This window comes from Methylobacterium sp. Leaf399, assembly GCF_001424525.1.
Lineage (GTDB): Bacteria > Pseudomonadota > Alphaproteobacteria > Rhizobiales > Beijerinckiaceae > Methylobacterium.
Window position 1 is genome coordinate 56,913 of sequence record NZ_LMQK01000003.1, and the last position, 54,641, is coordinate 111,553.

At 72.0% G+C, this 54,641-nt stretch carries 39 protein-coding genes and 1 pseudogene (1 of these 40 only partly in view); 19 read left to right on the plus strand and 21 right to left on the minus strand.

Annotated features, from left to right (window positions below; all coding sequences use genetic code 11):
* A protein-coding gene (locus tag ASG40_RS05340; RefSeq protein WP_055881960.1) for an ArnT family glycosyltransferase crosses the window boundary here: on the minus strand, positions 1–956 show its 5' portion. Its footprint begins 781 nt before the window's first position; 956 of the gene's 1,737 nt are visible here — the first part of the coding sequence; its start codon is at positions 954–956; its stop codon lies beyond the left edge, outside the window.
* A 393-nt stretch (positions 957–1,349) separates the two neighbouring features.
* On the opposite strand from ASG40_RS05340, the gene ASG40_RS05345 reads away from it, so the two are divergent.
* The gene (locus tag ASG40_RS05345; RefSeq protein ID WP_055881963.1) at positions 1,350–2,084 is read left to right on the plus strand and encodes a DJ-1/PfpI family protein; all 735 of its coding nucleotides are present in this window, start codon (positions 1,350–1,352) and stop codon (positions 2,082–2,084) included.
* Here ASG40_RS05345 and ASG40_RS05350 read toward each other — a convergent pair.
* Positions 2,062–2,877, minus strand: a complete 816-nt coding sequence (locus ASG40_RS05350) for a hypothetical protein (RefSeq protein ID WP_055881966.1) — start codon at positions 2,875–2,877, stop codon at positions 2,062–2,064. The genes ASG40_RS05345 and ASG40_RS05350 overlap by 23 nt on opposite strands.
* A 384-nt stretch (positions 2,878–3,261) precedes the next feature.
* On the opposite strand from ASG40_RS05350, the gene ASG40_RS05355 reads away from it, so the two are divergent.
* Together ASG40_RS05355 and ASG40_RS05360 are read left to right on the plus strand one after the other, a co-directional pair.
* A complete protein-coding gene (locus ASG40_RS05355) occupies positions 3,262–3,645 on the plus strand; it encodes a DUF3307 domain-containing protein (RefSeq protein WP_055881969.1) in 384 nt (127 codons plus the stop codon).
* 172 nt (positions 3,646–3,817) lie between these two features.
* Positions 3,818–5,125, plus strand: coding sequence for an O-antigen ligase family protein (locus ASG40_RS05360; protein ID WP_055881972.1), 1,308 nt, complete (start codon positions 3,818–3,820; stop codon positions 5,123–5,125).
* 112 nt (positions 5,126–5,237) lie between these two features.
* On the opposite strand, the gene ASG40_RS05365 is transcribed toward ASG40_RS05360, so the two are convergent.
* Positions 5,238–7,385 (minus strand): CHASE2 domain-containing protein, encoded by a 2,148-nt coding sequence (locus ASG40_RS05365; protein WP_082523915.1) that lies wholly within the window; start codon positions 7,383–7,385, stop codon positions 5,238–5,240.
* A 213-nt stretch (positions 7,386–7,598) separates the two neighbouring features.
* Between ASG40_RS05365 and ASG40_RS05370 the strand changes: the two genes are divergently transcribed.
* Both ASG40_RS05370 and ASG40_RS05375 read left to right on the plus strand, forming a co-directional pair.
* A complete protein-coding gene (locus ASG40_RS05370) occupies positions 7,599–8,912 on the plus strand; it encodes an EAL domain-containing protein (RefSeq protein ID WP_055881984.1) in 1,314 nt (437 codons plus the stop codon).
* A gap of 8 nt (positions 8,913–8,920) precedes the next feature.
* Entirely contained in the window at positions 8,921–9,574 is a 654-nt protein-coding gene (locus ASG40_RS05375; RefSeq protein WP_055881988.1) for a FecR family protein, read from the plus strand.
* Positions 9,575–9,845: 271 nt separating this feature from the next.
* Here the strand turns inward: ASG40_RS05375 and ASG40_RS05380 are convergent, their stop codons facing one another.
* On the minus strand, positions 9,846–10,277 hold the full coding sequence (locus tag ASG40_RS05380) for a hypothetical protein (protein ID WP_055881991.1): 432 nt from the start codon (positions 10,275–10,277) through the stop codon (positions 9,846–9,848).
* A 192-nt stretch (positions 10,278–10,469) separates the two neighbouring features.
* Entirely contained in the window at positions 10,470–11,567 is a 1,098-nt protein-coding gene (locus ASG40_RS05385) for a replication protein RepA (protein WP_055881995.1), read from the minus strand.
* A 741-nt stretch (positions 11,568–12,308) separates the two neighbouring features.
* Between ASG40_RS05385 and mazG the strand changes: the two genes are divergently transcribed.
* Entirely contained in the window at positions 12,309–13,187 is an 879-nt protein-coding gene (gene mazG, locus ASG40_RS05390; RefSeq protein WP_055881998.1) for a nucleoside triphosphate pyrophosphohydrolase, read from the plus strand.
* A gap of 192 nt (positions 13,188–13,379) precedes the next feature.
* On the opposite strand, the gene ASG40_RS05395 is transcribed toward mazG, so the two are convergent.
* The 4 genes from ASG40_RS05395 to pabB are packed head-to-tail and all read right to left on the minus strand — an operon-like array spanning position 13,380 to position 16,677.
* Positions 13,380–13,823, minus strand: coding sequence for a DoxX family protein (locus ASG40_RS05395; protein WP_443136585.1), 444 nt, complete (start codon positions 13,821–13,823; stop codon positions 13,380–13,382).
* A gap of 5 nt (positions 13,824–13,828) precedes the next feature.
* The gene (locus tag ASG40_RS05400; RefSeq protein WP_055882003.1) at positions 13,829–14,674 is read right to left on the minus strand and encodes an aminotransferase class IV; all 846 of its coding nucleotides are present in this window, start codon (positions 14,672–14,674) and stop codon (positions 13,829–13,831) included.
* Positions 14,675–14,677: 3 nt separating this feature from the next.
* Positions 14,678–15,277 (minus strand): anthranilate synthase component II, encoded by a 600-nt coding sequence (locus tag ASG40_RS05405; protein ID WP_055882006.1) that lies wholly within the window; start codon positions 15,275–15,277, stop codon positions 14,678–14,680.
* Positions 15,274–16,677, minus strand: coding sequence for an aminodeoxychorismate synthase component I (pabB, locus tag ASG40_RS05410; protein ID WP_200944204.1), 1,404 nt, complete (start codon positions 16,675–16,677; stop codon positions 15,274–15,276). The genes ASG40_RS05405 and pabB overlap by 4 nt, the downstream gene beginning before the upstream one ends.
* 313 nt (positions 16,678–16,990) lie before the next feature.
* Here pabB and rimO point away from each other — a divergent pair, with 313 nt between their 5' ends.
* The gene (gene rimO, locus ASG40_RS05415; RefSeq protein WP_055882009.1) at positions 16,991–18,331 is read left to right on the plus strand and encodes a 30S ribosomal protein S12 methylthiotransferase RimO; all 1,341 of its coding nucleotides are present in this window, start codon (positions 16,991–16,993) and stop codon (positions 18,329–18,331) included.
* 77 nt (positions 18,332–18,408) lie between these two features.
* Here the strand turns inward: rimO and ASG40_RS20260 are convergent, their stop codons facing one another.
* The 4 genes from ASG40_RS20260 to ASG40_RS05430 all read right to left on the minus strand — a co-directional run bounded on the left by ASG40_RS20260 (position 18,409) and on the right by ASG40_RS05430 (position 21,832).
* A complete protein-coding gene (locus ASG40_RS20260) occupies positions 18,409–18,594 on the minus strand; it encodes a DUF3606 domain-containing protein (protein ID WP_082494710.1) in 186 nt (61 codons plus the stop codon).
* 80 nt (positions 18,595–18,674) lie between these two features.
* A complete protein-coding gene (gene pncA / locus ASG40_RS05420) occupies positions 18,675–19,307 on the minus strand; it encodes a bifunctional nicotinamidase/pyrazinamidase (protein ID WP_055882012.1) in 633 nt (210 codons plus the stop codon).
* Positions 19,308–19,354: 47 nt separating this feature from the next.
* Positions 19,355–20,329 carry a quinone oxidoreductase family protein gene (locus tag ASG40_RS05425; protein ID WP_055882015.1) on the minus strand — a complete coding sequence of 325 codons (975 nt, stop codon included), beginning with the start codon at positions 20,327–20,329 and terminating at the stop codon, positions 19,355–19,357.
* A 111-nt stretch (positions 20,330–20,440) separates the two neighbouring features.
* Positions 20,441–21,832, minus strand: coding sequence for a GntP family permease (locus ASG40_RS05430; RefSeq protein WP_055882018.1), 1,392 nt, complete (start codon positions 21,830–21,832; stop codon positions 20,441–20,443).
* Between the two features lie 278 nt (positions 21,833–22,110).
* Between ASG40_RS05430 and ASG40_RS05435 the strand changes: the two genes are divergently transcribed.
* Positions 22,111–23,322 (plus strand): FAD-dependent monooxygenase, encoded by a 1,212-nt coding sequence (locus ASG40_RS05435; protein WP_055882021.1) that lies wholly within the window; start codon positions 22,111–22,113, stop codon positions 23,320–23,322.
* Here ASG40_RS05435 and ASG40_RS05440 read toward each other — a convergent pair whose 3' ends face one another.
* The gene (locus ASG40_RS05440; protein ID WP_082523916.1) at positions 23,323–24,594 is read right to left on the minus strand and encodes a patatin-like phospholipase family protein; all 1,272 of its coding nucleotides are present in this window, start codon (positions 24,592–24,594) and stop codon (positions 23,323–23,325) included.
* A 213-nt stretch (positions 24,595–24,807) separates the two neighbouring features.
* Between ASG40_RS05440 and ASG40_RS05445 the strand changes: the two genes are divergently transcribed.
* Together ASG40_RS05445 and hspQ are read left to right on the plus strand one after the other, a co-directional pair.
* Positions 24,808–25,860, plus strand: coding sequence for an HpcH/HpaI aldolase/citrate lyase family protein (locus ASG40_RS05445; RefSeq protein ID WP_055882025.1), 1,053 nt, complete (start codon positions 24,808–24,810; stop codon positions 25,858–25,860).
* Between the two features lie 82 nt (positions 25,861–25,942).
* Positions 25,943–26,281 carry a heat shock protein HspQ gene (gene hspQ / locus ASG40_RS05450; protein ID WP_055882102.1) on the plus strand — a complete coding sequence of 113 codons (339 nt, stop codon included), beginning with the start codon at positions 25,943–25,945 and terminating at the stop codon, positions 26,279–26,281.
* A gap of 174 nt (positions 26,282–26,455) precedes the next feature.
* Here hspQ and ASG40_RS05455 read toward each other — a convergent pair whose 3' ends face one another.
* Complete coding sequence (locus ASG40_RS05455) at positions 26,456–27,238, minus strand: invasion associated locus B family protein (protein ID WP_055882027.1); 783 nt, start codon at positions 27,236–27,238, stop codon at positions 26,456–26,458.
* Between the two features lie 350 nt (positions 27,239–27,588).
* Here ASG40_RS05455 and ASG40_RS05460 point away from each other — a divergent pair, with 350 nt between their 5' ends.
* Entirely contained in the window at positions 27,589–28,974 is a 1,386-nt protein-coding gene (locus tag ASG40_RS05460; RefSeq protein WP_244480536.1) for an AMP-binding protein, read from the plus strand.
* A 290-nt stretch (positions 28,975–29,264) separates the two neighbouring features.
* A complete protein-coding gene (locus ASG40_RS05465; RefSeq protein WP_055882030.1) occupies positions 29,265–29,609 on the plus strand; it encodes a hypothetical protein in 345 nt (114 codons plus the stop codon).
* 164 nt (positions 29,610–29,773) lie between these two features.
* Here the strand turns inward: ASG40_RS05465 and ASG40_RS21020 are convergent, their stop codons facing one another.
* Entirely contained in the window at positions 29,774–29,911 is a 138-nt protein-coding gene (locus tag ASG40_RS21020) for a hypothetical protein (RefSeq protein WP_156387570.1), read from the minus strand.
* Positions 29,912–30,172: 261 nt separating this feature from the next.
* On the opposite strand from ASG40_RS21020, the gene purD reads away from it, so the two are divergent.
* Positions 30,173–31,456 carry a phosphoribosylamine--glycine ligase gene (gene purD, locus ASG40_RS05470; RefSeq protein ID WP_055882034.1) on the plus strand — a complete coding sequence of 428 codons (1,284 nt, stop codon included), beginning with the start codon at positions 30,173–30,175 and terminating at the stop codon, positions 31,454–31,456.
* A 112-nt stretch (positions 31,457–31,568) separates the two neighbouring features.
* On the opposite strand, the gene ASG40_RS05475 is transcribed toward purD, so the two are convergent.
* From ASG40_RS05475 to otsB, 3 genes are all read right to left on the minus strand, one after another.
* Positions 31,569–33,608 (minus strand): putative bifunctional diguanylate cyclase/phosphodiesterase, encoded by a 2,040-nt coding sequence (locus ASG40_RS05475; RefSeq protein ID WP_055882036.1) that lies wholly within the window; start codon positions 33,606–33,608, stop codon positions 31,569–31,571.
* Positions 33,609–33,721: 113 nt separating this feature from the next.
* Entirely contained in the window at positions 33,722–34,720 is a 999-nt protein-coding gene (locus ASG40_RS05480; protein ID WP_055882108.1) for a glucokinase, read from the minus strand.
* A 65-nt stretch (positions 34,721–34,785) separates the two neighbouring features.
* Positions 34,786–35,532 (minus strand): trehalose-phosphatase, encoded by a 747-nt coding sequence (gene otsB / locus ASG40_RS05485; protein ID WP_055882040.1) that lies wholly within the window; start codon positions 35,530–35,532, stop codon positions 34,786–34,788.
* 152 nt (positions 35,533–35,684) lie between these two features.
* On the opposite strand from otsB, the gene ASG40_RS05490 reads away from it, so the two are divergent.
* Both ASG40_RS05490 and ASG40_RS05495 read left to right on the plus strand, forming a co-directional pair.
* Positions 35,685–36,179, plus strand: a complete 495-nt coding sequence (locus ASG40_RS05490; protein ID WP_055882044.1) for a DUF427 domain-containing protein — start codon at positions 35,685–35,687, stop codon at positions 36,177–36,179.
* 52 nt (positions 36,180–36,231) lie between these two features.
* The gene (locus ASG40_RS05495; protein ID WP_055882048.1) at positions 36,232–37,458 is read left to right on the plus strand and encodes a serine hydrolase domain-containing protein; all 1,227 of its coding nucleotides are present in this window, start codon (positions 36,232–36,234) and stop codon (positions 37,456–37,458) included.
* A 112-nt stretch (positions 37,459–37,570) separates the two neighbouring features.
* Here the strand turns inward: ASG40_RS05495 and ASG40_RS05500 are convergent, their stop codons facing one another.
* Both ASG40_RS05500 and ASG40_RS05505 read right to left on the minus strand, forming a co-directional pair.
* Entirely contained in the window at positions 37,571–38,215 is a 645-nt protein-coding gene (locus ASG40_RS05500) for a DUF2147 domain-containing protein (protein ID WP_055882051.1), read from the minus strand.
* A 181-nt stretch (positions 38,216–38,396) separates the two neighbouring features.
* Complete coding sequence (locus tag ASG40_RS05505; protein WP_055882054.1) at positions 38,397–44,354, minus strand: DUF3320 domain-containing protein; 5,958 nt, start codon at positions 44,352–44,354, stop codon at positions 38,397–38,399.
* 408 nt (positions 44,355–44,762) lie between these two features.
* Between ASG40_RS05505 and ASG40_RS05510 the strand changes: the two genes are divergently transcribed.
* The 4 genes and pseudogenes from ASG40_RS05510 to ASG40_RS22500 form a co-directional block, all read left to right on the plus strand.
* Complete coding sequence (locus ASG40_RS05510; RefSeq protein WP_156387571.1) at positions 44,763–47,765, plus strand: PAS domain S-box protein; 3,003 nt, start codon at positions 44,763–44,765, stop codon at positions 47,763–47,765.
* Between the two features lie 110 nt (positions 47,766–47,875).
* On the plus strand, positions 47,876–49,627 hold the full coding sequence (locus ASG40_RS05515; protein ID WP_055882061.1) for a sensor histidine kinase: 1,752 nt from the start codon (positions 47,876–47,878) through the stop codon (positions 49,625–49,627).
* A gap of 580 nt (positions 49,628–50,207) precedes the next feature.
* Positions 50,208–53,588: M10 family metallopeptidase (locus ASG40_RS21025; RefSeq protein WP_210168788.1), on the plus strand; the 3,381-nt coding region annotated here is incomplete at its 3' end.
* Position 53,589: 1 nt separating this feature from the next.
* Positions 53,590–54,641 (plus strand): annotated as a pseudogene (locus ASG40_RS22500) (calcium-binding protein); the annotation flags it as partial.

A 54,641-nucleotide genomic window follows, 5' to 3' on the forward strand; every position in this document is an offset into this window, starting at 1 on the left:
GCGAGGGCGAGGGGCAGGCCCAGCGCCGCGAAGGCGGCTCCCGGCCAGAAGGTGGCGAAGAACACCAGGAGGTAGGTGCCGGGGGGCGCGCCGTGCTTCTCGGCGGCCCCGCCGACCTTGGCGAGCATGTCCTGCCCCACCGACGCGCTGAGGAAGGCGCCGCCGCTCTTCCAGACGATGGCGACGAACCACGGCGCCACCACGACGAGGGTGAGGGCGAGGCCGAAGGCGGGCCGCAGCGCGCGCAGCCAAGCGCCGGAGCGGTGGAGGAGGCAGAGCGCCACGGCGGGCAGGCCGACGAAGAGCGGCACCATCGGCCCCTTGACCAGGATGCCCACGGCGACAGCGGCCCAGAACAGCAGCACCGTGGCCCGGTCGAGGTCGCGCCGGCCGCGCCAGATCCAGGCGCGGGCGAGCCCGCCCATGGCGGCGGTGCAGCAGGCGGCGAGCAGGGCGTCGGTCTTGGCCAGGTGCGCCTCGGCGCAGAGCATCAGGCAGGTGGCGAACAGGGCGGAGGCCAGCACCGCCCCGCGCCGGGCGAGGAACACCAGGGCGGCCCAGTAGCTCAGCAGCGCCGCGGCCAGGGCGCCGAGGAGCGAGGGGATGCGGTAGAGGGCGATGGTGGTGCGGGCCTCGGGCACGCCCAGCGCCTCCCCGGCCGCCACCGCGGCGGCCTGCGCCCAGTGGATACCCACCGGCTTCTTGTGGCGGGCCTCGGCCTGGAAGCGGATGTCGACGAGATCGCCGGTCTCCAGCATCTGCTTGGTCGCCTGCGCGAAGCGCGGCTCGTCGCGGTCCATCGGCTGCAGCGAGACCAGGCCGGGCAGGAAGCAGGCGAGGCAGAGGGCGAGGATCAGCGCGCAGGCGTTGGCGTGGCTGCGGGCACCGAAGGCGAGGACGGTCTCGGCGAACCGGAAACGGTCGCCTCGGGTCCGGTCTGCCGCGGGACTGTTCATGGCGGGCGGATCATCGAGGCGGCGGCCGTGAAGGCGGGGACAAGCGCGGCTCCGGACCGGCGCTGCCGAAAAGCGTCCGTGTCGGGGAAGGGCGTCCGTGTCGGGGATGGCCGGGGGAAAGTCAAATTCAGCGCCTCTCCCCTCAGGGCGATCGGGTGAACCCGATGGCCCTGTGTTTTTGCCGGGCCTCGAGCGCCGGCGGCCACCTCCGCGGCCTTGGCTATCGCTGCGCTCGATGCCTTGCAGGACGGATGTCCTACAAAGCCTGCTCCGCGGGGCGCTCTTCGCGCGCCGATGGTCGACGATCGGGTTTCACCCGATCGTCCTGCCTCTCCCCGCCACGCCCCGGCCGGGGTAAGGAGGGGCGAGCGCCGCGCCATCACGGAACCCGCCATGAGCCGACAGATCGACACCCTGCAGGTCGGCCTCCTCGCCTTCCCGCGCGTGCAGCAGCTCGACCTCACCGCGCCCTACGAGGTCTTCGCCTCGGCCGACGGCATGCAGGTGCATGTGGTGGCCGCCAGCCTCGATCCGGTCGCCAGCGCCACCGGCCTCGTCCTGATGCCGACGACGACCTTTTCGGCCTGCCCGGACCTCGACGTGCTGTGCGTGCCCGGCGGGGTCGGGGTGAACGCGCTGATGCAGGACGAGGCGACCCTGGCCTTCGTGCGCCGGCAGGGGGCCCTTGCGCGCTACGTCACCTCCGTCTGCACGGGGGCGCTGGTGCTCGGGGCGGCCGGGCTTCTGGAGGGGCGGCGGGCGACCACCCATTGGGCCGCCCTCGACCTGCTGGCGGCGTTCGGGGCGGTACCCGTGGCCGAGCGGGTGGTGCGCGACGGCAACCTCGTCACCGGCGGCGGCGTCACGGCCGGGATCGACTTCGCCCTAACGCTGGTGGCCGAGCTGATGGGCCGGGCGGAGGCCGAGCGGGTCCAGCTCGCCCTCGAATACGCCCCCGCCCCGCCCTTCGACGCCGGTACGCCGCGGACGGCGGGCGCCGACGTCCTGGCCGCGGCCAGGGGGGGCCTGGCCGCGAGCCGGGCCGAGCGCGAGCGGATCGTGGCCGCCATCACGGGCCAAGTCACAGGCCAAGTCATCGGCACGGTCACGGATACGCCAGCGCCTTGAACAGCACCCAGCCCGAATCGGCCGCGCGCTGCTCGGTGAGGCAGGCCCAGGCCTCGTTGTCGGGCAGCGCCCGCAGGTGGGCCGACCGGAACGGATTGCGCCCCTCGCGCGGGATCGGAACGGCCGCGTGGGTCGCCGCCAGGCGCCCGGCCAGCACGTCGAGGCTGCGGGTCCCGCCGACGACGTGGTTCTCGACGACGATGTCGGCGCGGGCCAGCGCGGGCGTTTCGGCGGGGTCGAGCACCGCGAGTTCGGCCCCCTCGATGTCGACGAGGACGAGGGCCCGCCCCGGCTTTTTCGCGATGACCGCCTGGAGGGCGGCCGCCGTGGCCTCCTCCCTGAGGTCGAGGCTCACGTGGTTGAGCGCCGCATTCGCGCGGATGACCGCGCGCGAGGCCGGATCGCGCTCGAAGGCCACCACCGGCAGCGGCGAGGCGAGCGCCATGCCCACCGCGAAATAGCCGTTGGCGGCGCCCACATCCACGAACACCCCGTAGGCCGAGAGATCCCGCGCGAACAGGGCGGCGGCGACCTCGCGCTCGTAGTCGCCGAGCAGCATCGCGATGCCGTCGTGGCCCCAATGCGCCGCCCGGCCGAGCCGCAACCCGCGGAACGGCCCGTCCTCGACGACCCCGCCCGTGGCCGCGTGGATCGCCGCCAGGTGTCGGCCCTTCACCAGGGCGACGTGGTTGTAGAACAGCGAGGTCGAGACAGCCTCGAACAGCCGCGCGGTGAGGCGGTTGCGCGAGACCACCGCCGTCACCGCCTTCAGGCTCGACCTGAGCACACCCATCGCCGCCCCTCCCCGCACCGGGTCGATGGTAGAGCACCATCGGCGACGCGCGATAACGCGGCGGGGGTGAAATGATGGGGACGGATGCTGCGGGCGATGACGGAGGGGGCGGTTTTGAGGGTGTCGCTGCGGCCGGGGGGCGAGCCCTCACCCGGATGGCCTCGCGCGCCCTGCCCGCGCCCTGCCCAGGACGATCGCGCCGCGCCGACAGGTTTCGCAGCGCCCCGAGGCGAACCCGGCACGCCCGCACCGCATGATCGCCGAACCGGAGCGATCGACGCTCTGCCCGCGAGAGCCTGGCGCGGGGCCGAAGAACCCGATTTCCCTTGCCCCCATCATGCTCTAGAGCCGTCCCGAACGAGGTCGGCGGGGAAACATGCGTCCATGATCCTGGTCCCCGTCTGGACCGTGACGGCGCTCGCCGCCGTCATGGCGGTCAAGCACTACCTCGCCGACTTCCTCCTCCAGACCACATGGATGGCCCGCGGCAAGGAGGGGGCGCGGGGCTGGCTGCTGCCGCTCGCGGCCCATGCCGGCTGCCACGCGGGCCTGACGCTGGCCGTCGCCCTCGCGGTGGCGCCGCACCTGTGGTGGCTTGCTCTCGTGGACTTCACGATCCATTTCGCGGTCGACCGGGTGAAGGCGATCGTCGGCCGGCGCACCGCCCTGGTGCCGTCGCAGGCGCCGTTCTGGTGGCTGATGGGCTTCGACCAGCTCCTCCACGGCCTCACCGATCTGGGCCTCGTCACCGCCTTCCTGAGCCTGTGATCCGTCGGGCCGCCCATATCCCGGCCATTGGCCCGGCCCGTGGCCCGGCCCGTGGTACGAATTCCGCTGGACACCGCCGGTACGGCGGAACGGGGCCCGACTTCGGCACGCCCGCGTGCCGGACCGGGACGGGCCTCGCGACCGGCGTCCCGGCCCGGGAAGGAGTGCGGACATGAGCACGGGGATCGCGCGCGGCGCACCGCGTACGGCAGCGGCCGACATCCCGGACGCGGTGCGCATCGGGACGATGGTGCTGATCCTGCTGGTGATCCTCGTCGGGCCGAGCCCGTTCCAGGACCGGACCGGCACCTACCTCATCGAATCGGGGGCGGGCGGCAACCTCCTGACGCAGGTCCTCTTCCTCACCATCGGCGGCGCGGCCGGCCTCGTGATCCTCCACCGCGGGCTCGGCGTCCTGCGGCCTTTGACGACCGCCCCGGCCGTGGCGACGCTGGCCTGGTTCTGCCTGACCACCGTGACCTCGGTGGACCCGGCCACCTCCGGGCGCAGGCTGGTCTCGCTCCTGATCATGCTGATGGCGGCGGCCGCGATGCTGCTGCTGGCCCGCAACCTGCGCCAGTTCGCCCTGACCCTGGGCGCCACGGCCGCCGCGATCACGGCGGTCTGCTACCTCGGGCTGGTGCTGGCGCCGAACCTGTCGATGCACACCGCCGGCGACCTCACCGAGCCGGAGCACGCCGGCAGTTGGCGCGGGCTGTTCGACCACAAGAACGGCGCGGGCGCGACCACGGCGATCTTCGTGTTCGTGGGCCTGTTCTGCCGGAGCGTCGGATACCGGATCCTCGGCACCGCCCTGGCCGTGGCCGCGGCGGTGTTCCTGGCCTTCACCGCCGCCAAGTCGTCCTCGGCTCTGATGCCGACGGTGCTCGTCCTGTCCTGGCTCTGCACCCTGTCGGGGGCGGGCTGGTGGCGGGCGGCCGTGATCGTCGGACCGGTCGCGCTGCTGCTGGCCGGCACCGTGGGGACCGTGCTGGTCCCCTCCATCGAGGCCGTGGTGGCCTCGGTGCTGGGCAGCGCCAGCTTCACCGGGCGGACCGAGATCTGGGGGTTCGCCCTCGACAACATCGCCAAGCGGCCGATCACCGGCTACGGCTACGGCGCCTTCTGGGAGAGCGTGTTCTACGGCGGCGGCGGCGAGGGCGCGAGCTGGGTCAACGCCATCAAGAGCGCGCACAACGGCTACCTCAGCGTCGCCCTCGACATCGGCCTGCCCGGCCTCGCCCTGACCCTGTGGTGGCTGGTGCTGGCGCCGCTGCGCGACCTGCAGGCGCGCGGGCGCGGCATCGATCCCCTCGGGATGCTGTTCCTGCGGCTGTGGCTGTTCGTCCTGACGATCACGGTGTTCGAGACGGCCCTCTACGTGCCCACCAACGGCCTGTCCTTCCTCATCGCGCTCTCCGCCTTCGGCCTGCGCTACCGCGCCACAACGGGTCTGGTGGGCGCACGCGCGCCCAGCTGATACGGTTTCCGCTCGGATCCAGCGGGAACCGTATCACCGAGCCCGCGCGGCGCCTGAGCGAAGCCCATTTCCGCATCACGAAGTGATCAACCGGAAATGCTATGAGTCGGGCTCACGCGGCGATGCGCAGGGAGCGGTCGCCGGCCCCGATCCGGCGGGCGTGCAGGGCCACCACCGCGTCCTGCGGGCGCTCGGCGTGGAGCGCCAGCATCGCCTGCGCACCCGCCTCCTCGCCGGCCGCGAGGCGGTCGAAGGCATCGCGGTAGCGGGTCTCGAAGGCGGCCTCGCACACCGCGGGCGCCGGCTCGAACACCGGCACGCCCTGGGCCTTGCCGCGCAGCATCAGGGTGCCGATCGGCCGGAAGGCGCGGCCGGGGCAGCCGGTCACGGTGCTGCCGGCGATGCAGATGCGGGTACCCAGCGCCTTGTTGGCCGCCTCGAGCCGGGCCGCCGTGTTGATGGCGTCGCCGTGCGCCGTGTAGTCGAACCGGCGCGCGCCGCCGAAGTTGCCGACCACCGCCGGCCCGGTGTTCACGCCGATCCGGGTCTTGCCGAAGGGCACCCCGGCCTCGCGCTGGGCCGCCGAGAACCCGGTGGCGAAGGCATCCATGGCCAGCGCGCAGGCCACCGCCCGCTCGGCATGGTCGGGCTGGTCGAGGGGCGCGTTGAACATGACGTGGACGGCGTCGCCCACGATCTTGTCCACGGTGCCGCCATGCGCCATGGCGACGCCGCACAGCCCGTCGAGATAGCCGTTGAGCAGGGCGACGAGGGATTCCGCCCCCCGGGTCTCGGTGAGGCTCGTGAAGCCTTCGAGGTCGGTGAACAGGAACGTCATGGTCCGGGTCTCGCCGCCGAGCTTGAGCGCGCCGGGATCGGCCACCAGGGCCTGGACGAGGTCGGGCGAGAGGTAGTGGGTGAAGGCCTGGCGCAGGTGCAGGGCATCCCCCTCCGCCAGGAGGTGGCGCGTCAGGATCGCCGCGGAAAAGCTCAGGCCGACCACCAGGCCCGGCAGGGTGGCATCGACGAGGAGGCCGGCCCGGACGTAGGCGAGCCAGGCGCCGAGGCCCAGGGCGGCGATCGCCAGTCCCGTGAGGCCGGTGGCCAAGCGCAGGCCCAGGGCCGCGGCGGCCAGCGCCGCCGCGAGGGCGAGGCCGGCGGCCGCGACGATCTCGACGCCCCCCGCCCAGGCCGGACGGTCGAGGGTCGCCCCGGTGAGGATCTGCTCGAGGGCCTCGGCATGGACGTTGATGCCCGGCTCGTAGGCGTTGAGGGGCGTGGGCCGCAGGTCGCCCAGCCCGACGGCGCTGGTGCCCAGGAGCACGATGTGGCCGGCCACCGCCTCGCGGGCGGCGGCATCGGGCTGAGGCTGCATCAGCCGCCAGGCCGGAACGGAACGCTCGCGCACGCTGCCGCTGTGGTGGAGCAGCAGCGCGCCCTCGGCGTCGAGGGGGATCTCCAGCGACCCGACCCGGACGGTGAATCCGGTGACGGCGCCGTCCGGGCCGCCGTTCTGCTCGGTGCGGACCCGGACGGTGTCCTCGCCCTGCGCCACCCGCAGCGCCTCGAGGGCGAGCGAGGGCACGAGGCCGCCGCGCAGGGACCCGAGGATCGGCAGGCGCCGCACGATCTCGTCGCGCCCCGCCGCGATGGTGAAGCTGCCGTGTCCGGCCGCCGCCCGCTCGAGGAGCGGGATGTTGGCGATGACCCCGGAGAAGCCCGGCAGATGCGCGGCCGGATCGGGGCCCAGCACCGCGAATCCGGGCCGGGCCGGGGCAGCCGCGCCGTTGTCGGCCGGCAGGAGGCCGTAGCCCGAGACCACCCGGCCCTTGGCGAAGGACGCCGCGAGGGTCTCGTCGTGGTCCGGCAGGCGGTCGCCCGCGGCATCGCCCTGCCAGCCGTAGCGGCTGCGCCAGGTGTCGGCGAGGGTGCGCGGCGAGGTCCGGTCGGGCTCGGCGAAGACCACGTCGAGGGCGATGGCCGCCGCACCGAGGTCGCGCAGGGTGTCGACGAGCCCGGCCACGGTGTCGCGGGACCACGGCCATTGCCCGTGTCGCGCCAGGGTGGCGTCGTCGATGTCGACGACCCGCACCGGGGCCGGCGTCGCGAGGGTGCGGGGCGCGGCCCGCTGAAGCAGGTCGAAGCCGGCCAGGCGCAGCCGCTCGAACGGATCGGCCAGGGTCGCGCGCAGGGCGAGCACGGCCAGGAGCGCGGCAAGGCCGGCCATCACCGGAGAGAGGCGTCTCAGGCCGCGTCGCATCGCCAACGGGATCCTCAGGGAACGGAACGCGGGCGACCCGCGCCTCGCCCGCCATTCTGGCAAGGCCGGATGAACGAATCGGCCAATGCCGCGAGCCGCCGCGAGGCGTATCCGGGGAGGCGGCACGAGGAGGGCGGAGAGGTTCGCTTAAACTTCTTCTGACAAAGGTTTCCCCGTCGCCCTGTCGCGGGCTGCGAGGCGCACCTTACGCCCATGCCGGATACCTATGCCCGCCTCACCCTGCCGACGGGATCGGTGCTGTTCGAGGAGGGCGAGGTCGGCCGGGCCGCCTATCTCGTGATGGACGGCGAGATCGAGATCTTCCTGCGCCGCGAGGGCGGCGAGGTCAGGCTGGCGACCCGGGGGGCCGGCGAGATCGTCGGCGAGATGGCGCTCCTCGACGCCGGCCCGCGTTCGGCCTCCGCCAGGGTCGCCCGCGACTGCAGCCTGATCCCGGTGACCGACGACCAGATCCAGCACCGCATCGCGCAGCTCGACCCGATCCTGCGGATGTGCCTGGGCGTCGTCATGGCACGCTACCGCGACATGCTCGCGATGGTGAACCGCACGACCCTGCCGCATCCCGAGCCGAGCCGGGCCGCCGCCCCCGCCGACCAGCCGGTCCATTCGACGCAGATGCAGGCCGCCATCGGCCAGCTCGTCATGGAGCGTGAGCTGCGCCGCGCCCTCGACGAGGGCGAACTGGTGCTGTTCTTCCAGCCGATCGTGCGGTTGGATTCGGGCCGGTTCGCGGGCTTCGAGGCGCTGATGCGCTGGCGCCACCCCGAACGCGGCCTGATCCCGCCCCTCGCCTTCATCCCCGTGGCCGAGGCGAGCGGCCTCATCGTCGAGATCACCCGCTGGGCGCTGGCCGAGGTCGGCCGGGTGATGCCGGAGATCATGTTGGCGGCCCTGCAGAACCCGCAGGCCGTGGAGGGCGTGCCCTTCGTCAGCGTCAACGTCTCGGGCCACGACCTGGCGCTGATCAGCTTTCCCGCCATGGTCGCCGAGATGCTCGCCACCAGCGGCATGGCGCCCGAGAGCCTGAAGCTCGAGATCACCGAGAGCATCCTGATGCAGGACCCGCGCGCCGCCGCGGACGCCCTCACCCGCTGCCGCGACACCGGCATGGGCATCGCCATCGACGATTTCGGCACCGGCTATTCGAGCCTGAGCTACCTGAGCACCCTGCCGATCACGACCCTCAAGGTCGACCGCGCCTTCGTGCAGGCGATGCTCGGCGACCCGCGCAGCCGCAAGATCGTCCAGACCATCCTGCGGCTCGCCGACGAACTCGCCATCCCGGTGGTGGCCGAGGGCATCGAGATCCCGGCCGAGGCCGAGGCCCTGACCGCCATGGGCTGCGCCTTCGGCCAGGGCTACCTGTTCGGCCGGCCGGTGCCCCTGGCCGAGACCCTGGCGCTCGTCCGCACCGCCGGAACCCGCGCCCTCGCCGGCCCCCCGACGGCCCCCGACGGGCCTGCCCCTTCGTTCCTCGCCCCCCCTTCGCTCGCCCGGACCGGATAGCCACCCCGATGATGCCCTCCCGCGCCACCCTGCCGCCCGCCCTCCTTCCTGCCCTTCTCGCGGCCGCATCGACCCTGTTCGGCCCGTCCGCGGCCGGGGCCGCCGGCGTGGTCGGCCGGGTCGACAAGGTCGAACGCCAGGCCGTGGCCGTGGTCGAGGGCCAGTCCCGCGACATGACGCCGACGGGCCCGGTCTATTTCAGCGACATGATCCGCACCGGGGGCTCCTCGCGCCTGGAGGCCAAGCTCAGCGACGGCACCGTCCTGACGCTCGGCGAACACGCCAAGCTCACGGTGGACGAGTTCGTCTACAAACCCGAGCGCCAGGGCGGAAAGCTCGGGATCACGGTGGCGCGCGGTGCCTTCCTGTTCGTGGGCGGCAAGATCGAGGGCCCGACCGGGGGCAACGTCGCGATCCGCACCGCGGTGGGGACGCTGGGGGTGCGCGGCACCACGGTCTGGGGCGGCCCGATCGACGGCGGCTTCGGCGTCCTCGTCCTCGACGGCCTCGTGACCGTGAACACCCCGCGCGGCCGCGTCACCCTGCGCAAGGGCGAGGGCACGATGGTCTATTCCGGCCGCGCCCCCCAGAAGGCCGCCCCCTGGCCGGAGGACCGCACCAAGCGGGCGGTGGCCACCATCAGCTTCACGCCGGGCCGGTGAGGGCCATGAGAGGCTGAAGGACTTTTGAGGCTGAAGGACTCGTGAGGCTGAAGGACTCAGCGAACGCTCGCCCCACCGATGGTTTCGGGTCGCTTCATCGCTCTGGCCCTCGGCCGGATCCCCCCTCGGCAGGGGTTCCGGGCGGGCGGCAAGGGCCGGTGCGGTGGGCCGGATCGGTGCATCACCGTGACGGCGGGCCCCCCGGCGAACCGCAGTTCGTCGTGCCCTCGCCCCTTCGGCCAAGTCTTTGGCCAAGTCTTTGGCCAAGCTTTCAGGCCAAGTCATAGACGGCGTCGCCGAGGCGCCGGAACGGGCCGCCGGGATTCGAGCGCTTCCACAGGCGGGTGTTGAGGGCGGCCACCGGATCGGGGCCCGGCACCGTGACGCCGGCGGCAGCGAGGCCGGCGACGAGTTCCCCCGCATGCAGCGGCCGGCCCGCCTCGCGTAGGAGCGCGACGCAGGCAGCGACGATCGCCCGGCCCCGGCGCCGGGCCTCGGAACGGGACGCGTCGTCGCCGGCATCGAACCCGTCCGGCGCCATGGCCCGATCCGACGCCGGTTCGGGGAGTGACGCGGCCGGCCGGAGGCGGTGGCCGAGGTCGAGGAACGCCAAGCAGTCGGCGATCTCCCGGTCGAGGGCGTCGCGGCGGCGTCGCAGCGCCTCGAGGTGGGCCTGCGCTTGCGCCTGGGTCGGAAATTCCATGGGCGAGATCCGGATCTGCCCGCCGTTCCTAGCGCAAGCAACGGATTATTCCAACACCTCAGATTGGAATATCGGGTCTCGCCGGTCTCGTACCGTCTCCGGTCGATCACGACGCGATGCGGGCCTGGGCTTCGCACGGGCACCGCGCGGGCTTGCCGATGGGGTTCCCGCTTTCATCGAGCGGCCGCCGTATCAGGCGGCGGTCGCGCGGCTGGCCCTGGCCGGCCGGCCGCTGCGCGGTGGGATCAGGAGGGTGGAGGCGTCCGCGGGCTTGAGCAACATGCCGGTGTCGTCGAGGGTGATGGGGAGCTTGGGGAACACCTCGCACAGGTGCGCGAAATCGGCCTTGAAGGCCTGGCGGAAGCTGCGGATGCTGGCGTTGTCGGCCCCGAACTGCCCGTGCAGGTTCGTCCAGGTGAGGCGCAAGGGGCGCTGCAGGGCCCGCAGGCGGTAGCCGACCCAGAACAGCAGGTCGAGCTTGCGCGCCGAGCCCGAGAACGCCCGCGCCGCCCGGATGTCGACGGGCAGGGCGTGCTGGATCAGGTTGTCGTAGAAGTCCTGGTGGAACTGCACGGTCTTGGACCAGACGTGCCCCTCCCCGCCCTGGGGCAGCCACAGGGCCAGTTGCCGGAACGGCGGCACGTTGAGAGTGCGGGCGGTGTCGCCGCCGTCCCACAGGCCGATCTGCATGGTGCAGGCGGCGAGCCGGTTGAGCTGCTCCTTGAACTGGCGGATGGTGCCGCGCTCGCCCCCGGTGACGGCGAACCCCATCTCCTTCATGAAGCCCGACAGGCTGTCGGCCACGGCGATGGTGGGGCTGCGCTGGCGCACCGCCTCGGTGCACAGATGCAGGAGGACGAGGCGGGCCTTGGGGCCGTAGGGCAGGCCCTGCGGCTCCATCTCGCCGTTGGCCGGGTTCTTGAGCCGCCCGGCGAGCAGGCTGAGGGAGTTGCGGCCGTAGTCCCGGAAGAACTCGCGTGCCGAGCCCGGATCGCGGTAGGGCAGGCCGCACAGGGCGAGCACGCTGTGGATGTGCTGCAGGTTTTCGGGCGCCGTCGGCTCGTTCTCGATCACCTCGCGCACGGCGTCGCGCCGGCGCTGGTCGCGGGCCATGTCGAGGCGCCGTCCGGTGAGTGCCTGGCGCGAGGCGGCCTCGGCGGCCCTGGCGAGCTGGCGGTGCAGCACGTGCTCGACGATGGTGGCGAACAGGAAGCCGCCGCGCGCGCCCTCGATCTCGGCCAGGAGATCGGGATCGCGGATCCGGGCCAGCTTCTCCTCGATCCCCGACACGCCCCCTCCCCGACTTCGTCCCGCCGCAGCGCCGATCGTCGTGCATGGCACGATTGGGCGCAGGAGAGTCGCACCGGCCTGCGGTTTCCTCGCGAAATCCCCGTTACCCACGGATTCACGCCGGCTCGGCCGGCGTCTTGGCACGTGACGACGGCTGCGCCGCACGGGCCGGCGATCCGCGGTCGCACCGGGGTATCCGTGCGACGGCGTCCCGAGGCGGGCGGGACACCGCCCCACGCCGCGATCGGCCGACGCAGAGTTCGATACGGGGGCGGATGCGGGATCTGTCCCCATAGTTCACCGGCCGAGCCCGCCATCCCCGCCGAATCCCATACGCAGCTACGCAGATCTCGATACGCGAGCCCCACGACGCCACGCAGATCTGGATACGGACCACCGCAGAGTCGGATGCGGAGCCGCGCAGAGTTCGATACCGAAACACCGCTCAACCCTTTGTCGTGACGAGATTTTTTCCGCCCTCCTATAACTTGCCGAAAAGACTCTCTGAGAATCCTTCCTGATAACTTTCCTAGTACCGGACGGGACCGTTCGTCGAAACGAACACCCTTGCAAAGACGATGTCTTGGACGTTGTCAGAGCGCCGTCCACTGTCCGTCTCCAGAGGCCGAGGCTGGTGACAGGGCGACCGGGATTTCTTAACCCCATGGTCACCTGTCGCTCCGACCGCCGGCGCAGGCGCCAGTCCGGCAGGATCGTCTCTCTCCAATCCCGGGATCGTTCATGAGCGCACAGGCGACACAGGCGGCGATCGATCGCCTGATCGGGTTGATGGCGACCCTGCGCGATCCGGATTTCGGCTGTGCCTGGGACCTTGCCCAGACCCCCGCCAGCATCGTCCCCTTCACCATCGAGGAGGCCTACGAGGTCGCCGACGCGGTGGAGCGGGGGCGTCCGTCAGACCTGCGCGATGAGCTCGGCGACCTGCTGCTCCAGGTCGTGTTCCAGGCGCGCCTGGCCCAGGAGACCGGCGCCTTCGATTTCGGCGATGTCGTCGCTGCCATCACCGCCAAGCTGATCCGCCGGCATCCGCACGTGTTCGAGCCCGACGGCCGCGTGCTCGAGGATGGGGGCCGGCCGACCGATCCGGATGCGGTCGCGGTGCTGTGGAACGCGGTCAAGGCGCGCGAACGCGCCGCCGCGCGGGACACCCCTGGACTCGAGGACACCCCTGGCCCCGAGGATGGCCCTCGACCCGACCCGGGGCCGTTCGCGGATATCGCCCGCGCCCTCCCCGCCTTGTCGCGGGCGGAGAAGATCTCGCGACGGGCGGCGAGCGTCGGGTTCGACTGGCCCGACCCGGCCGAGGTCGTCGCCAAGGTCCGCGAGGAGATCGACGAGGTCTCGCAGGCCATGGCCGAGGGTGCCCCCGGGGCGATCGCGGAGGAGATCGGCGACCTCCTGTTCTCCGTCGCCAACCTCGCCCGGCACCTGTCGATCGATCCGGAGGAAGCGCTGCGGCGCGGCAACGCCAAGTTCGAGCGCCGCTTCACGGCGATGACCACCCGCCTCGACCGGGACGGAACCCCCCTCGCGAAAAGCGATCTCGCCGCGATGGAGGCGGCCTGGCAGGCGGTGAAGCGAGACGAACGGAAGGAATAGGAATATTCCTTTTTCTTCCAAGAATGCCGATCGTCGTCTTCCGCCGTCGACGTCGTCCTGAGGCGCCTTGCCTGCCGCCTCGAAGGAGGGGTCCAGGGATCTCGGGGCCGTGCGGAACCTTCCTTCGAGGCTCGTTGCCGCCGCAAGGAGCGCTTCAGGATGAGGGGAGATCGGCGGGACGAAGGGGAGCGATCACCCCTGCCTCTTCCTTTCCCCGTTCGTCCGCACCCACCACGGCCAGCGCGTCCAGCCGGTGGCGTAGAGGGCCCACCAGACGATGACCGGCTGCAGGGCCAGGCGCGGCCCATGGTACCACCAGCTCTGCGGCAGGCCCGGCACCGCGATGCCCTCCCAGGCGTGCTTGAGGTTGGCCGGGAACACCGCGACGGCATAGAGCGCCAGCATCAGGCCGGCGGTCCGGCGCAGGCGCGGCACCAGCAGGCCGATGCAGCCGGCGAGCTCGCACCACCCGGTCAGGACGACGACGAGGCGGGGCTGCGGCACCCACTCCGGCATGATCGGCAGGAAGGCGTCGGGGGCCGTGAGGTGGACCAGGCCGATGCCGCCGAAGACGACGATCAGCGCCGCCCGCATCCAGGCGGGTCCGGAGGGGATCAGGTCCCTGATCGGGGCCATGCCGGTCACGGAATCCCCGCCACGCCGCAGGCGCCCGTGACGTCGCGGCGCACCGCCTCCATCAACCGGGCCACGACGGGATGATCGACTGACGGAATATTCCGAATTCCGATGGCGGAGACGGGGGCGATCAGGCGCAGGGAATTGGTGAGGACGACCGCATCGGCGTCGGCATAGGCGCTCAGCGGCTGCGCGGTCTCCTCCACCCTCAGCCCGCACGTTGCGGCGTGGGCGAGGATCCGGTCGCGCATGATGCCGGCGAGCGCGCCGTCGCTCAGGGGCGGCGTGACGAGGCACTCGCCCTTCAGGGCGAAGAGGTTGCCGGTGCCCGCGCAGGCGACGGCGCCGCGGGAGTTGAGGAACAGGGCCTCGTCGAACCCGGCCTGCGCGGCCTGGCGGGCGGCGAGCACCGCGTCGAGGTAGCCGAGGGTCTTGAGGCGGGAACAGACCGAGGTCTCGTTGCGGCGGGTCTCCACCGGCAGCAGGCTCAACGGCGCGAAGGCCATCCCCGGGCGCAAGGGGGCGGCGCTGGCCCAGAGCGCGGGGCGCGCGTCCGGCGGGGGGGCAAGCCCGCGCGGGCCGGTGCCGCGGGTGAGCGTGGTGCGGATCGCCGCCTGCGGGCAGGCGGCCGCCAGCGCGCGCATCGCCGTCTCGACGGTCGGGCGCGGGACGGCAAAGCCGAGGTGTGCGGCCGCCGCCACGAGGCGGGTGACGTGCTCGGCCTCGAAGGCGATCCGGCCGCCCAGGCAGAGCGCGGTGTCGAACACCCCGTCGCCCAGCGTCAGGCCGCGGTCGGAGAGGTCGAAGGGGACGGTGGCGCCCTCGACGAGGCGGCCCTCGAACCAGAGCACGGCTCAGCCTTTCGCGCGGCCCGCGCGCCAGTCGCGGGCGAGGCCGAGGAAGTTGGAGAACAGGTCGTGGCCGTGCTCGGTGAGCACGGATTCCGGATGGAACTGCACCCCCCAGGTCGGATGGCTGCGGTGGCTGAGCGCCATCACCTCCCCGTCCGTCGAGACGGCGTCGACGGCGAGAACCTGCGCCATGGCGTCCGAGGGCGCCACGATCAGCGAATGGTAGCGCCCCACCGTCATCGGGTCGGGCAGGCCGGCGAACAGGCCCCGCCCGTCGTGGCGGATCGGCGTGCCCTGCCCGTGCAGCGGCCGCCCCGCCCGCTCCACGCGGCCGCCGAAGACGGCGCCGATCGCCTGGTGGCCGAGGCAGACGCCGAGGATCGGGATCTCCCCCGAGAGGTCGCGGATCGCCGGCACCGAGATGCCGGCCTGCGCCGGGGTGCACGGCCCCGGCGAGATCACCAGGGCGTCGGGGCCGAGCGCCCGGATGCCGGACACGTCGAGGGCGTCGTTGCGCACCACCCGCACCGTCTCCCCGAGTTCCTCGAGGTAGCGCACCACGTTGAAGACGAAGGAATCGTAGTTGTCGACGACGAGGATCATGCCGCCTCCGGGTCGTCGAAGGCCTCGAACACGCGGGCGGCCTTGGTCAGGGTCTCCTCGTATTCGGCCGCCGGGTCCGAGAGCAGGGTGACGCCGCCCCCCGACTGCAGCACCGCCCTTCCCCCGTCCATGAAGACGGTGCGGATGGCGATGGCGGTGTCGAGCGAGCCGTCGAAGCCGATGGCGCCGATGGCGCCGCAGTAGAGTTCGCGGGCATCGCCCTCGATCTCGGTGATGATGTCCATCGCCCTGAGCTTGGGCGCGCCGGTGATCGAGCCGCCGGGGAAGGTGGCGCCGAGGAGATCGAGGGCGTCGGCGCCGGCCCTGAGTGTGCCGGTGACCACCGAGACGAGGTGGTGCACCGAGGCGTAGGATTCGAGGCCGCACAGGGTCGGCACCGTCACGCTGTGCGGCTCGCAGATGCGCGAGAGGTCGTTGCGCAGGAGGTCGACGATCATGATGTTCTCGGCCCGCTCCTTGGGGTCGGCCTGCAGGGCCTCGCCGAGCCGGCGGTCCTCGTCCGGGTCGGCGACGCGCCGGACCGTGCCCTTGATGGGGCGGGTCTCGACGCTGCGCCCGTCGAGCTTGAGGAAGCGCTCGGGGCTGCTGGAGGCCACCGTCAGGCCGTCGAAGGCCAGGTAGGCGCCGAATGTCGCCGGGTTGGTGGCGCGCAGGCGCCGGTACAGGGCGAAGCCGTCGAAGCCCGGCGGCAGCGCCGCCTCGAAGCGCTGGGCGAGGTTGGCCTGGTAGATGTCGCCGGCCCGGATGTAGTCGCGCACCCGCTCCACCGCCGCCTCGTAGGCGGAGCGCGAAAAATTCGAGGTCCAGGCGAGCGGGACGGCGGGGCCGGCGGCCGGCGGCGGCCCGGCCGTCTCCAGCAGGGCCGCGAAGGCGTCGAGCCGGGCCGCGGCGCGCGCCTTCCGCCCGGCCGGCGTCGTCTCGGGAAAGCCCGTGGCCACGAGCCGGCAGCGCCCGGTCTCGTGGTCGATCGACAGCAGCGTGTCGTAGAGGTTGAGGGCGATGTCGTCGCACAGGCCGGCCCGCCGGGCCGGAACGGCGGCGGGTTCGAGGGTGCGCCCGAAGTCGTAGGCGATGTAGCCGATGGCCCCCCCCGGGAAGGCGGGCAGCCCGGGCTGCGGCGCGACGCGGTAGGGGGCGAGGCAGGCGCGCAGGGCCGAGAGCGGCGGGCCCTCGAGGGGCCGGCCGTCGAGGCTCGCCCTGCCCCCGCTGCAGCGGAACCGCCCGAACGGATCGGCGGCAACGATCGAGCGGCGCCCGAGGGTCTCGTGCGTCATTGCGCTGTCGAGGAAGGCGAGCCCCGGCAGCTGCGACAGCGCCAGGGCCGCCGCGACGGGATCGAGGGACGGGAGGTCTCGAATCCAGATGTCTTGGGTCCACATGGGCGGGTCGGGCTGGACTCTTGCTGTCTGACGAGCGGCCTTAGGCCGGGCCGATGGCCGTGGGAGCCCTTATGCACCCTTTGTGCTGGGGGCGCCGCTGCGAAATCGTCCGGGCCGGCGCGGACGGACGACCGGGGGCAGCCCCCCACCCGCCGCCGCGGCCGCGGCCAAGCTCCTGTCCGGTCATGACAAAGCGGGCCAGGCTCGCAAGATCGGACGGATGGCGCTATAGACCCTGCATCCAAATCCCGCACCCGTGCGATCGCCCCGGCCAAGCCCTTGGCGCCGATCGCGCCGTGCCCGACGAGCCATCATGACCGCATCCGTCCTGCCCACGCTCAAAGGCGCGGCCCCGAAGATCTCCTTCGTCTCCCTCGGTTGCCCGAAGGCGCTGGTGGATTCCGAGCGTATCCTCACGCACCTGCGCGCCGAGGGCTACGAGCTCTCCCGCCGCCACGACGGCGCCGACGTCGTCATCGTCAACACCTGCGGCTTCCTCGATTCGGCGAAGGCCGAGTCGCTGGCCGCGATCGGCGAGGCCATGGCCGAAAACGGCCGGGTCATCGTCACCGGCTGCATGGGCGCGCAGCCCGAGGAGATCCGGGCGAAGTATCCGAACCTTCTCGCCGTCACCGGCCCGCAGGCCTACGAATCGGTGGTGGCGGCCGTCCACGAGGCGGTGCCCCCGGCCCACGACCCGTTCTTCGACCTGGTGCCGCCGCAAGGGGTGAAGCTGACGCCGCGCCACTACGCCTACCTGAAGATTTCCGAGGGCTGCAACAACCGCTGCACCTTCTGCATCATCCCGAGCTTGCGCGGCGACCTCGTCAGCCGTCCGGCCGGCGACGTGCTGCGCGAGGCAGAGAAGCTGGTCAAGGCCGGCGTCAAGGAACTGCTGGTGGTCTCGCAGGACACCTCCGCCTACGGCGTCGACATCCGCTACGCCGCGAGCCCATGGCGGGACCGCGAGGTGCGGGCCAAATTCGCGGACCTGGCCGGCGAACTCGGGCAGCTCGGCGCCTGGGTCCGGCTCCACTACGTCTACCCCTACCCGCATGTGGACGAGGTCATCCCGCTCATGGCCGAGGGGCGTGTGCTCCCCTACCTCGACATGCCGCTCCAGCACGCGTCTCCCAGCGTGCTCAAGCGCATGCGCCGGCCCGGCAACCAGGAGCGCCAGTTGGAGCGCATCCGGCGCTGGCGCGAGGTCTGCCCGGATCTCGCCATCCGCTCGACCTTCATCGTCGGCTTTCCCGGCGAGACCGACGCCGAGTTCGAGGAGCTTCTGGCCTGGATCCGCGAAGCCAAGCTCGAGCGCGTCGGCTGCTTCGAGTTCGAGCCGGTGGGCGGCGCGGTGGCCAACGGGCTCGGCGATCCGGTCCCGCCGGAACTCAAGGCCGAGCGCAAGCGCCGGTTCATGGAGGCGCAGCAGGTGGTGTCGCTGCGCCTGCAGAAGGCCCGCATCGGCAAGCGCCTGCCCGTCATCATCGACGAGGCCGGCCCCGGCCTCGCCAAGGGCCGCTCGAAATACGACGCCCCCGAGATCGACGGCGCCGTCCACGTCACGAGCCGCCGACCGCTACGGGTCGGCGACATCGTCACCGTCAAGATCGAGCGGGCGGATGCCTACGATCTGTATGGGAGTGCGGTGTAGCGTTTGGACGCCTCAAGTCCGGAACCGGCCATGCCGTGGCCCCAGACTTGAAAGGCTGTCGGTCGCTCGTGCGGCCGCTACGGAACCGGTTTGCCCAGATGGCGAGCCACGTCCTTCACCATAGGACCGACCGCCTTTACGGCCGCCCGTAGTTGCGCTTCGGTGACGCCGAATTCCTTGCACCACCAGGTTACTTCCCAGGATTCGTTGACGTTGATGCGCTGCCGGTCGGGAGGGCCGCGCTGATCGAGATCATCAGCCATGTTTCATACCTCAAGTTGACTTTAGTGATATCGTAAACCTGAGGTGTATTTCAAGGGCGTCGGGATCGAGCGGAATTTCCTTATCCGCTTGCAATCTTCCCGCTCTCGATCCGCTCCACCCCCGCCGCCGCCATCTCACCCCACGCCCGCGCCACCGAGCCGTCGCGGTCGATCCCGCGCACGGCGTCGTCCACCACCGCCACCGCGAACCCCGCCGCCCGCGCGTCGAGCGCGCTCCAGGCGACGCAGTAGTCGGTGGCGAGCCCGCACAGCACCAATCGCGAAAACCCGCGCTCGCGCAGGGCGCCGGCGAGCCCCGTGGGGGTGCGCCGGTCGGCCTCGAGGAAGGCCGAGTAACTGTCGACATCGGGGTGGTGGCCCTTGCGGATCACCAGTTCGGCCCGGTCGGTCCTGAGATCCCGGTGGAACGCCGCCCCGGCCGATCCCTGCACGCAATGGTCCGGCCACAGCACCTGGGTGCCGTAGGGGAGCGCCACCGCCTCGAAGGCTGCCCGGCCGGGATGGCTGGAGGCGAAGGAGACGTGGCCGGCCGGGTGCCAGTCCTGTGTCAGGACCACGTGGGGGGCCGCCCCGATCAGCCGGTTGATCGGGGCGATCACCGCGTCGCCGTCCGGCACGGCGAGAGCCCCGCCGGGGAGGAAATCCACCTGCACGTCGATGACCAGGAGGAGGTCTGTGCCGGTCCAGGCCATGGTTTGCGGACTCTCGGCGTGCGGGTTCTCGGCGTGCGGGCTTTCGGTCAGGGGATCATCACCGTGGCGCCGGTGGTCTTGCGGCCGGCCAGATCCCGGTGGACCTGCTGGGCTTCGGCCAGCGGCGCCTGGGAATGGACCGGGATCTTCACGGCGCCGTTGCCCACCACCGAGAACAGGTTGGCGGCCATGGAATCGAGCACGTCGCGGTGGCTCGAATAGGCGAACAGCGAGGGCCGGGTGGCGTAGAGGCAGCCCTTGGTGTTGAGCAGCGCGATGTCGAAGGGCGGGATCGGCCCCGAGGCCGAGCCGAAGCTCGCGAACAGGCCGAGCGGGCTGATGCAGTCCAGCGAGGCCGGGAAGGTGTCCTTGCCGACGCCGTCGTAGACCACCGGCACGCCCTTGCCCTTGGTGATCTCCTTCACCTTGGCGGCGAAATCCTCGTCCCGGTAGAGGATGACGTGGTCGCAGCCGTTGGCGCGGGCGAGCTCCGCCTTCTCGGCCGAGCCGACGGTGCCGATGACGGTGGCGCCGAGGTGCTTGGCCCATTGGCAGGCGATGAGACCGACGCCGCCGGCGGCGGCGTGGAACAGGATCGTGTCGCCGGCCTTCACCTTGTAGGTCCGGTGCAGCAGGTACTCGGCGGTGAGGCCTTTCAGCATCATCGCGGCGGCGGTGACGTCGTCGACCCGCTCGGAGAGATGCACGGCCGCGCTCGCCTCGATCACCACCTCCTCGGCGTAGGTGTTGGCGGCCGAGCCGTAGGCGACGCGCTCGCCGACCCGGAAGCCGGTGACGCCCTCCCCGAGCGAGACGATGACGCCCGCGCCCTCCTTGCCGGGGGTGAAGGGCAGGGCGGCGGCCTTGTAGGCGCCCGAGCGGAAGTAGATGTCGATGAAGTTGACGCCGATGGCGGTCTGCCGGACCCGGACTTGGCCGGGACCGGGCTCGGGCAGCGTCACCTCCTCCAGCCGCATCACCTCGGGGCCGCCGTACTCGTGAACCCGGATCGCCTTGGTCATGGTCGCGTCCTCTTCAGTGCTGGTGAGGGCTCATATAGGGCATGGGCGCGGGGACAAGGTGGGCGGCGTGGTTCGGGAGCTCGTGAGTTCGGGACTTGCCCTCCCCTCGCCTCACACGATCCCCGTCGCATAAAACACTCCGATCACCACGAACACCGCTACGGTTTTCAGCATCGTGATCGCGAAAATGTCGGCATAGGCCTGGCGGTGGGTGAGGCCGGTCACCGCGAGCAGGGTGATGACGGCGCCGTTGTGGGGCAGGGTGTCCATGCCGCCGCTGGCCATGGCGGCCACCCGATGGAGCACCTCCATCGGGATCTGCGCGGTCTGCGCCGCCGCGATGAAGGTCGAGGACATGGCGGCCAGCGCGATGCTCAGGCCCCCCGAGGCCGAGCCGGTGATGCCGGCAAGTGCGGTCACCGTCACCGCCTCGTTGATCAGTGGGTCGGGGATGGCCGAGAGCGCCTCGCGGATGGCGAGGAAGCCCGGCAGGGCCGCGATGACGGCCCCGAACCCGTATTCGGAGGCGGTGTTCAGGGCGGCCAGCAGAGAGCCCGCCACCGCCGCCTTGCTGCCCTGCGCGAAGCCTGAGGCCACCGGCTTCCAGGCGAAGGCGAACACCGTGGCGATCCCGAGGAGCAGCGCCAGTTCCACCGCCCAGATCGCGGTGACCTGGGTGGTGGTCGTCACGATCGGCTTGTCGAGGCCCGCCAGCGTGGTCTCGACCGTGGGGCCGTAGAGGCGCGGGATCAGCGCGGTGAAGGCGAGGTTGGACAGGCCCACGACGACGAGCGGCAGGAGCGCGACGGCCGGATGCGCCAGGGCCTCGTCGGCGAGGGCGGCCGGCTCGTTGGCGTGGCCGCTGCCGTAGCCTTCGCCCGCGCGCCGGGCGGAGGCGATGCGCCGATCGAGATAGAGGACGCCCAGCGTCAGGATGAAGGCGGCGCCGATCAGCCCGAGCCAGGGCGCGGCCCAGGTGGTGGTGTTGAAGAAGGTGGTGGGGATGATGTTCTGGATCTGCGGCGTGCCCGGCAGCGCGTCCATGGTGTAGGAGAATGCGCCAAGGGCGATGGTGCCGGGAATCAGGCGCTTGGGGATGTCGCTGAGCCGAAACGCCTCGGCCGCGAACGGATAGACCGCGAACACCACCACGAACAGCGAGACGCCGCCGTAGGTGAGCAGGTTGCACACCAGCACGATCGAGAGCACCGCCCGGCGCGGGCCGACGAGGTCGATCACCGCGGTGACGATGGCGCGCGAAAACCCCGACAGCTCGATGACCTTGCCGAACACCGCGCCGAGCAGGAACACCGGCAGGTAGAGTTTCACGAAGCCGACGAGCTTGTCCATGAACAGCCCGCTGAACACGGGCAGCACCGCGGACGGATCGGTGAGGAGCACCGCGGCCAACGCCGCGACCGGCGCGAACAGGATGACGGAAAAGCCGCGATAGGCCACCAGCATCAGGAACCCGAGGGCCAGGAGCGCGATGGCGAGGTTCACGGGGTTCCCTCCTGCGGCGTCTTCGTCGTGCCGAAGCGTAACGGCGCCTTCCGCCCAGGGTTGCGTCGCGGAAGGCCAGGATGTCGCGCAATCGTGGGGCTTGAAGCGGGCGGGCGATGGCCATCTCTTCGGATAAGGCGTGGCTCTCCTCATCCTTGTGGGGAGACGTCGGAGGCGGGGGTGGCCGGGTGACCCTCCTCCGGAGGCCAGCGGACCCCCCCGCCCTCGATCCCGCCCCGCGAGGGGGGACGCGCGTTCAGGTTGGAGGCTAGAAGCCCATGACATCCCCTCCCCGCTTCGAGGCCGCCGTGGTCGGTGCCGGTGCGGTCGGCCTGTGTGCCGCCCTGGCGCTGGCGCGCGACGGCGTCGCCACCGCCCTGATCGGGCGGCACGGCGCGGTGGCCGACGGCCGGACCGTCGCCCTCCTCGACGGATCGGTGCGTTTCCTCGACGCGCTCGGCGCCTGGGCGGCGATCGCCCCTCACGCCGCGCCGCTGGCCGAACTCCACATCGTCGACGACACCGGCAGCCTGTTCCGGCCTCCGCCGGCGCGTTTCGTCGCCACCGAGATCGGTCTCGAGGCCTTCGGCTGGAACGTCGAGAGTGCCCGGCTGGTCGCCTCCCTGCGCGACGTGGCGCGGACCGCGGCCAACCTCACCCTGGTCGAGGCCGATGCGGCCGACCTCGAGACGGGGGTGGATGCCGCCACCGTGCGCCTGGCCGACGGCAGCGGTATCGCCGCCCGGCTCGTGGTCGCCGCCGACGGCGGACGCTCCGTCATGCGCAGGAGCGCCGGCATCCGGGAACGGACCTGGTCCTATCCCCAGGCGGCGATCACCACGCTGCTGGCCCACGACCGGCCGCACCGGGACGTCTCCACCGAGTTCCACACCCGCCAGGGGCCGTTCACCCTGGTGCCCCTGCCCGGCGGCCATCGCTCCAGCCTCGTCTGGGTGACCGCCGAGATGGCGGCCCGGCGCCTGTCGGAACTCGACGACGACGCCCTGGCCCAGGCGATCGAGACCCAGGCGCAGGCGATGCTCGGGGCCATGCGCATCGACGGGCCGCGCGGCCTCGTGCCGATGCGCGGCCTCTCCGTGGCGAGCCCGGTGGCCGACCGGCTGGCGCTGGTGGGCGAGGCCGCCCACGTCTTCCCGCCGATCGGGGCACAGGGGCTGAACCTCGGCCTTCGCGATGCGGCGGCGCTGCGCGATGCGGTGCTCGGCGCCCGCTCCGACGGACGCGATCCCGGCTCGCGCCAGGCGCTCGCGGGTTTTGCCCGCTCGCGCTCCCGCGATGCGCGGCTGCGGACCGCGGCCGTGGACCTCCTCAACCGCAGCCTGCTCACCGGTCTCGTGCCGGTGGACGCCCTGCGGGGCATCGGCCTGATCGCCATGACCTCGATCGCGCCCCTGCGGCGCATCGTGATGCGCGAGGGCGTGCTGCCGCGCATGGGCGCGCCGGCCCTGATGCGGGCCGGCGCGGGCTGATCAGCGAACGGCGATGTCCCGGCGCGGGGCCGTCTCCGGGCGCGGGGAAAGGTCCGGGCGCGGCAGCGGCCGCAGCGAGCTCGTGGCGCCGTGTGCCTCCTCCTGCATGAAGGCGGTGCCGGCCCGCCCCAGGGCGGCGCCGTGGGCGAACAGCGCCCGCATGTAGGCCCCGTCGAAGGGCACCGTGCTCGTCTTCGTGAAGCGGCCGTCGATCTGGGCCACCTTGAGCGCGATGCCTTCGCGGACAGCGAAGGTGCGCGCCACGGCCAGCGCCATGCGGGTCTGGGCCTTGATGGCGGCCGACATCGCGCGCCCGAGCACGCTCAGGGTGCTGCGGCTCGCCATCTGGAAGTCCGGGCTCAGCCGGTTGTTGATCACGAGGTAGACCGTCTGCGTCGGCAGCCGCAGGGTGTCGCCCAGCAGGGCCGCCTCCGGCGCGAGGTAGAACGGGGCCATGGTCCCGCCGTCGGCGTGCATGTCCTGGAACGCCTTGCCGTCCTGCCCCCGCTCCTCGATCAGCACCGGCGGAAAAACGCCGGGCACCGCCGCCGAGGCCAGGATGACCGAGCGGAACAGGGCGAGCGCCTTGGGGCCCCCGGCGGTGGCGATGGCGCCCATGTCCCACAGAACCGGGCGCTCGGCGTCCACCGCCGTGGTCGCCACCAGCAGGCGCCTGCCCCTCGCGTGCTCGGCCGCCACGGCCTTGAGGAGGTCGGTCGTCACCGACCGGTCGATCCGCCGCTTGAGCGGCCAGGTGTCGGTGAGCGACATCGGGGTCGCCCCGAACTCGAACACGTCCGCGGCCGAGACCTCCGTGTAGGCCTTGGCCAGCGTCGCGTCCTCGCTGGCGCCCACGAAGGCGAAGGGCGCGATCATCGCGCCGGTACTCACCCCGGTGATCACGCCGAAGGAGGGCCGCTCACCCGAAGCGCTCCAGCCGGTGAGGAGGCCGGCCGCGAAGGCGCCGTTCTCGCCGCCGCCCGACATCACCAGCCAGGGGTCGCTCGCCCGGGAGGCTCCGTCGATCAGGGCCTGGAAAGCGGCGGGATCGTCGCCGGCGATCCGCACGCCGGTCAGGCCGTCGGGCTGCGCGGCGGCCGCCTCGCCGGCCGTGAAGGCGACCCTCTCGGCCGGTTTCTGCCGCTCGGCGGGGCCGGCCTCGACCGATACGCTCGCCGCGAGCGAGAGGGAGCCCGCAATGACCCCGGCCGTGAGCCACGCCGTCCTGCGAGCGCGCCGCGCCGGGGCGGGTCGATTGGTCGATCCGGACATCGCCTGATCCTCGTTCACGCCACCCGCCCTGATTGGCAAAACGCAAGGTCGCAACGGCGGTTCCGGGGCGAGGCGGCCGGCGGCCCCCGCGTGGTTCCCGGTGTGCGAAAACGCATCCGTTCTTTGACCTGGGGGGCGAGCATGAACTAACCGCTGACGGAGGAGGCGGGGGTGCCCGCCGTTCCGATCCCGCCCCACGGAGCCAGAGCCCCGATGAAACTGCCGCGCCGCTTCTTCCAGCCCCTCGCCACCGGTGCGCCGGCACCGTTTCGCGACCTGCCCGTCAAGCTCGAGCGGATGATCCACTTCGTGCCGCCCCACAACGACAAGGTCCGTGCCCGGGTGCCCGAACTCGCGGCCACCGTCGACGTGGTGCTCGGCAACCTCGAGGACGCGGTGCCGGTCGACCAGAAGGAGGCCGCCCGCAAGGGCTTCGTCGCCATGGCGCAGGCCACGGATTTCGCGGCTTCCGGCACCGGCCTGTGGACGCGCATCAACGCCCTGAACAGCCCTTGGATTCTCGACGACCTGTTCGAGATCGTGTCCCAGGTGGGGGATAAGCTCGACGTGGTGATGGTGCCCAAGGTCGAGGGGCCGTGGGACATCCACTACATCGACCAGCTGCTGGCCCAGCTCGAGGCCAAGCACGGCGTCACCAAGCCCATCCTCGTCCATGCCATCCTGGAGACGGCCGAGGGCGTGGCCAACGTCGACGCCATCGCGAGCGCGTCGCCGCGCATGCACGGTATGAGCCTGGGGCCGGCCGATCTCGCGGCCTCGCGCGGCATGAAGACCACCCGCGTCGGCGGCGGGCATCCCGACTACCGGGTCATCGCCGACCCGACCACGGACGGCGCCGCCCGGGCCAGCGCCCAGCAGGACCTATGGCACTACACCATCGCGAAGATGGTCGACGCCTGCATGGCCAACGGCCTCAAGGCGTTCTACGGCCCGTTCGGCGACTTCTCCGACGGCGATGCCTGCGAGGCCCAGTTCCGCAACGCCTTCCTGATGGGCTGCGCCGGAGCCTGGACGCTGCACCCCAACCAGGTCGCCATCGCCAAGCGCGTGTTCGCGCCCGATCCGGCCGAGGTCGCCTTCGCCGTGCGCATCGTCGAGGCGATGCCCGACGGCACCGGCGCGGTGATGCTCGACGGCAAGATGCAGGACGACGCCACCTGGAAGCAGGCCAAGGTCATCGTCGATCTCGCCAAGCTGGTCGCCGAGAAGGACCCGGACCTGGCCAAGACCTACAACCTGGGCTGACGCGCGGCGCCGGACGACGACCTGGTCGCACGATGACAGGACGCGTCCGGCGCCTTATCTGACCTTCATGATCGACACGACGATGACAGCCCCCGCGATGAGAACCGCCAAATTCGGCCTCGGCGCCGTGGTCCGCCACCGCATCTATCCGTTCCGCGGCGTCGTCTTCGACGTCGACCCGGTGTTCGACAACACCGAGGAATGGTGGCTGGCGATCCCCGAGGAGATGCGCCCGCGCAAGGACCAGCCGTTCTACCACCTCTTCGCCGAGAACGCGGAGAGCGAGTACGTCGCCTACGTCTCCGAACAGAACCTCGTGCACGACACCTCCGGCGAGGCCCTGCGCCACACCGGCATCGCCGAGGTGTTCGAGCGGGATGCGAACGGCGGCTACCGAATGCGGGAACGGCAGGCGAATTGATACGGTTCGCCGCTTGGACAAAGCGGGAGCCGTATCACCGAGCCCACGCGGCGCCTGAGTACGGATGGGGCGCCCCTCGATCGAGGCGGGCCTCCGCTATCGGGCATGCCGACACAAGAGAGGCCGGGCGATCCGCCCGGCCTCTCTTTCGTTCACGTTCAAACGTCACGCAGATCAGGGCTTGGGAGCCGCTGCGGGTGCCGGGGCGGCCGTGCCGCCGGCGGCGTTCTGCTGCTCGAGCTTCTTGCGCATGTCGTCGCTGCGCTTCTCGAGCTCGCTCTGGAGCTTCTTCTGCTGCTCCTCGAGCACCTTCGGATCCATCGCCGGGCCGTCGAAGGCCTTGCCGAAGCCGGTGAGCGGCACGGCGAAGGTGACCTCGCGCTGGGTCTGGTTCTGGACGCTGACGTTGAGGAGCGTGCCCTTCTTCATGGCCGCGATCAGCTCGTTGCCGACGCCGCCGGCCTCCGCGAAGCAGCCGTTGGGGAAGCAGACCGCGAACTTGCCGGCGGTGCCCTGCTGGCCGTCGACGGTGAAGCGGATGCCCGGCTGCAGCAGCAGGCCGAGCGGCATGAGGTAGCGCACCACGCGCACCTCCTGCTTCGTCTGCGAGTTCTTCATGTCGTAGACGGCCACCGCCAGCACCGGCTGGCCCTGGTCCGAGACGAAGTCGCGGGTGGTGTAGCAGACGTCGGTGCCGCTGCCCTGGTCCTTGCCGCAGACCTTGGTCCACTCGGTCTGGGAGGGCTCGGACTTCACGTTGATGGTCTGGGGCCCGGTCTGGGCGGCGGGCGTCTGGGCGGCGCCCTGGCCCGGCGGGGGCGCGGTGGGGGCGGGCGCGGTCGGCGCCGCCTTGCCCTTGGGCGCCGGCGCCTGGGCGAGGGCCGGCCCGGCCAGGCCCGCGAGGGCGAGGACGGCGGCGATGCGCAGCGGGCGCGCGGACTGGTTGGCGAAGAACATCAGCTCTGACCCCTCGAGGAGATAGTGAAGCGGCGCGCCGGAGCGCACGATACCGGCTGGCCGGCCGGCCGCCTGTCGCGGCCGATGCGGAACCGGACCACCCTTGCGCCGACGGATGCGCAGCGATGGCTCCGCGCGAATCTGTGGACAGATCGCGCGACTGAACGGGCGGCCTGCTTTCCTTCCGAATGCGGCGAAGACATGACACCGGCGCCGTTCCTGGCCCAGGCGCCGCCTCATGGCAATCACCCACGGCCCTCCGGGACGCCTCCATCGCGAGGCGAGTCCGTTAAGCCCGGCTTAACCCTGACGCGCCATCACGGGGGGAGACTTCCGCGAGCGAGGGACCGGTGTCGGCGCAGCCCGTGATCATCACGACGCCCCGCGACCGTCCCGGTTCGCCGGCTCCGGCCCGGCGGACGCCGATGGCCGGCGAGTCGCCGCCGCGACCCCGCCCCGCCCCCGCCACCCGCGACCCCGCGGCGGAGGCCGTCGCGGCACCGCCGCCCGCTCCCGATCCGGCGCCCGCCGGCCGCCTGGGCCTCTGCGCCCTCCTGGCCGAGACGGCCCACGTCCATCCCCACCGGGTCGCCTTCGTCGATCCGGCCGACAAGCGGGCCTGGAGCGGGCGCGCGCCCATCACCTGGACCTATGCCGCCGCCACCGAGATCGTTTCGCGGCTGGCCAACGGATTGCGGACCTGGCGCCTGCCGAAGGGGAGCCGCATCGGCCTGTCCCTGGCCGGCGGGGCCGAGAGCGCGCTCGCCTATCTCGCCATCGAGGCGGCGGGGCATTGCCCCTGCCTGCTGCCGCCCGGCTGGAGCGAGGACGACCTCGTCGCCGGTGTCCAGGCCGCCGGGATCGCCGCCGTCCTCTGCCAGGCCCGGGCCGGGAACGCGGCGCCGGCCGAGACCATGCGCCGGGTCGCCTTGCGCTACTTCGGCCTGCGCTACCTCGCCGCCTTCGGACCCGACGTGCCCGACGGCGTCATCAGCCTCGACGGGATGGCCCTCGACGGCACCGGCGGCCCCTTCGCCGCGCAGGCCGCCGGCGGCCTCGTCAGCTTCGCCGGCGGCGATCCGGCGAGGCCCGTCCACCGCTCGGGCAACGCCCTTCTCGCCGCCATCGCCCTTCACCACACCCGGATCGGGATCGCCCCGGGCGAGCGCATCCTCAGCCTGCTGCCGTTCAGCGACCTGCGCGCCGTGGTCACCGGCCTCGGGACGGCGCTCACGGGCGGAGCCGGCCTCGAAACCCTCCCGGTCTTCTCCGCCCTGCCCTTCGCCGAGACGCTGGCGCGGCCGTTGCCGACCCACCTCGTCGCCCCGGCCGGCTTGGAGCGGAACCTCGCCGCCAGCCGGCTGCCCGACACCCTGCGGTCGTGCAGCCTCGTCCACCGGGCGCCGTCCGCCTTCCCGGCCCGCGCCCTGGCCGCGGACGGCGCCCACCCGGTGATCGACGTGGTCGCCTTCGACGAGGTCGCCCTCCTGTCGGGCACCCGCGGTCGCGACGACGTCCTGCGGACCCTGGCCGACCCCGAGAGGTCGCCCCTGCCCGATGCGCTGATCGCGATCCGGGCCGAGGAGGACGGGCGCCTCGCCTTCCGCGGCGAGGCCTGCCGCACCGCACTGCTGCAGCGCGGCAACAGTCCCGAGAAAACCGCCGAGGCCTGGTCGGAAACCCGGTTCCGCGCCACCGTGCGGGCGGGCCGCGTCACTGCGCTGACCCTCGGCTGACCCTCGCCCGATCGTCCGGTCCGCCGCATCCGCGAGAATGGCGCCCGGCCTCCGTGGTGGCCGGCCATCGGCGGCTGTCGCCTGCGGCGACGATGAGAAAACCTGCGTCGCCAGGGTATTGCGTCCGGGCCATCGTGCGTCGGGCGAAAGACGGCGCGCGGTTCAGGCCCCGGTCATCATCACGGCAGCAATGTGAATTTCGGAGCGTGGCCGGCGAACCGAATGCGGCCATGTGTGTTGTCACACGTATCCCTTTCCAAGGGACCGGCGATGGAATATCCCTGATCCTCATGAGTGCGCTGCAGCAAGTGCTGGTCGTCGATGATGGTCACCGTGCCATCGACCACTCCCTGGCCGGGGATCTGGCCGAACTCGGTTACGCCAGTGTGACGGCGTCCCTCGAGGCGGCGCAGGACGTCCTGGCGGTGATCGCACGTCCCGCTGCGGTCCTTCTCCAGACCTCGTCCCGCCGCGATCCCGCGCACGCCATCCTCGCCGACCGCCTGCGCGACCAGATGCGCCACGCCGGCATCCCCGTCATCGTCGTCGACGAGACCTTCGCCGGCCAGGCGGGCGGCACCATCGATCTGCAAAGCCGCATCGGACCCTACGTCCTCAACGAGCCGGATCTGTAACCGACGCGAACGGATGTGCGTCTCGTCCGGCTGTCGGACCGGAGGCTCGATGGCGAGGCGGGGGAAAACGTAAGAGAGCGCTCGATGCCGAGCCGAGCACGCCGGTCGATGCGTCTATCCGAGCCGGATCGTCACCGACCTCAAGAGCGTGACGATGGCGGCAATCAGAACGACATCGCCAGCAGTACGGCAGCCGATATGATCGGCGCGAGGCCGATCACGACGGCCCATGGCCATAGGGAACCGCCCGTCATCCAGCGATTGTCGTTGGCGGCGCGTGGTGGGCCGGTCCAGTCGGTCACGCAGTGGGACAACCGGAAACCATTGCCCTTGCGGGGCACCGTCGAATTCGGGAGGGGACGGCGACATCCTGGCATAGCCGAAATCAACGCGCGCTCGCGGGAAGCGTTCCGTCGCCCGCAGGCCGCCGATCGGGCCTCCCTGCCATCGCCGCCGCGACGGTTCCCCGCTGGCGTTTCGATGATAGATGCGATGTCGGGGCGGGACGAGGCCGCGCCGGTGGTGCCGGGACCTCCGAACCGATCGGGAGACCATTCGAGCTCATGAACATCCTATTGATCGGTTCGGGCGGGCGCGAGCACGCCCTGGCCCTGGCCCTGGCCAAGAGCCCGCTGTGCGAGCGCCTGTTCACGGCGCCGGGCAATCCCGGTACCGCCACCGTGGGCGAGAATCGGCCCGGCCTGACCGTGTCCGATCATGCCGCCATCCTCGGCTTCTGCCAAGCCGAGGCCATCGGCCTCGTGGTGATCGGGCCGGAGGTGCCCCTCGTGGCCGGTCTCGTCGACGACCTGAAGGCCGCTGGCATCCGCGCCTTCGGGCCGAGCCGGGCGGCGGCGCGCCTCGAAGGCTCGAAGGGGTTCACGAAGGACCTGTGCGCCGAGCGCGGCATCCCCACGGCCGCCTTCGCCCGGTTCACGCAAATCGACCCCGCCCTCGCCTATCTCGCCGCGCGCGGCGCTCCGATCGTGGTCAAGGCAGACGGGCTCGCCGCGGGCAAGGGCGTGGTGGTCGCCGAGACGATGGAGCAGGCCCGCGCCGCGGTCCTGGCCATGCTCGCCGACGAAGGCGCCGAGATCGTCATCGAGGAATGCCTGTTCGGGGAGGAGGCGAGCGTCTTCGCCCTGTGCGACGGCACCCGGGCGGTGGCGATCGGCACCGCCCAGGACCACAAGCGTGCGTTCGACGGCGACCGCGGCCCCAACACCGGCGGCATGGGCGCCTATTCTCCCGCCACCGTCCTCACGCCCGCCCTGGAGCGGGAGGTGATGGAGACGATCGTCGCCCCGACGCTGGACGGCATGCGCGACCGCGGCACCCCCTTCGTCGGCATCCTCTACGCCGGGCTGATGCTCACGGCCGAGGGCCCCAAGCTCATCGAGTACAACACCCGCTTCGGCGATCCCGAGGCGCAGGTGCTGATGCCGCGCCTCACGAGCGACCTCGTGCCGGCCCTGGTGGCCGCCTGCGACGGCGACGTCTCGGGCGTCGAGATCGCCTTCGACCGCCACCGGGCCGCCCTCACGGTGGTGATGGCGGCGGCCGGCTATCCCGGCACGGTGGTGCGGGGCTCGCAGATCCGTGGCGTCGAGGCGCTGCGGGACGATCCCGACGTCGTCGTCTTCCATGCCGGAACCCGCCTGGAGAACGGCCGGCTCCTGGCCGACGGCGGCCGCGTCCTGGCGGTGACGGCGCTGGGCGCCACCATGCTGGAGGCGCAGGCCAGGGCCTATGCCGCCATCGGCCGGATCGATTGGCCGGAGGGGTTCTGCCGCCGCGACATCGGCCGGCGCGCCGTGGCCCGCGAGCTCGCCGGGGACGGGATCTGATAAGGTCTCCGCTTGATGAAAGCGGTGACCTTATCAGCAAGCCCGCGCGGCGCCTGAGCGAAGCCCATTTCCGCATCACGAAGTGATCAACCGGAAATGTATGAGGCCGGCCTCAGGCCGCCCGCGTCGCGCGGCCGCCAGACGCGAACAGGGCGTCGATCTCGGCGGCCGGCCGGGCCGCACTGAACAGGAAGCCCTGCATCTCGTCGCAGCCCTCCGCCTTGACGATGGCGAGCTGCTCCTCGGTCTCGATGCCTTCGGCCAGCGTGCGGATGCCGAGGCTGGCGCCGAGCCCGATGATCGCCTGGACGATGGCCAGCGCGTCGGCGTTGCGCGAGGCGTCGCGCACGAAGGACTGGTCGATCTTGATCTTGTCGAACGGGAACCGGCGCAGGTAGCTGATGCTCGAATAGCCCGTGCCGAAATCGTCCATCGAGATCTTGATGCCGGCCGCGCGCAGGCGGTGCAGGGTCGCGAGGTTGGCGCCGCTGTCGTCGAGGAGGACGCTCTCGGTGATCTCGAGTTCGAGCCGGTGCGGCGACAGGCCGGTCTCGGCGAGCACCGCCTTCACGACCCGGCAGAAGTCGCCCTGGCGCAGTTGCACCGCCGAGACGTTGACGGCGACGCTCGTCTCCTCCGGCCAGTTCGCCGCGTCGCGGCAGGCCTGGCGCAGCACCCATTCGCCCAGCGGCATGATCAGTCCCGTCTCCTCGACGATGGGGATGAAGACGCCCGGGCTGATCAGGCCCCGGGTGGGATGGCGCCAACGCACCAGTGCCTCCAGGCCGACGATGCCGCGGCTCGCGACGGAGAGGATCGGCTGGTGGTGCACCTCGAAGTGTCCGAGCGCGAACGCCGCCGCGATGTCCCGCTCCAGGGTCCGGCGCCGGCGCGCGGCCTCGTCCATCTCCGGAACGAACAGGCGCACCGTGCCGGCCCCCTCGGCCTTGGCATGGTCGAGGGCGAGGTCGGCGCTCTTGATGACGAGCCCGATGTTCGGCTCCTGCCCGTCCCACAGGGCGATGCCGAGGCTCACCCCCACGCTGACCGTCTGCCCGGCGATGGCGGCCGGGGCCTGCACGCCCGCGACGAGGTCTTCGCCCATGGCGAAGGCCTCGGCCTCGTCGCCGACGGTCCCGACGACCATGAACTCGTCGCCCGTGACCCTGGCCACGGTGTCGACCCCCGGGGACAGCGCGCGCAACCGATCGGCGACCTCGCACAGGAGCAGGTCGCCGATCGGGATCCCGAGGCCTTCGTTGACGAACTTGAACCGGCGCAGGCTCAGGGCGAACACCGCCAGCCTGCGCTCCCGGCCCCGGACCGTGTCGGCCAGGCTGTAGGCGGTCTCCTGGATGGCCGAGCGATTGGCGAGGTCGGTCAGGGCGTCGTGCCGGGCCAGGTGGGCGATGCGCGCCTCGCTCTCCTGGCGGTGCGTCACGTCCTCGAAGGTCGCCACCCAGCCGCCGCCGGCCATCGGCCGGTGCGAGACGGCGACGATGCGGCCGTCGGCCAGGGTGCGATGGACGTCGTGGCCGCCCCCGGCCTGGACCGCGGCCTGCACGCTGGCCTGGAGCCCGTCGATGGTGGTGTCGGGGTGGTAGCAGTTGCGCGAGAACAAGAGCGCGATGATCTCCCGCTGCGTCATGCCCAGGCGCAGGTCGCCGGGCCGCAGGCCGAAGATCTCGCAATAGCGTCCGTTGAACACGACCAGGCGCTGCTCGCGGTCGAACATGCACAGGCCCTGGCTCATGTTCTCCAGGGCGGCGTCGAAGCGCCGGTTCTGTTCGATCAGCCCGGCGTGGGCCTCCAGCGGGTCGGCGGCCGCCTCATCGCAGGCCGTGCCGACGCCGCGATGGCCGAGCCGGCGCCCGTCCGTATCGAGGCGCGGTTCGCAGGCGATCCTGACCCGGCGCAGCCGCCCGTCGGGATGCGCGTAGGGATAGGTGAGAGTCCTGATCCGTCCGTCGGCTGCCCAGGCGGGGGCCTCGGTGGCCAGCGAGGCGTGCGTCCGCCCCAGCAGCGCCGCCGCCGTCAGGCCGAAGGCGGCCTCGGCCTCGGGCGAGACGTAGGTCAGGCGGCCGTCCGCATCGGTTTCCCAGAACCAGTCGGCCGCCACCCGGGCTCTTTCCATCGACACGTTGGTGAACATCGCCCATCCCGAAGGTTGCGCGGAGCTTCGACGCAACCTCCTTAAGAAGTGCTACCGGCGCCTGCCCCGGGCGGCGTTTTGCGGCGAAAGTCCAGACGGTTCGCGGTGCCCGTTCACCCCCGCCGCCAGACCTGGCCGTGGTAGACGAACACCTCCGGCCGGCTCGCCAGGGCGGCGAGACCCGTCAGGGCGGGGTCTTGGACGGCGATGACGCTGGTGGGGATGGCCCGCATCTGCGCCACGTAGGGGCTCTTGGCCTCGAAGGCGTCGCGAAAGCCGCCCTGCCGCAGCACGGCGACGATCCGTGGGGCGATGCCGCCGCCGATATAGACGCCGCCGGTGGCCAGGAAGGTCAGGGCGAGGTCGCCGCAGACCCGGCCGAGCAGCTTGGCGAAGAGACGCAGCGCCGCCGCGGAATCCGGGTCCGCCCCCGTCAGGCCCCGCTCGGTGATCAGGGCGGGGTCGCCGGGCGGGCCCGCCTGCCCCGTCCGTACCTGACGCAGTGCCCGGTCCAGGCGCACGAGGCCCGGGCCCGACAGCAGGGTCTCGACGGTGACGCGCCCGCCGACCCGCTCCAGCGCCGGCCAGATCGCCATCTCCTCGTCGTCGGCGGGGCCGAGCTCGGTATGGCCGGCCTCCGTCGAGACGATGGCGAGGCGGTCCGCATAGGGGATCAGTGCGGCCGCCCCGAAGCCCGTCCCCGGGCCGAGCACCAGGCGGGCGCCCGAATCCGACAGGCCGTGCGGCCCGATGACCGTGAGCGCGTCCGGGGGAATGCTCGCGGCCCCGGCGGCCACCGGCACGTAGTCGTTGACCACCACCGCCCGCGACAGGCCGAAATCGGCCCCGATCCGGGCGCCGGCGATGACCCAGGCGGCATTGGTGAGGCGCACCTCCGGCCCGTCGACCCGGGCGGCCACCGCCAGGATGGCCGAGCGCGGCGGCGCGCCGTCGTGGCGGCCGAGGGCGGCGCGGATGGCGGCGCTGGGGTCCGGGAAGGCGGCTGTCTCGAGATGGGCGAGGAGGCGCGGCGGCGCCCCCGCCTCGGGCACCACCCCGAACCGCGCATTGGTGCCGCCGATGTCGCCGACGAGGACCGGGAACTCGAACATGGGCGTGTCTTCCATAGGACCGTCTTCCATGGACATGTCTCTGGTTTCGCGGAGCGGATCGGGCCTCAGGCCGGCGGCAGGGCGTCCGGGTCGATCGGCGCCCCGTCCGCCCAGGCGTAGAGCAAGGCCCGCACCGCCGCCGGGTCGGCGAGCCGGCGGGTGGCGATGGTCTCGGCCGGGCCGATGCGCACGCTGACGCCGCCGTCGGCGTTGACGGTGGCGAAGGCGCGCTCGTCGGTGAGGTCGTCGCCGAGGAAGATCGCCCGGCGCCCGGCGTAGGGGACATGGGCCGACAGGCCCCTGATCGCCGCCCCCTTGGTGGCCGAGGCCGGCACGATCTCGCCCACCGCCTTGCCGAGCTGCAGCCTGTAGGCCTCGCCGAGGGCGGCGGCCGCCGCCTCGACGACCCCGCGCGCGCGTTCGGCGTCGGCGGGGCTCGCCAGGCGCCAGTGCACCGCCACCGAGGCGCCCTTGTCCTCGATCAGGACCGCCGGCAGCGGGTCGAGGGCCGCGTGAAGGTCGTCGATCCGGGCGCGCAGGGCCGGATGGTCCTCCCGCCGGCCGCCGCCGACCTCGCCGCGAAAGCGCGTCTCGACCCCGTGGAGCCCGGCGACGTCGAAGCGCTCGGGCGCCAGGAACCCGTCGATCACCCCGATCGACCGGCCGGTGACGATGGCGAGCGCCCCCCCGAGCCGCTCGCGCAGCCGCGCCAGGGCGGCGGGCAGGGGCGGATCGACCCGGACCTGATCGGGCGTGGGTGCGATCTCCACGAGGGTGCCGTCGAAGTCGAGGAAGAGGGCGGGCTCGGTCACGGGGGGCGGCCTCCGGTCTGTCGCGGCCCTGCGCTACCATGGCGGGGAGTGCCGGCAAACGCTTTTGCGGGCGCCGGCGCGCGCTATCTCCCCTCCCCGGACGCCCTGCGTCCGGCCCCGGATTCCCCATCTCGCGCCACGAGGACGACCCCATGCACCCGAGCCCCGATCCCGCCGGCCCCGGCGAGGAGAGCGTCTGGGACTATCCCCGCCCGCCGCGCCTGGAGCCGGTGCGCCAGCGCCTGCGCGTGGTCTTCGCCGGCCTGACCGTGGCCGACACCCGCGAGGGGTTCCGCGTCCTCGAGACGAGCCACCCGCCGACCTATTACTGTCCGCCCTCCGCCCTGGCGCCCGGCCTCCTCGGGCCGCCGCGGCGGGCCGGGATCTGCGAATGGAAGGGCCGCGCGGTGCTGTTCGATCTCACCGCCGGCGGGCGCGTCGCGCAAGGGGCGGCCTGGGCCTATCCCGACCCGACGCCCGGCTTCCGGCCGATCGCGAACTACGTCGCGGTCTATGCCGGCGCGATGGACGCCTGCTACGTCGACGACGAACGGGTGGTGCCCCAGCCCGGCGGGTTCTATGGCGGCTGGATCACGCGCGCGATCCGCGGGCCGTTCAAGGGCGGGCCGGGAACGATGGGGTGGTGAGGCCGCGTTCCCGGCCCTCTCCACGCGGCAGGCAGGGCGACGGGGCGATGGGATGCAGGACGTGAGCGTGACCGACCCGACCGCGGTCGGCCTGTGCCCCGAGCGCCTGGAGCGGATCGACGGCTGGATGCGCCGCCTCGTCGACGACGGGCGCCTCGCCGGCCTCTCGGTGAGCGTGGCCCGGCGCGGGCGCACTGCCTTCTTCCGCGCCCACGGCAAGGCCGACCTGGCGCGGGACAAGCCGTTCGATGCCGACACCATCGTGCGCATCTACTCGATGACCAAGCCGCTGACCTCGGTGGCGGTGATGATGCTCTACGAGGAGGGCCGGTTCCAGCTCGACGATCCCGTCACCCGCTTCCTGCCGGAGTTTTCCGACATGCGGGTGCTCACCGGCGGCAGCCGCGCGAAATGGGACACCGAGCCCGCCGCCCGCCCGATCACCATCCGCGACCTCCTCACCCACACCTCGGGCCTGACCTACGGCTTCATGGAGGCGACGCTGGTGGACGCCCTCTACCGCCAGAACGGGGTCGATTTCGGCGAGAACCAGGAGGCGAGCCTGGCCGAGGTGGTGCGCCGGGCGGCGAGCCAGCCGCTGCTGGCCCAGCCCGGTGCGGAATGGAACTACTCGGTGGCCACCGACGTGCTCGGCCACCTCGTCGCGGTGATCGCGGGGCGGGAGTTCGGCGACGTTCTGCGCGAGCGGGTGATCGCCCCCCTCGGGATGGTCGATACCGATTTCCACGTGCCCGCGGGCAAGCTGGCGCGGTTCGCGTCCAACTACAGCCTGTTCCGCGACCGCAAGCTGAAGCTCTACGACGACAGCGTCGAGAGCCGGTTCACGAGACCGCCCGCCCTCGCCTCGGGGGGCGGCGGCCTCGTCTCGACGGCGGCGGACTACATGCGGTTCTGCCGGTTCCTGCTGCGCGGCGGCGAACTCGACGGGGTCCGGCTCCTGGGCCGCAAGACCGTGGAGCTCATGCTGAGCAACCACTTGGACGGCGATCTTGCCGCGATGGGTCAGCCGCGGTTCTCCGAATCGTCCTACACCGGCATCGGTTTCGGGCTCGGGTTCTCGGTGATGCTCGATCCGGCCCGCGCCCAGATCGTCGGCACCCCCGGCGAGGTGGCCTGGGGCGGGCTCGCCAGCACCGCCTTCTGGGTCGATCCGCGGGAGGACCTCGCGGTGGTCCTCCTCGCCCAGCTCATCCCGTCCTCGGCCCTGCCGATCAGACGGGAGTTGCGGGTGCTGACCTACGCCGCCCTGGTGGACTGATCCGGGTTCCGGTTGAGTCGAGCGGGAACCGGATCACGAAGCCCGCGGGGTGCCTGAGCGAAGCCCATGTCCGGATCACGACGTGATCGACCGGACATGGGACGAGATCCGATCACTCCGCCGGCGCGGCGGCCGGCTTGGGTGCAGGCTTGGGCGCCGGCTTGGCGGTGCCGGTGGTGACGCCCGGCGCCGAGGCCGTCGCCGGGCCGGCCTTGGGCGTCCACTCGGCATCGGCCCGCGGGCCGCCCGGGCCGTTGGTGGGTCCGGTGAGCTGGCCCGGAAGCACGTCGTTCACCCGCATCCAGGTCTCCGAGCCGCACAGGATCGCCAGCATGCAGCCGCGGATCGACAGCTCGTTGCGCTCCTCGGTCCAGATGGTGACGTCGTAGGACTTGCCCTCTTCGGAATTGTAGATCTTGCCCTCGAAGCGGGAATCCGCGTTGGGCTTCAAGCCCATGATGAGCTGGTGGCCGAGCGAGGGCCGCGCCTGCTTCTTCGGGTCCGGGTTCTTGAAGTCGACCCGCGGCTGGCCCTTGTCGTTGAGGGGCACCTTCAGCCACACCACGTAGCCGCAGATGTTCTTTTCCTGCGGGCCGCACTTCTCGACGCGGATGCGGGCGCGCCCGTCCTTGGTGAGCCAGGTTCCGCTCGGATCGGCCGGAACGGCCAGGGCGGCTCCCGGCAGCATCGCCAGGGCCAGGGCCGCGAGGGGCCCGGTGGACCGGACGGCCCGGTCGATCGTCGATCGCTTCGTCATACGCTCAATCCTCACGCGCCCGACGCGCGTTCATGCACGGCCTCGGGGGCTCGGCTCGCCGATGTCGCGCCAACCCCGAGGACACCTGCCCGTACAATCACGTCGCCTTCCGACGCGAAGGTGACCGGATCATGGCCGGGAGAGGGAGATTCGGCGCGACTGCGGCGCGCCACGGCGCCCGTCAGGTGCCGCGGCCTGGGTTCCCGGTCTCCGGGGACGACGCGAGCTGCCCGGCGAGCGCGCAGGCACGGGAGAACCGCTCCCGTGTCGACGCCTCGACCCGCGACAGGCCGATCGCCTGGGCCATCAGGCGGATGCGGTCGGCCTCCGGGACTCCGGCCGGGAGCGTGCCCGCCAGCCCGACCAGTTCCGGCATCGGCGTGTCGCCATGGCTGCGCTGGCCAGCCGGCGACGGTCTGTAGGGGTGGCTCGCGCGCGGCTCCGCGTGCGGGGGCCACAGTACGGGGCGGCCGTCGTCCTCGGTGCGGGCGATGGAGGGGGCGATCCGGTCGAGGACGGCCTCGCGGATGAGGGGGCCGACGCGCTGCAGGTCGTGCGCCCGCGCCACGCGCCGCAGGAGGACGTCCTCGTAGATCGGTCCCTCGACGCGCGCCACGTGCTCGACGATCGCGGCCAGGACGGCGCGGTAGGACGCCTCGTAGAACCGCGCCGGCGCGATCGGCAGGCCGAGGCCGGCCGGATCGGCCAGGCGGTAGGTCGGCTTTGGCGTCGGGCCCGGCGCCCCGTCCCGGTCGGCGTAGAGGCGGTGGGCGACGGGGTCCTCCACGGATCGGGGATCGTCGGCGGGGACATCCGGACCCGCCTCCGACTCCGGCAAGGGGAGGACCGCGTCGGCGTCGGCCAGGCCCGCCTCCTCCTGCGCGGGCGGGGCGACCTGAGCCGAGGCGGCGGCCTGGGCCCGGTCGGCCTCCAGGTCCTCGCGCAGGCGCCGGTCGAGCTTGGACAGCGCGCCTGCCGCATCCGTCCACCATTCGGTGCTCCAGACCCGGCGGATGCGCCAGCCGAGGTCGGTCAGCACATGCTCGCGCAGGCGGTCGCGGTCCCGCGCGGTGGCCGAGCCGTGATAGGTCGCGCCGTCGCATTCGACGCCGGCGAGGTAGCGGCCCGGTGCGTCGGGATGGACGATGCCGAGGTCGATCCGGAAGCCCGACACGCCGATCTGGGTGTGCACGGTCCAGCCCCTCGCCTGGAGGGCGGCCATGACGGCGGCCTCGAAGGGCGATTCGACGTCGCCCCCCGTGGGCGCGAAGGCCTCAGCGAGCGCCCGCACGCCGCGGTCGGCGAACTCGAGGAAGTGCTTGAAGTCGCGCACGCCCCGCGCCCGCGTGCGGCCGAGGTCGATCTGCTCGGGCCGCAGCGAGGCGAACACCACGAGTTCGCGCCGGGCGCGGGTGATGGCGACGTTCAGGCGCCGGTGCCCTCCGTCCTTGTTGAGCGAGGACACGGTGCTCACCGGCCGCCCGGCCTGGTCCGGCCCCACCGCCACCGAGAACAGGATGGCGTCGCGCTCGTCGCCCTGCACGTTCTCGAGGTTCTTGACGAAGACCGGCTCGTGCCAGCGGTCACGGTCGAAATACGGCTCCAGCTCCGGGTCGGCGCGGCGCCGCTCGTCGAGCAGGTTCTCGATCAGCCGCTGCTGCTCGCCGTTGAAGGTGACGATGCCGAGCGAGCGCCGCTGCCCCGCGAAGTCGGGCTCGCGCAGGCGCCGCACGACCTCGGCGACGACGGCGCGGGCTTCCGGCCGGTTCACGCGGCCGGCGCCGCGCTCGTAGACGCCGTCGGGCACATGCGTCAGGCGCACCGCCCGGTCGTCGGTCACCGGCGAGGGGAAGGTGACGAGGCGCCCGCCGTAGTAGCGGGCGTTCGAGAAGGCGATCAGGCTCTCGTGGCGGCTGCGGTAGTGCCAGTCGAGGGTGCGCCGCGGGATGTTGGCCGCCAGGCATTCGTCGAGGATCGATTCCTGGTCGGTGACGTCGCTGCCGTCCTCGATGTCGTCGACGCCGCGGTCGCCGACGCTGGTGGGCGGCAACTGCTCGGGGTCGCCGACGATGACGACCTGCCGGCCCCGCGCGATGGCGCCCACGGCGTCCCAGGGCGAGATCTGCGAAGCCTCGTCGAAGATGACGATATCGAAGGGCTCCTTGTCGGGCGGCAGGTACTGCGCGATCGAGAGCGGGCTCATCATCACGCAGGGCGTGAGCCTCGTGAGCGCACCCGGCATCCTCCCGAACAGCTTGCGCAGGGGCATGTGCGCGGTCTTCTTCGTCAGTTCGTGCGAGAGCGTGCCCCATTCGGGGTCGGTCCCGAAGGCGGTCGGCCCCGGAATGCCGCCGCCCAGACGCGAGCGGACGACCTGCTTGGCGAGTTCGCCGAGGCGCGCGTCGGCCGCCCGGAAGCGGGCGATGGCGTCCTCGTGGCGCTCGGGCAGGAAGCTGCGCAGGATGGGGTCGTCGCTGACGACGCGGTCGGTCCACCAGCGGGCATAGGCGGTCTCGAACGCCGCCTCGGCCCGGTCGGGGGCGACGCGGCCTTCCTCGAGCGCCTCGACCAGGGGTGCGAGGCCGATCCGGCGGGCGTTCTGCGCGGCGGCCTGCCAGGCGCACCAGCCCTGGGCCCGCCCCAGCCCGGAGGCCCAGCGTCGGGCCAGGGCGATGCTGGCGTCGATCCAGCCGGTCTCCGCCGCCAGGGGCGCCTCGGGGTCGGCGCGCCCTGCCAACCGGTTGAGCGCCCGCGTCGCCTCGCCCGCCCGCGCGCGGTCCTGCCCGAAGGCGACATAGGCCTGCGCGATGGGGCCCCCGTCGGCCAGGGCCCTGGCCCGATGCTCGGCGAGCTGCGCGAGGTGGCCGCGCAGGCCCTCGGCGCCGAGGGACAGCGGCCCGAGGATGTCGAGAAGCTGTTCGACCCTGTCGGCCCAGGCCATCGCCGCCCGGAACTCGGCCGCGGGCAACTCCGCGTCGCTCCACGGCGCCCCGAGCCGGGCGAGAACCGCGTCCTGCGCGCAGCCGGCCCGGACGTGCCGCGCGAGGGCGATCAGGCCGGTGAGGTCGGGCCCGAGGTCGTCGGGCAAGGCGCCCTCCGCATAGGGCTGCACCTGCAGGACCACCCGCCTCAGCCGGCCGCCCCGGACCAGGAAGTTCGCCCCCTGAGCCGCGATCCACTCGGCGAGCAGGCCCGGCAGGTCCGTGTCGAGGATGCCGGGGCGGTAGCGTCCGGCGAGCCGGCCGCGCAACTCGGCCCGGGTGTCCTGGAAGCGCTCGCGCGCGGCGACGGCCCGGCGCAGGTCGCCCGTGCCGTCGGCCAGGAAGGCGGCGCCGCAGCGCGCCTCCGGCCGGGTCAGGACATTGCCCAGCACCACGAGGCCGCGGGTGCCGGCATGGGTCGACAGGAGGGAGGGAAGGCCGATCGCCTCGGCAAAGGCCCGCCCGCTCGTCGAGAGCGCCGCCAGCGCCTCCTCGACGGCCCTGATCGCGCCGGCCATGCCGTCGCGCCAGACCGGCGACCATTGCGTGGCCTCGACCCCCTGCAGCGGATGGTCGACGAGGGAGCCGACGGAGGCCAGGACGGGGCGTTGGTCGCGGCAGCCCGCGCGCAGGTCCGCCAGCGTCGCGCCGTCGTGCGCGCGATGGTCGTCCCAGGCGAGCGCCAGCCCCCCGTCGTCCGGACCCGCCGCGATCACCCGCCCGAACCCCTCGTAGGCCGAGAGCCCGTTCTCCCGCCGCCGGTGCAGGGCGGACACGAGGCCGTTCAGCTCTTCCCGCAGGCGCGCGAGGTCGCCCGCGGCGGTGTTCCACGCACCCTGCGAGGGCGTCGCGCGCTCGTGCCAGGCCCGGCGCAACTGGCCGAGCACCGCCGATTTCTGCGCCTTGGTGGAATGGACCTCCAGGCAGTAGTCGCCCAGCCCGATCTCCCGCAGGCGCCGCTGCACCACGTCGAGCGCCGCCGTCTTCTGCGAGACGAACAGCACCGTGCGCCCCTGCGCCAGGCACTGCGCGATCATGTTGCCGATGGTCTGGCTCTTGCCGGTGCCGGGCGGCCCGAACAGCACGAAGTCCCGGCCCTGGGCGGCGGCCAGGACCGCCGAGAGCTGCGAGGAATCCGCCGACAGCGGCGCGAACACGGTTTCGGGCGGGTGGTCCCGGTCGAGGCGGGTCGGATCGGGGAAGGGCGCGCCGTCGCCGTAGGCGTGCTTGGGCGTGTCGATGAGGTGGCGCACCACCGGGTTGCGCCGCAGGAGGTCGGCCCGGTCGACCAGGTCCTTCCACATCAGGTACTTGGTGAACGAGAAGGCCGCGAGCACCACCTCCGGCACCACCTCCCACCCGCGCAGCTCCTGCACGTGCCGGCGCACGCTGCGGATGATGGCGTCGACGTCGATGCCAGCGGCGTCCCGCGGCAGCTCGCCCTCGAGGTCCGGCATCCGCAGGCGAAAATCCTCGCGCAGCATCTCCAGCAGGGTCGGGTTGATCCGCACCTCGTCGTCGTGGAGCGCCAGCCGGAAGCCGGCGCGCACGCTGGAGCGCTTGAGCGAGACCGGCACCAGCAGCAGCGGCGCGCGGTAGACGGCCTCGCCCTCCTTGCGGGTCCACGACAGGAAACCGATCGCCAGGAACAGGATGTTGGCCCCGCCCTCCTCGAAGCCGTTGCGGGCCAGCCGGTAGAGGTCGAGCAGGCGCCGGTCGAGCTCGGCCTCGGTGGAGGTCGTGTGGATCTCGCGCCGTGCGAGGGCGGCGGCGATGTCGCTGCGCCGGCCGTCGTCGAGATGGCGGTGAGCGTCGAGGCCGGCGTCGCGCCCGTCGGCCCCGGCCGCCACGTCGGAGACGGGCCTGAGGCGGTACTCGTGCCCGGCCGCCAGGCCGTCCTCCAGGGCGCCGGGGGCGGCGCATTCGAGGACGACGGAGCCCTTGCCGGGCTTGAAGTTCAGGAGCTTGTTGCGCACGCTCAGGTCGAGCAGCTTGCGCTTCCAGCGCTCCATGCGCCCGACCGGGGTCTCCGGGGCCTCGTCGGCGGGGGCGCGCCCCTCCTCGTCGAAGGGCGGAGGGGCCGACAGGGCCTGGTGGAGCCTTGCCGCCGGTGCGGGATCGACGGGGGCGGCCCTGCCCTCGCCGAGGTCCATCGGGCGGATGCCGCGGCGGCGGCAGCGCCGGACGTCGATGGCGACCTCGAGGGCGGCGGGCGCCGTGTCCTCGACCTGGGCGGCGCCCCGATCGACCGCGGCCGTGAACGCCGCGGGCGGATGGCGGGTCAGGAGCGTCGTCTCGACGAGGATCAGGTCCTGCAGGTCGCGGCGCTTGCGCAGGAGCTGCATGTCGTCGATCGCGGCACCCGCGAAATCCTCGTCGCGCAGCCACACCCCGACGAAGGCGTGGCCGGCGGTCAGCACGAGCACCGGGTTGAGGCCCGCCTGCTCGAGGCAGGCGGCATAGAGCAGCGAAAGGTCGAGGCAGGTGCCGACCCGGCGCTCGATCACGTCGCCGGGCCCCCTCACCTTCTGCCCCGCCCGCTCGAAGCTCGCGGGCGGCAGCACGTAGGCGATGGCCCGGTCGGCGAGCGCCGCCCAGATCGCCTCGGCGAGTTCCCAGGCGCGGGCCTTGCGGCCGGCGGCGTAGCCGTTCAATCCGGTCTCGCGGCCGGCCTCGGCGAGCTTGGTCGCGGCATCGCGCAGGACCACGTCGACGGCCGGATCGTTCGGCCGGACGAAGGCGGCGAGCAGTTCGGGCGCGCTGGCGCCGCCGCCCCAGTGTGAGGGCGGCAGCAGGCGCAGCTCCGCCACGGTCCGGGCGCCCTCGGTGCCCGCCTCCACCAGCACCGCCGTCAGCTCCAGGCGGCTCGCCTCGGTGAAGTCGGCCAGCCGCGTCGCGTCGAGGCGCAGGTCCGGCGTCTCGATGTGATGGCTGGAGCCCGCCGGAACCCGGTCGATGCGCAGCGTCAGCGGCCGCACCACCGCCGGCCGGCTCTCGATCCGCACCTCGATGTCGACGAGATCCCGGTCGGAGGCGTTGGCGACCACGATCTCCCGGATCACCGGAACCGCGTTCTCGTGGTAGGCGAGGCTGACGTGCTCCGTCGCCGAACAGGCGATCCGGACGCCCTCCCCCGATTCGAACGGCCCGCCGCTCACGGTGCGATCCGAGGGCCGGCCTCCCCGCGCGGATCACCCACGAGGCCGGACGCGGTACCGGAGCCGACGTCCGGGGCCGGATCGACGGCGAGGGACATCGCCCCGATCGGCTGAAAACCGCCCCTCCCGCCCATGGTCGCATCCATCTTCAATGGTGCGACCTGTTTCGCCGGTTCGCGGGCGTTCTTCAAGGTTGTGCATGCCACAGCCACCGGATGCATGACACCTGACGGCAGAGCTCGGGCCGGTTGCATCCGGCAGACGCGCGCGGGTCCGGCGCCGGGTATCCACCCGCAGGACCGAATCATCCTGCGACGGGCCGTTCCCCTTGTGCCACAAGGCCGTCCAGGCCATCGATGCTGCGACCCGGCAATGGAACGATCGGCCGCCCGCGAGCGTGACGCCAGGATGAGCGCGACCCGAGACAAAGAGGCGGCACGGCTCCGGGCCCTGGACGGCTACCGCATGCTCGACACCCCGCGGGAGAGCGATTTCGACGAGATCGCGGAAGCGGCCGCCGAACTCTGCGACGTCCCCATCGGCGTGGTCAACCTGATCGGCGACGGACGCCAGTTCTTCAAGGCCGAGGTCGGCCTGGGCGTGCGCGAGACGCCGCTCGAACACGCCTTCTGCCGCCACGCGCTCCTGCAGGAGGACGTCCTCTACGTGCCGGATGCCTCGCGCGACCCGCGGTTCGCGGGCAACCCCCTGATCACCGGCGCCCCAGGCTTGCGATTCTACGCGGGCGCCCTGCTGAAGACCGCCGAGGGGCACTCCATCGGTACGGTCTGCGTCCTCGACACCACGCCCCGCGAACTGACCGACCGGCAACGCAAGGGCCTGCTTCGGCTCGCCCGTCAGGCCATGGCGCAGATGGAGCTGCGCCGCTCGTTGCGGGATCAGGCCGAGCAGCGCCTGCTTCACGAACGCATCCTCGACAGCGCGATCGACTACGCCATCGTCGCGACCGACCCCGAGGGGCGGGTCACACGCTGGAACACAGGGGCCGAGAACGTGCTCGGCTGGAGCGAGACCGAAATGCTCGGCCGCCCGGCCGCGACGTTCTTCACGCCGGAGGACCGCGCCGTCCGGCGGCCCGAGACCGAGATGGCGCTGGCGCTGGAGAACGGAAGCGCCCCGGACGAGCGCTGGCACCTGCGCAAGGACGGCAGCCGGTTCTGGGCGAGCGGCGAGATCATGCCGCTGCGGTCGGACGACGGCCGTGTCGTGGGCTTCCTGAAGATCCTTCGCGACCGGACCGACGAACGCGAGGCGGGCGCCGCCCTCGAGGCGAGCGAGATGCGCTACCGCTCGCTGGTCGAGGTCAGCCCGCAGGTCGTCTGGTTCGGCGATGCGCAGGGCAACATCACCTACTGCAACGCCTATTGGTACGATTACACCGGCCTGCCCGCGGGCGAGGTCGGCGAGGTCAGCTGGATGTCCGTCATCCACCCCGACCACCGCGACGCCACGCGGCGTGCCTGGCTCGCGGCGGCGGCGTCGGGACGACCCTACGAGGTCGAGTTTCCGCTGCTGGGTCGCGACGGGCAGTACCGGTGGTTCCTGTCCCGGGCCCGTCCGGCGCGGGAGGCGGACGGGACCATGCGCAGCTGGATCGGCACCTCGCTCGACATCCACGAGCGCAAGGTCGCCGAGGCGCGCTTCCAGACCCTGACGGAACTCGCGCCGACCGTCATCTGGTTCGGCGATCCCGATGGCGGCCTGAGCTACCTCAACGACCGCTGGTACGCCTACACCGGCCAGACGCCGGAGCGGGCGCTGCCCATGGGCTGGGGCGAGGCGGTCCATCCCGACGACCTGCCGGGCATGCTCCTGAGCTGGGAGGATGCCCGCGCACGCGGGGGGCTCTACGACACCGAGGCCCGCCTGCGACGGGCCGACGGGGCCTACCGGTGGTTCCTGATCCGCGCCGAGCCGATGCGGGACGGCAGCGGCGCCGTCGTCGGCTGGCTCGGCAGCAACAGCGACATCCACGACCGCCGGCAGGCCGAAGACGAGCTTCGCAAGGCCCGCGAGCAGCTGCGCCTCGCCGTCGAGGCGACCGGGACCGGCGTGTTCGACTACGACCTCGTCGCGAACGTGCTGAACTGGGATACCCGCACCCGCAGCTTCTTCGGCCTCGGGCCGGACGCAACCGTCGACCTCGACGTCTACCTGGCGCGCCTGCACCCGGACGATCGCGACCGGGCCGACGAGGCGGTGCGTGCCGCCCTCGATCCGGCCGGCGACGGCACCTACGACATCACCTATCGCACCGTGGCCCCGGAGGACGGGGTCGAGCGCTGGGTCTACGCCAAGGGGCAGACCCTGTTCGAGGACGGCCTGCCGCTACGCCTCATCGGCACGGCCCGCGACGTCACCGAGAGCCGGCGGGCCGAACGGACCTTGCGCGAGACCGAGGAGCGCTACCGCCTCGCGGCCCGTGCCACCAACGACGCCATCTGGGACTGGGACCTCGGCACCGACCACATTCTCTGGAACGAGGCGGTGCAGACGTTGTTTGGTTACGCTCCCGAGGCGGTCGGCCCGAGCGGCGCCTGGTGGAAGGGTCACATCCATCCGGAGGACGTGGAGCGGGTGAAGGAGGGCATCTACACCGTGATCGAGGGGGCCGGCTCCGGTTGGACGGAGGAGTACCGCTTCCGGCGCGCGGACGGGACCTACGCCGACATCTTCGACCGCGGCTACGTCCTCCGGGACGGGGCGGGCCGCGCCGTGCGGATGATCGGCGCGATGCTCGACATCTCCGAACGCAAGCGGGCCGAGGAGCACCAGCGCCTGCTCACCGGCGAGTTGCAGCACCGCGTGAAGAACACCCTCGCCCTCGTCCAGGCCATCGCCAGCCAGACCTTCCGCGACGCCACCGACATGGAGGCCTCGCGCGACGCCTTTTCCGCCCGCCTGATCTCGCTGGGACGCGCGCACGACATCCTCACGGCGTCGAGCTGGACGCAGGCCCCCATCGTCGACGTGGTCGACGGGGCGCTGGCGGTGCATCGCGGCGGCGCGGCGCATCGCATCCGCACCGGCGGCCCGAACGTCCACCTCGCCGCCAAGCCGGCCTTGTCCCTGGCGCTCGCCCTGCACGAACTCGCCACCAACGCGGCCAAGTACGGGGCGCTCTCGAACGACCTCGGCGGTGTCGACCTGCGCTGGCACATCGCGCACGAGGAGGAGACGCCGCGGTTCTGCCTGACCTGGTCCGAGCACGGCGGTCCGCCCATCCTCGCGCAGCCGACCCGTCGCGGTTTCGGCTCGCGCCTGATCGAACGCAGCTTCGCCGCGGAGGCCGGTGGCGCGGTCAGGCTCACCTACCTGCCCACCGGCCTGGTTTGCAGGCTGGAGGTGGCCCTCGCCTCCATGCAGGAGCAGCACGATGTGGCCGCCTGAGCGGGCCTCGGGACAGTGGTCGCCGGCTCCCGGTCCGGGCGCCGGGCCCGGTCGCGACGGCCCGGTCGCGATCCTCGCCGATGAAACCGTGACATAGGACCGGTTTCTCGATGTCGCTCACCAAACGGATCGTGGGGCTCGTGGCCCTGGCGCTCGTGCCGGCGTTGGCCATCCAGGGTTACAACGAGTACGCGCTGCGCACGGCGCGCGGCGAGGCCGTCCGCGGCGAGGCGATGCGCGTCGCCCGCAGCATCGCGGCCGACCTCGGCCAGTTCGGACGCGGCACCCGGCAGGTCCTCGACGTGCTGTCCGAGGTGCCGGAGATCCGGGGCATGGAGCCGGCCAGCTGCACGGCGTACCTGAAGACCCTGCTCGGCAAGGTGCCGGGCGTGTTCTTCTTCGGCGTCGCCGACGCCGACGGCGGCATCGTCTGCAATACCCTCGGTTCCGCCCGTGGTTCCTACGGGCTGGCCGATCGGGGCTACTTCCAGGATGCGATGCGCACGGGCGGCTTTGCCATCGGCGAGTTCGTGACCGGTCGCATCACCACCAAGCCGACACTGCAGTTCGCACAGGCCATTCCGGGGACGGGCGACCGCCCGGCGGGTGTCGTCCTGGCCAGCATCGACCTGACCCATCTCGCCGCGCATCAGGCCCGGGCCGGCTTCCCGCCGGATGCGACGCTGACCGTCGCCGACCGGAAGGGCTCCATCGTGATCCGATTGCCCGACCACGAGCAATGGGTCGGCAAGACCCTGCCGTCCGATCTCTGGTCGGCGCTCACGGCAAACCGCGGCAGGGTCATCGACCTGCCCGGCCTGCGCGGGACCATGCGCATCACCGGCATCGCGGCCGCGACGCCGGACGACCTCGATTCGGTGACGGTCGCCGTCGGGTTCTCGCCACAGGCGGCTTTCGCCGACATCGACGCGGCGACGCGGCGCGGCGTGATCCTGATCGGTCTCGGCGCTCTCCTGGCCGTGCTGGCCGCCCTGCTGGCGGGGCGTGCCTTCATCAAGGACCCCGTGCGCCGCCTGCTGGGGGCCGCGACGGCCTGGCGGACGGGGGATCTCGGCACGCGGACCGGCATCTCCGGTCCGACCGAGTTCGGCCAGCTCGGCGAAGCGTTCGACGCCATGGCGAGCGCCCTCCAGCGTCACGAGAGCGAACTGCGCTCCGAGATCTCCCGCAGCCACCTGCTGCAGGAGCGACAGAGGATGATGCTGCACGAACTCAACCATCGTGTCCGCAACACCCTGGCCACGGTGCAGTCCCTTGCCCGTCAATCGCGCCGGGGCGACCCGTCGGACGAACAGCTCGAGGGGCGCATCCTCGCCTTGTCCAAGACGCACGACCTGCTCTCGCGGGACGATTGGACCGGGGCTTCGCTCGGCACGGTCCTCGAGAACGAGTTGGCGCCGTTCCGGGTGGGGCAGGCCGACCGCTTCCGGCTGGACGGGGCCGACCTCGACCTGCCCCCGCGCTACGTCCTGGCGCTCGGCATGACGGTGCACGAGCTCACGACCAACGCGGCCAAGTACGGTGCGCTCTCCGTCCCCGGGGGCCGGGTGGACATCGCCTGGCGCGTCGTCGCCGGCGAGAGCGGCGCCAGCCGGCTGGCGATGGGGTGGCACGAGAGCGGCGGCCCCTCGGTCGTGGAGCCGCGACGGCGCGGTTACGGAACCCGCCTGATCACCGGTGCCATCACCCAGGAGCTCGGGGGGGCGGTCCGCCTGGCGTTCGAGCCGGAGGGTCTTCGCTGCACGCTCGACGTCCCCCTCGATGCGCTGGACCGCTTCACCTCGTTCAGGGAAGCCGAGACGGCCTCGCCCCGGCCGGCGGCGCATCACAACCCGCATTGACCGGCACCTCTGCATCCGATGGCGCAATCCGCCGGACAGGATGCGCCAAGGTTGGGCGGCCAGGGTTGGACGGTAACTGCGGACACGACCTCGTTCCGGGTCCGTATCGCGGCGTGCCGCACCGTCTTCCCACCCCGATCCGCGTGGTCGCCGCCCCGATCGAGAGGATCCGACCGTCCCCCGGCCCATGATGGCGCCCGACGTCGCGATCCTGCGCTGAGTCGCAACACGAGGCGAGGGGCGGACACCGGACCATCGAGCCGAATGCAGTGTCGAAGAGCGCCGGGCCGGACGGTTGCGCGTTGCGGATCGCCCGAGGCCGGGTTTTGCAACGGACGATGGCGGTACCATTGTCATCGCGCAACATTCGTGTGCCGGCATTGCTGCCGAGAACTGCGTTGCACAATTGTCATTTCTAAAAAAAGGATTATCGTTTTTACGGATTTCACTCAGCGGCTTGCCGCCCAATCCGCCGAACCGTTTCAAGACTTGAACGCCGCCCCGGCGATGCGCCGGTCGGGGCCTCCCGGCACGACGCGCTCCAGATCATCGGAAAACCGACATGTGCTACGTGTGTGCGTTGACCGAAGGAACCCCGTCCTACACGGCGTTCGATCACGACATCGACGGCGCGACGGGCGGTTCGGGCGCATCGAACTCGGCCTCGGTGAGCAAGAAGGCCGGCGACAGCGGCGACATCAACGGCCTGCTGTGGGGCTACAAATGGACCCCCACGACGCTGACCTACTCGTTCCCGACGAGTTCGGCGGAGTACATCAGCAACGGCTACGAGGCGGTCAACGGCTTCCAGGCGTTCAATACGGCCCAACAGACGGCGGTGACGCGGCTGCTGAACAACGTCGCGGCGGTCACCGGCCTCGGCTTCACCCTCACGACCGACACCAACGCCAACCTGCGCTTCGCGATGGTGGATACGCTCGACAGCGGGACGGGCGACGCCCTCCACGTTCCGGGCGGATCGAACAATTCGGCCGAGGCGACCCCGCCCGATCCGGACAGGTTTCCGGCCTACGCCTTCGGCGACACCTGGTTCAACAAGACGAGCTACAACGCGCCCACGCCCGGCAGCTTCGGCTACGCCGCCGGCATCGCGCACGAGATCGGGCATGCGCTCGGGCTCAAGCACGGCCACGCCGCCCAGACCACCCACGCAGAAGTCTTCCCCGAGCTGCCGACCGATCACGACAGCCAAGAATACTCGATCATGACCTACAACACCTGGCCGGAGGGGAGATCGAAGTACAACGACGCCGACTATCCGATCGGCCTGATGCAGGACGACATCGCCGCGCTCCAGTATCTCTACGGCGCCGATTTCACGACCAACGCAGGCGACTCGCGCTACACCTGGAGCCTCACCTCGGGCCGGATGTCGATCGACGGGGTGCCGATCGACGACGCCGATCCGGCCCGGAACATGATCTTCCAGACGATCTGGGACGGCGGCGGCACCGACACCTACGACTTCTCGAACTACGCGCAGGCCCTCGTCGTCGACCTGCGGCCCGGCGCCTGGACGACCCTCAGCGAGGCCGCCCGCAACACCCAGCGCGCCTACCTCGGGATCGCCGACGACGGAGCCCCCCTCAACTTCGCCCGCGGCAACATCGCCAATGCGCTCCTCTACGACGGCGATGTCCGATCCCTGATCGAGAATGCCGTCGGCGGCGCCGGTGCCGACGCGCTCACCGGCAACGCCGCCGACAACGTCCTCGAGGGCGGCGCCGGCGGCGATACCCTCGACGGCGGCGAAGGCGCGGACACCGCGAGCTACCGCTCCTCGGACGTCGGCGTCGACGTCGACCTGAGCCGCGCCACCCTGCTCCCGGGCGATGCGCAATACCGCGCGCCCACGGGCGGTCATGGGGCCGGCGACAGGCTGATCTCCATCGAGAACCTGATCGGCAGCGGCCTCGACGACCGGCTCGTGGGCTACGGCGCCCTGTCGGGCAGCGCGATCGACGCCGGCAAGGGCAACGACACCGTCTTCCTCGGTGCCGGGACCGACGTGGCGCGCGGCGGCCTCGGGAACGACACCATCACCGACTCGGGCGGCGACGACGTCCTCTACGGCGGCGACAGCAACCTCGTGGTCAACGGCGGCTTCGAGGTGGTCGCCGATCCGACCATGGATGCCAACGGCTACGGCTATTACGCTCCGCTCGACGGCTGGCAGCGCCTGGCCGGACCGGGGATCGAGCTCTTCACCGGCGGCGCGGCCGGGACGCCGTCCGAGGGACGCTACGGTGTCGACCTCGAGGGCAACCAGGCCAACACGAACGCCATGATCACCCAGACGATCGCGGGCGCCGAGGACGGCGCGCTCTATCGTCTCGCCTTCGACGCCCGCAAGATCGGCACGGCGGCGAACGCGCGCCTCGAGGTCTACTGGGGGGCGCAGAAGCTCAACTGGACCATCGGCGCAGCCACCACGGACTACATCGACCCGGGGACGGCCACCCTGGTCTACTACATCGACCTCACCGGCGGCGCCGGGACCGGGACCGACAAGAACCGGCTCACCTTCAAGGAGGTCGGCACCGGCGACGCCCACGGCACCCTGATCGACAACGTCCGCCTGTACCGGGTCGAGGCCGGCACGGCCAAGGCCTCCGACGACGATCCCTTCGCCGACGGCAACGACGTGCTCACGCCGGGGACCGGGGCCGACACCGTCTTCGGCCACGGCGGCGACGACACCGTCACCATCAGCGACCTCGACGGTAACGCGGACCATGTCGACGGGGGCTCGGGCACCGACCTCCTGATGATGAACTGGTCGGCCGCCACGAGCGCGATCACCTACGTCGGGCTCGGCACCAGCGATTCCACCGCCTTCGGCCAGGCCGAGCGGTATGTCCTCGGCTCCTTCGGGCAGACCCTGTATTTCAAGGAGATCGAACGCTTCCACCTCAGCGGCGGCACCGGCAACGATGCCCTGAACGGCGGCGGGCTGAACGACATCCTGATCGGCAACCGCGGCGACGACACCCTGAACGGCGGCGGCGGGGTCGACGACATCGACGGCGGCGAGGGCTTCGATCGCGCGCTGGTCGCCCTCTCGGGCAGCGGCAACAACACCGTCGTCCTCCAGCAGCTTCAGGGCGGGGGCACCCTCACCCTCTCGAACGGCACCAGGCTGACGTCGATCGAGGCGATCGACCTCCTGGCCGGCGACGGCAACGACCTGCTCGACGTGCGCGGAACGGTGGTCAACGCCGCGGGCGTGGCCTCCACCGATCCGGCGTTCGCGCGCACCGCGACGCATTTCGCGGGCAAGGGCGGCGACGACACCCTGATGGTCGACCTCGCGACCTCCTACGGCGCCTCTTTCGACGGCGGTGCCGGCACGGGCGATCTGCTGGTCATGGACTGGTCGCGGGCGTCCAGCGCCATTTTCCGGGACAGCGGCGACGGGGCCTACAAAAGCTATTCCCACACCGTCACCGTGGTGAACCACGGCTCGACCGAGTACTTCTATTCGGCCTCCTTCACCGGCGTGGAGCGCTTCGACCTCACCGGCGGCAGCGCCAACGATACGCTCATCGGCGGCGCCGGCAACGACCGGCTCAACGGCGGCACCGGCTCGGACACGCTGACCGCCGATGCCGGCCTCGACACGCTGGTCCTGGACTGGTCGTCGTACGCCAACGGCTACGGGGTCGGGGGCGGGATCACGGGCGGGACGCTGGSGGCGGGCTACGGCGGGGCTTTCAGCGTCTACAACTCGAACTACGCCGCCACCTTCACCGGCGTGGAGCGGTTCGACCTGGCGCTGACGRCGGTGGCGGACGCGGTCACCACCGGGGACGGCGACGACATCGTGCGCGGCAACGGCGGCGCCGACGACCTGTTCACCGGCAAGGGCGCCGACACCGTCGACGGCGGGGCCGGGATCGATACCTGGTCGGCCGACAAGTCCGGCATGACCGCGGCCCTCNGCCGACGACCTGTTCACCGGCAAGGGCGCCGACACCGTCGACGGCGGGGCCGGGATCGATACCTGGTCGGCCGACAAGTCCGGCATGACCGCGGCCCTCGTCCTCGACCTGAGGCTCGTCGGCCTGCAGGGCACCTACGTCGTCGACGGCAAGACGGCCACGGTGCGCGACATCGAGACCCTCGGCAACGGCAGCGCCGACCCCTTCAGGTCGGGGGCCGGCAACGACGTGATCACCACCCGTGCCAGCGACGACAACGACCAGATCGCCACCAACGGCGGCGCCGACACCGTCAGGATCGCGGGCGGCAACGACTGGATCGACCTGGGCGGCAACGYGGCGGGCACGGTCGACACGCTGATCCTGGACTGGTCGGCCTTCGACAACGGCTACGGCGTCGGCGGCGGCGTGGCCGTCGGCGGCTCGCTGGTGGCCGGCTACGGCGGCGCTTTCAGCGTCTACAACTCGAACTACGGCGCCACCTTCGCGGGCGTCGAGCGCTTCGACCTGACGCTGACGGCGCGGGGCGACGCCATCGTCACGGGCGACGGCAACGACACCGCCCGGGGCAACGCGGGCAACGACATCCTCGACACCGGCAAGGGCATCGACRTCGTCGACGGCGGTGCCGGGACGTCCGACCGGTGGCGGTCCGACAAGTCGGCGATGACGGCGGCACAGGCGATGGTGCTGGACCTGACCCGGGCGGGCACGCAGGCGAGCTACCTGGGCACCGGCACGGTGGCGGGCATCGAGGCCCTCGACCTGACCACCGGGGCGGCGGCGGACCGGATCACGACGCTGGCCTTCGATCTCAACGACACGCTCGCCACCGGCGACGGCAGCGATTGGGTGACGGTCGCGGGCGGCAACGACACCATCGGGATGGGGGCGGGCGTCGACACGCTGATCCTGGACTGGTCGGCCTTCGACAACGGCTACGGCGTCGGCGGCGGCGTGGCGAGCGGCGGTTCGCTCGCGGCGGGCTACGGCGGGGCTTTCAACATCTACAACTCCAACTACGGCGCCGCCTTCGCGGGCGTCGAGCACTT

Excerpts from the sequence above, each read along its gene's own strand:
- ASG40_RS05345 (WP_055881963.1), top strand. The coding sequence starts at position 1,350 with ATGAGCCGACAGATCGACACCCTGCAGGTCGGCCTCCTCGCCTTCCCG.
- ASG40_RS05350 (WP_055881966.1), bottom strand. The coding sequence starts at position 2,877 with ATGGGTGTGCTCAGGTCGAGCCTGAAGGCGGTGACGGCGGTGGTCTCG.
- ASG40_RS05355 (WP_055881969.1), top strand. The coding sequence starts at position 3,262 with ATGATCCTGGTCCCCGTCTGGACCGTGACGGCGCTCGCCGCCGTCATG.
- ASG40_RS05360 (WP_055881972.1), top strand. The coding sequence starts at position 3,818 with ATGAGCACGGGGATCGCGCGCGGCGCACCGCGTACGGCAGCGGCCGAC.
- ASG40_RS05365 (WP_082523915.1), bottom strand. The coding sequence starts at position 7,385 with ATGCGACGCGGCCTGAGACGCCTCTCTCCGGTGATGGCCGGCCTTGCC.
- ASG40_RS05370 (WP_055881984.1), top strand. The coding sequence starts at position 7,599 with ATGCCGGATACCTATGCCCGCCTCACCCTGCCGACGGGATCGGTGCTG.
- ASG40_RS05375 (WP_055881988.1), top strand. The coding sequence starts at position 8,921 with ATGATGCCCTCCCGCGCCACCCTGCCGCCCGCCCTCCTTCCTGCCCTT.
- ASG40_RS05380 (WP_055881991.1), bottom strand. The coding sequence starts at position 10,277 with ATGGAATTTCCGACCCAGGCGCAAGCGCAGGCCCACCTCGAGGCGCTG.
- mazG (WP_055881998.1), top strand. The coding sequence starts at position 12,309 with ATGAGCGCACAGGCGACACAGGCGGCGATCGATCGCCTGATCGGGTTG.
- ASG40_RS05395 (WP_443136585.1), bottom strand. The coding sequence starts at position 13,823 with ATGGCCCCGATCAGGGACCTGATCCCCTCCGGACCCGCCTGGATGCGG.
- ASG40_RS05405 (WP_055882006.1), bottom strand. The coding sequence starts at position 15,277 with ATGATCCTCGTCGTCGACAACTACGATTCCTTCGTCTTCAACGTGGTG.
- pabB (WP_200944204.1), bottom strand. The coding sequence starts at position 16,677 with ATGTGGACCCAAGACATCTGGATTCGAGACCTCCCGTCCCTCGATCCC.
- rimO (WP_055882009.1), top strand. The coding sequence starts at position 16,991 with ATGACCGCATCCGTCCTGCCCACGCTCAAAGGCGCGGCCCCGAAGATC.
- ASG40_RS20260 (WP_082494710.1), bottom strand. The coding sequence starts at position 18,594 with ATGGCTGATGATCTCGATCAGCGCGGCCCTCCCGACCGGCAGCGCATC.
- pncA (WP_055882012.1), bottom strand. The coding sequence starts at position 19,307 with ATGGCCTGGACCGGCACAGACCTCCTCCTGGTCATCGACGTGCAGGTG.
- ASG40_RS05425 (WP_055882015.1), bottom strand. The coding sequence starts at position 20,329 with ATGACCAAGGCGATCCGGGTTCACGAGTACGGCGGCCCCGAGGTGATG.
- ASG40_RS05435 (WP_055882021.1), top strand. The coding sequence starts at position 22,111 with ATGACATCCCCTCCCCGCTTCGAGGCCGCCGTGGTCGGTGCCGGTGCG.
- ASG40_RS05440 (WP_082523916.1), bottom strand. The coding sequence starts at position 24,594 with ATGTCCGGATCGACCAATCGACCCGCCCCGGCGCGGCGCGCTCGCAGG.
- ASG40_RS05445 (WP_055882025.1), top strand. The coding sequence starts at position 24,808 with ATGAAACTGCCGCGCCGCTTCTTCCAGCCCCTCGCCACCGGTGCGCCG.
- hspQ (WP_055882102.1), top strand. The coding sequence starts at position 25,943 with ATGACAGCCCCCGCGATGAGAACCGCCAAATTCGGCCTCGGCGCCGTG.
- ASG40_RS05455 (WP_055882027.1), bottom strand. The coding sequence starts at position 27,238 with ATGTTCTTCGCCAACCAGTCCGCGCGCCCGCTGCGCATCGCCGCCGTC.
- ASG40_RS05465 (WP_055882030.1), top strand. The coding sequence starts at position 29,265 with ATGAGTGCGCTGCAGCAAGTGCTGGTCGTCGATGATGGTCACCGTGCC.
- purD (WP_055882034.1), top strand. The coding sequence starts at position 30,173 with ATGAACATCCTATTGATCGGTTCGGGCGGGCGCGAGCACGCCCTGGCC.
- ASG40_RS05475 (WP_055882036.1), bottom strand. The coding sequence starts at position 33,608 with ATGTTCACCAACGTGTCGATGGAAAGAGCCCGGGTGGCGGCCGACTGG.
- ASG40_RS05480 (WP_055882108.1), bottom strand. The coding sequence starts at position 34,720 with ATGTTCGAGTTCCCGGTCCTCGTCGGCGACATCGGCGGCACCAATGCG.
- ASG40_RS05490 (WP_055882044.1), top strand. The coding sequence starts at position 35,685 with ATGCACCCGAGCCCCGATCCCGCCGGCCCCGGCGAGGAGAGCGTCTGG.
- ASG40_RS05495 (WP_055882048.1), top strand. The coding sequence starts at position 36,232 with ATGCAGGACGTGAGCGTGACCGACCCGACCGCGGTCGGCCTGTGCCCC.
- ASG40_RS05500 (WP_055882051.1), bottom strand. The coding sequence starts at position 38,215 with ATGACGAAGCGATCGACGATCGACCGGGCCGTCCGGTCCACCGGGCCC.
- ASG40_RS05510 (WP_156387571.1), top strand. The coding sequence starts at position 44,763 with ATGAGCGCGACCCGAGACAAAGAGGCGGCACGGCTCCGGGCCCTGGAC.
- ASG40_RS05515 (WP_055882061.1), top strand. The coding sequence starts at position 47,876 with ATGTCGCTCACCAAACGGATCGTGGGGCTCGTGGCCCTGGCGCTCGTG.